Raw genomic sequence first — 54,586 nt, 5'->3', positions numbered from 1 at the left:
AGGCCGATGTCCGCGACCTGGATGCGGGCGCAGGCGTTCGGGCAGCCGTTGATGTTGATCGTCAGCGGCTCGTCGAACTCCGGGATGCGGCGCTCCAGTTCGTCGATGAGCGAGGCGCCGCGGGCCTTGGTCTCGACGATCGCGAGCTTGCAGAACTCGATGCCGGTGCAGGCCATCGTGCCGCGCCGGAACGGGGTCGGGTTCACCCGCAGATCGAGGGCCTCCAGCGCGGCGACCGCCGATTCGATCTGGGCCTCCTCGACGTCGAGGAGGATCATCTTCTGGTCCGCGGTGGTGCGCAGCCGGCCGGAGCCGTGCTGCTCGGCCAGGCCGGCGATCTTGGTGAGGGTGGCGCCGTCGACCCGGCCCACGCGTGGGGCGAAGCCGATGTAGAACCGGCCGTCGTTCTGCCGGTGCACGCCCATGTGGTCGCGCCACTGGCCCGCGGGCTGCTCGGGAGCGGGGCCGTCCGTCAGCTTGCGCTGAAGGTACTCGTCCTCCAGGACCCGGCGGAACTTCTCCGGGCCCCAGTCGGCGACGAGGAACTTCAGGCGGGCGCGGTTGCGCAGCCGGCGGTAGCCGTAGTCGCGGAAGATCGAGATGACGCCCTCGTAGACGTCCGGGACCTCGTCGAGCGAGACCCAAGTGCCCAGGCGTACACCGAGCTTGGGGTTGGTGGAGAGACCGCCGCCGACCCAGACGTCGAAGCCGGGGCCGTGTTCCGGGTGGTGCACGCCGACGAAGGCGATGTCGTTGATCTCGTGCGCCACGTCGAGCTGCGGCGAGCCGGAGACCGCGGACTTGAACTTGCGGGGCAGGTTGGAGAAGTCCTTGTTGCCCACGATCCGACGCTGGATCTCGTCGATGGCGGAGGTGCCGTCGATGATCTCGTCGGCGGCGATGCCGGCCACCGGGGAGCCGAGGATGACACGCGGGGTGTCACCGCAGGCCTCGGTGGTGGACAGGCCGACCGCCTCCAGGCGGTTCCAGATCTCGGGGACGTCCTCGATGCGGATCCAGTGGTACTGGACGTTCTGGCGGTCCGTGATGTCGGCGGTTCCCCGGGCGAACTCCTCGGAGATCTCGCCGATCACGCGGAGCTGGTCGGTGGTCAGCCGGCCACCGTCGATGCGGACGCGGAGCATGAAGTACTCGTCGTCCAGCTCCTCCGGCTCCAGGACACCCGTCTTGGTGCCGTCCAGACCCTGCTTGCGCTGGGTGTAGAGGCCCCACCAGCGCATGCGTCCGCGCAGGTCGTTGGGGTCGATGGAGTCGAAACCCTGCTTCGAGTAGACCGTCTCAATACGTGTCCGTACATTGAGACCGTCGTCGTCCTTCTTGAACTGCTCATTGCCGTTCAGAGGGGTGAAGTGCCCCACGGCCCACTGACCCTCGCCACGGTGGCGCCCGGTCTTGCGGCGTGCGGCGGCTGGGGTGGGGTCTTCCGGGGTGGCGGCCATGGCGTCTTGTCCTTCGGGACTGCGAGAGGGCGGCTCTGACCTGCACACTCGCGCTCAGGTCAGAGGGTGGCGCGTCAGTGCGCAGCAGGGCGGGGCAGAGTCGTACTGAAAAGGAATCGCGGCGGTGCTGGTTCTCTCAGCGCGCCGGACAGATGGCGCTGGACATGCGGCCGAGGTCGACGTGCCGCCGACTCACCAAGGCAATTCCAGTTCCAGACATGACGGAAGCGTGTCACGGGACTTTGGACCCAGTCCAGCATCGTCCAGGATGCGGACATAGTCGTCTCGCTTGGCGAGATGGCGTGTTATGGGTCATGCGAAAGGGGCCCTGATGAGGGCCCCTTCGGGTGTGCGTGAGGGTGCTGACCAGCGCTGTCGGGTGTGGTGCCGGCCGGAGCTGTCAGGCGTGGGCGCCGGGCCAGGGGCCGGGGGTCTCCGACTCCTCGGCCTCCTCGACCTTGGTGTCGAAGAGCCGGAAGCCCCGCCGCTCGTAGTTGGCCATCGCGTGCGGGCCGTCGAGGGAGCAGGTGTGCACCCAGACGCGCTTCGTCTCCTCGCGCCCGGGCCAGCGGTCGGCCAGGTCCCAGGCCCGCGCGACGCCGTACGAGAGCAGATGGCCGCCGATCCGGCGCCCCCGGAAGGCCGGGATCAGGCCGAAGTAGGCGATCTCCACCACGCCGTCGGCCTGGGCCGCCAGCTCCACGTAACCGGCCGGCGTCCCCTTCTCGTACGCCACCCAGGTCTCCGTGCCCGGCTTCTCCACGATCTCCTGCCACTGCTTGTACGTCAGGGGCAGGCGGTCGTTCCAGCGGATGTCGCCGCCGACCGCCGTATAGAGGTAGCGGCTGTACTCCGGCGACGGGACCTCGGCCCGCGTCACGGTGATGTCGCCGCCCTCCGGGACGGGGGAGGGGCGCAGGTCGGACGGCGCGGTCTGCTCGAGGGACCACGTGGTGAGAGTGATGCTCATGGGGTCATCGCATCATGAGCCCGCGCGGCACGGCGACCTGGGTTCGGTGACCGGGCCCGAGTGTCCGGAATGTGGACGTACGGGCTCGTCCCTCGGCGGGCGGGGGGAGGCCCCTCTGCGGGAAGGGGCCCCGGGCCCGCACCCGCCGGCGACCTACACCCCCGCCCGCACCGCCGGTGCCAGCGAGTGGGGCAGCAGGTCCGCCGCGAGTTCCGGGCGCAGCACCTCCACCGCCACCTCCTCCCGGAAGCGGTACGGGCGGTGCGCGAGGACCCCGGCCAGGTTCCGGCGTACCCGCGACATCTCCGCCCGTACGGTCACCGTCCGCGTGCGGTCCCCGAACACGTCGTCCGCCAGCTCCGCCGCCGTCCGCCCGTCCCGGTGCAGCGCGAGCACGTACAGCAGCTCCGCGTGCCGGGGGCTCAGCTCCTGCTGCCAGCTGCCCGCCGCCCCCGAGACGGCCACCGTCCAGCGGCGCGGTCGGCTCAGGTCCAGGACCACGCGGCTCGCCGCCTCCGTGTCCGGGGCCTCCGGCCGGGTCTCCTCCTCCACCCGCAACAGCCAGCCGCCGGGCAGCGGCTCCACCGCGCACACACCGAGCGAGGGCAGCCACACCCGGCCGGCCCGGAAGGACTTCGGCAGCGGGATCCGGTCCACCGGCGCGAGCCCGGTCACCGCCGCCGTCCACCCGTGGCCGTCCACGGCGACCGCACGGCCGCCCACCCGGCACAGGATCGGCGCGGCCACCGCCCGCAGCCGCTCGACCGAACCGCGGTGCCGCTCCCGCATCTCGGCCTCCGCGAGCTGGGCCACCGAACCGACCAGCGCCAGCATCGCCGGATGGAAGGTCGACGCGGGACCGCTCACGTCCAGGATGCCGAGCAGCCGCCGGTCGCGCGGGTCGTACACGGGGGCGGCGGCGCAGGTCCAGTTGTGGAGGGCCTGCACGTAGTGCTCGGCCGAGTGCACCTGGACGGCCCGGCCCATGGCGAGCGCCGTACCGACCGCGTTGGTGCCGGTGGTGTGCTCGGTCCAGGCGGCGCCCTCCTCCAGGCAGATGCCGTTGGCCTTCCGCAGCACCGAGAGGTTCCCCTGTCGCCACAGCACCCGGCCGTGCTCGTCGGTCACCACCATGATCTGGAGCGAGGTGTCGGCGATCCCGGCGAGCCCGCCGGTGAGCGTCCGCATGACCTCGGCCAGGAGGGTGCCCCTGCGTCGCTGCTCCAGCTCGTCCCGCTGGAGCAGCACGCTGCTCGTGCCCTGGTCGGGGTCGAGGCCGAGGCGGGCCATCCGCTGCCAGGACGCGTCGATGACGGGGCGGGGAGCGATCGGCGGCCGTCGGCCCGCGAGGGTCTCCTCGCGCACCCGGCGGAGCAGCCGGGTGGCCTGCGCTGCGTCCATGGCGGCGAGGCGCCTCATGTCGAGCTGCGTGTTATTCATCGGTCTCTCCCAGCCACCCGGGGTGCTGCATCGGTTCTGCACGGGGCAGATGTCCGGAGTGTCGGTGCCCATCGTGCCGTTCGGAAGCGTCCCGCGAGGCCCGGTTCGGGTAATCCTGCAACCCTTTGCAACTCTGGTCCTCCACCGCCCCCCTGAGCGATGGTTGTCCGAGCGGTGGGTGGTGCCGTGTCGGCGCAGCACCACCCCCGCTTTTCCGCGCGTGCCGACCCCCTGCGGTCCACCCCTGGTATGCGCGGCAAGCTTTCCCGTAGGAACGGCCCGGCCCTTCACTCGTACGCGCAGGCGGCTCCCCCCCCGTACGGACGGACGGCCCCTCAGACCTCGATCCGCGCCCGCTCCGCCGGCGCCCGCCCCGTTGATCACGTGGTGCCGGATCCCATGGTGCACACCCGTGCGCCGGGGCCGTGGACTCAGGTGCCGGGGAAGGTCCTGAACGGGCTGGTGTCCAACTGCGCCAGGAGGTCGGCCGGATCGTCGTAGACGGCCACGGCCCCCGCTGCGGTCAGATCGGTCCGCGGGATGCCGCCGCACAGCAGCCCGACGCATGTGACGTCCGCGCGGCGGGCGGCCTTCATGTCCCAGACCGTGTCGCCGACGAACACGGCCCGGTCGGGCGCCACGCGCACCAGGGTGAGCGCGTGCTCGACCGGATCGGGGGCGGGCTTGCCCGCTGCGACGTCCTCGGCGGTGGCGGTTTCGGCGATCACGTCGTCCGCGTCGACGGCCCGCCGCAGGGCCCCGAGCTCCCGGTCGGTGGCCGAGGTCACCAGGACGACCTTCCAGCCGTCGGCCGCGACGACACGCAGCAGGTCGGAGGCCTTGTCGAAGGCTCGCAACCGCTCGAAGAAGGTGGCGTACAAGGTGTCGTGGCCGGTGCCGAGCCGCTCGTCCTCCGACAGATCCCGGCCCGCACCGAGCAGGTGCTCCAGGAGCCGGTCCCCCGGCAGGCCGATCGCGCGGTGCACGGCCTGGGACGGTACCTCGTGCCCGCCCTGACGCAGGGCCTCCCACCAGGCGAGGACGTGAAGATGGTTGGAGTCGACAAGGGTTCCGTCGATGTCGAAGAGCGCGGCGCGGTCCATGACGGTCTCCCTACGGATCACGGAGGGCGGGCAACGGCGTCGTCTCCGCCCCGGCGGAGGAGGTCATGCTGCGCGGCTAGCCGCGACGGACGGGTTCGAAACGGGGATGTCGGGAGATTCTGAGGGCCGGGTGCGGAGCGCGGTCCGCCCGCCCCCTGTCGGGAGCGGGCGGCAGGCTCCGTGGAACGGCGCGGGAGAAGGCGGCCGGACTCGCCCCGTGGTCAGCTCGGGCGGGGGCCGTCGGAGCCGCCGGGCGGCATCGGCCAGGCCTCCCGTGCTCCCGAGGACGTACGCGTCGCACCGGGCGCGCCCATCGTCCCCGGAGCCTCCCGGACCGGCGCGTCGGACGGCGTCGGTGAGCCGGCGCGGGTCGGACCGCCGACCGTGTCCGAAGGCTGTACGCGACCGCGCCAGGCGCCGGTCTCGTGACCGTGTTCCTCGATGAAGCCCTTGAACCGCTTGAGGTCGCCCTTGACCCGCCGGTCCAGGACGCCGAGCGCGTCGGCGGCCTTCTCGGCCATGCCCTCGGGCTCCACGTCCATGGCGAGACTCACCCGGGTGTGACCTTCGTCGAGTCCCTGGAAGGTGACGACGCCCTTCTGCTTCACGTCGCCGCCGACGGTGCGCCACGAGATGCGCTCGTCGGCCAGCTGGTCGACGATCTCCGTGTCGAACTCGCGCCGGACGCCCGCGATCCTGGTCTGCCAGTGGCAGTGTCGATCGTCGACCTGGGTGACGTCCTCGACGCCCTCCATGAAGCTCGGGAACTCCTCGAACTGCGTCCACTGGTTGTAGGCGTTCCGCACGGGAACGTCCACGTCGATCGTCTGCTTCACCATGCTCATGTCGTGCCTCCTGCCTGTGTCGCGAACCATTCGGTGTCTTTCCGCGCGTACCCGGAGAGTCCGGGTTCAATCACGGGCGCCGATCCGGTGAGGATCCCGCTCCGGTTCGCGTCCGCCGCCCGTTCTGGTACCCCTCGGGGCCGTGACACTCCCCACCCTGCGGCGCCGGGGCGGTGTTGTCCTCGGGTGCCTGGACCGGGTCCCCGGTCATGGTGAGGGTGTGCGGCGACGGTGAGCGTCCCGGCCGGGCGGACGTAGATCACGTCCCGGGGGCATGGCGTCGCGTGCGGTGTTCCTGGCCGGCCACCCTCGTACGGTCGTGGTCGTGGCTTCTCGCGGCGGATGCCCGCCGCTCGCTCCCACGACCGTCGCAAGCGACGGTCTTCGCTCCCCTCACGACGGATGCATGACACCGTGGAGAACGGGCAACCGCCAGGGAACGGAGGCCGCCGCGCCAAGGATGGTCCGAGGGCCCCCGGCGGCATTCGGAGGTGGCGTCATGGTTCCCCTGCTTCTCGTCCTGTTGGTGATTCTGATTCTCTTCGGCGCGGGCTTCGCGCTCGACGTGCTGTGGTGGGTGGCCATCGCCCTCCTCGTGCTGTGGGTGCTGGGGTTCTTCATGCGGAGCGGCAGCGGTCGCTGGTACCGGTGGTGACCCGGAACCGTGTGTTCGGCCCGGAGGCATAGGCGGACCGGGAGCGCCACGCGCCGGGGTGGCGACCGGAACCGGCCTCCGAGCAGGCCTCACGCGTAGTAGACGGACGTCCGGGTGCGAGTGCGTGCCCGGACGTCCGCCTGTGGTGCGCAGACACCCGCCGCTTTCCGTCCCGCTCGCGCCCCGCGGAAGAGCAGGTGACCGATAGGGTGCAAACAGGGCAAAAAGCGTCCTGGAAGGCTGGTGCGCCCATGAAGGACGAAGATCCGGTGGCCGGAGAGGGCGCGTCCACGCCCGCCGGGTTCACGGTCGAGGTCCGATCCGTGCCGGGCACGGACACCGTCGTCCTGTCGGTCGCGGGCGAACTCGATCGCGACACGATGCCCCCGCTGAGCGCGGCCCTGGAGGAACACGTCGGAGCCGGGAGGGTCGTCGTCGACTGCTCGGCCCTGGCGTTCTGCGACTCGTCCGGGCTCAACGCCCTGCTGAGGGCACGCCTGTGGGCGCTGGAGGGCGGGGGGACGGTGGAGTTCTCGGGGCTGCGCCCGCCGGTGGACCGGATGTTCGACGTCACCGGCGTCCGCGCGATCTTCCGGGTGTACGAGACGCTGGACGAGGCGCTCGACGAGAGCGCCCCCTGAGGCGGCGGGAACCGTGGCCGAGGCCCTCGACGGTCACACCTTCCCGAGCGCTGCGCGAACGACCGAAGCAGCCGCACACCCGACAGGAGACAGGGAGCCACCGTGTCACTCGACGGCAAGAACGTACTGATCCTCACGACGAACTACGGCACGGAGCAGGACGAGTTGCTGAAGCCGGCCGCCGATCTGCGGAAGGCCGGCGCCCGCGTCACCGTCGCCGCGCAGAAGGACGAGGCGGTCCACACCCTGGTCTCCGACCGCAGGCCGGGAGCCACCGTCCCACCGGACACGACCATGGCGAAGGCGACGGCGGACGGGTTCGCCGCAGTGGTCGTGCCCGGCGGCACGGTCAACGCCGACCGGTTGCGGACGGACACGGACGCACGTCGTCTCCTCTCGGCCTTCGCCGAGGCCGGCAGACCGATCGCCGCCATCTGCCACGGACCCTGGATCCTCGTGGACAGCGAGCTGGCCGAGGGCCGCGACCTCACGTCGTATCCCTCCCTCCGCCCCGACCTCGAGAACGCGGGCGCCACCTGGCTGGATCGGGAAGTCGTCGTGGACACCACCGGGAGCCATCCCCTGATCACCTCTCGCAGGCCGGGGGACCTCGACGCCTTCGCTTCGGCGATCGTCGACATCCTCGACGCCGACGCCGACGCCGACGCCGCCGGAGACCGGGACTGAGACCCCGGCGGGGCGGCGGGCGAGCACCCGGTCCGGCTGACGGACGGCCGATGCCGATGCCGCGATGCCCCGGCCATGGATGTCCGGCGCTACCAGCGGTACCAGCGGCCGCCGCCGCCCCTGGGCCTGGCCACGAAGCCGATCAGCCACAGGACCAGAACGGCGATGGCGATCCACCAGAGCATCTTCAGCGCGAATCCCGCGCCGAAGAGAAGCAGGATCAGGAGCAGGACGAGAAGCAGGGGAACCATGGATATCAACCTCCGAGAGTTCGCGTGCCCCCGCTTTCGTCGGGCACACGCAAAATCATGGATTCATGCCAGAAGGTCCTCGGCGGCGTTCCCGGACAGGCCGAACCTCACCAGGGCGGCAGCCAGCCTCGGCAGGTCTTCTGTGTCCACCAGCCGCGCGAGGCCCTCGGGCGACCTCGGGAGGCCGAGCTCGGCGGTGGCCTCACGCGCGCGGTCGTCGAACGAGGGGCGTAGCTCGGGCCACACGGTTTGGGCCTCGCGGCAGAAGATGTCCGCTCCCACCGGACCGATCCGCGGAACCTCCCGAAGCAACTCGCGGATGCGTTCCGGATCCCCGTCGGCCTCGTCACGCAGACGACGCAGATCTCCGCGGTACGCGTCGAGGACGAGCCCCGCCCCGGCCCCCAGCGCGGTGGCCGTGCTCTCGTCGTAGCGGCGGTAGTGGGCGCGGCCGAGTGCGTCCACCCGGTCCTGCCAGGAGGAATCCGCCATCGCCCGGGGTGTGCGTAGCCCGGCTCCGAACAGCTCGCGCGCCGCCGCCACCGCGATGTCGGCCCGGATGCGGACCGAGAAGAGCACGCAGAGGGTGAGCAGCTGGTACAGGGGCGCGGGCGTGTTCCGCAGCCTGATGCCGGCTTCCTCGGCGTGGGTCCGCCCGTAGGCGTCCATCAGTCGTCGTACGGTCGTGCGCTGTCGCTGTGTCATGGCGGCGGGTTCCTTCCCTGCGAGCCGGTGCTGCGAGCCGGCGACCTCCTTGCCGTCATCGCGCTCTCCTCGCACCGCCGGCGGAGTCGCCCCACCTACGCGGCTACCCGGCGTCGCCGCCGTCATCCGCCGCGGATTCCCGCCCCACGTCGTGGAGGAGCGGAGCACCGGGTGCCGGCCTGGATCAGCTCAGTTCTTCGGCGAGGAGGTCCATGAGCAGGCCGTCGTGCCAGGTGCCGTCGGCACCGCGTTCGTACTGCCGCATGAGGCCCACGGGCCGGAAGCCGACCTTGGCGTAGCAGCGGATGGCGGCCGCGTTGTCGGCGGCCGGGTCGATGACCAGTCGGTGGAAACCGGCATCGTGGACGAGGTGCCGGGCGAGGGTTCTGACGGCGTCGGTGCCCAGGCCTCGGCCGTGCACCGCGGGGTCCAGGAAGAGGTCGATGCCGGCGTGCCGGTAGTCGGGCTCTTCCTCGGCGTACCACTGGATCATGCCGATGATCCGGTCCTGCCGGTAGATCGTCATGCAGTGGGTGTCGGGATCCGCCAGGTCTTCCGCGACCTCGGCTCCGAGGTCGGGCCCGCCGCGCCAGCGGGCCCGCACCTCGCGAGTGGCGCGGATCGCGGCCAGCGCGGGGGCGTCGTGGGGCTCGGAAGGCCGGAGTTCGAGGGCTTCGCCGCACAGCACTGTCATGCCCCGGAGCCTACGCAGATACGGGTGCCGGGGCCACGGTGTTCTGTGGGCGTCGCGGTGACCGCGCGGACGAGCCGTGTCAACGGCGCGGACGAGCCGTGTCGACCGCGCGGACGAGCCGTGTCAACGGCGGGGACGAGCCGTGTCAACGGCGGGGGCCGGTGTGTGAAGAGGCCCGAAGCGGCCCCGGCCCCCGGACACGGCCGGAGGGGCCCGTAGGGCGCCGACGGGGGGAGAGCCGAGTCCCTGCGTTCGCCGACCGGGCCGGTCCGTGCGGAGATGGGACGATGGAACAGCCGCCCGGTAGCCGACCGTTCGTCGAACGGATTCCGGCCACCGGCCCTCTCGGGAAGGAGGCGGCCATGTCCCCACATCCCGGACCCCGGCCGGTGTCGGCGCCCCCCGACGGGGCGGCCGAGTGCCGACTGCTGCTGGTGCGGCACGCCAAGGCCGTCCCGAAGAACCAGCCGATCCCCGACTTCGATCGTCCTCTGAGCGGACGCGGAGAGGCCGACGCACCCCGGACGGGCCGCTGGCTCGCGGACTCCGGTCTCACGGCCGATCTGGTGTTGTGCTCCCCGGCCCGCAGGACGCGGCAGACCTGGCGGCTCGCGGTCCCCGCGCTGGAGGAGCCTCCGCCCGTCGTGTTCGACGAGCGGCTCTACGATGCGGCCCCGAGCCTGCTGGTCAGCGTCCTGGCGGAGCGGGGACCGGGCCTCGGCCGCCTGGTTCTGGTCGGCCACAACCCCGGCATCCATCAGCTGGCGGTGGCGCTGTGCGGGAGCGGCCCCCAGGACCCCCTGGAGCGGGTGAGGTCGGGATTCCCGACCTCGGGCGTGGTGGTCGTGGACCTGCCCGGCGGGTGGGGCGGGCTGACCCCGGGCGGCGGGACTCTGGCGGCCCTCTGGTCACCGGCCGACTGAGCGTCGCGGCGCGCGTTCAACGGGCGTGGGCGGTGAAGGGGCGCCGCGACTCCCCGCGCCGGCGACGTCGACACGGCGGACTTGCTGCGGTCGGGCCTGACGGACCTGTCCGCACCCCGGGCGGAGCGGCGCTCGGGCCGACCCGTCGAGGGCCCGCCGCCGAGGCCCCGGCGCCGTATCCGCCGCGCCCGGCATGGCGTGCCCGGCGCGGTCGACGCCGAGGTCCCGGGCGTCCGGGCGGGCACGACAAGTGATCTCGCCGGGCATGAGGTGCCCTCCTCGGGGCAGTCGCAGGCTGTAGCCCGTGGCAGCCGACCGCACGGGTGCCGCGCCCGAACCCGGAGGTACGTGATGTTGAGCACGGTTCCGACCTCAAGCGGCCTCCCCGGCGGCCTGGTCGCCCTGCCGAGCGTCTACCGGCCACAGGCGGACACGCGTCTGCTCGCCGAGGCGCTCGCCCATGAGGAACTCGGCCCCCGCACGGACGTCCTGGAGATCGGCACCGGGACCGGAGCGCTCGCTCTCGACGCCGCCCGCAGGGGCGCCGCGGTCACGGCGGTCGACGTGTCCTGGCCCGCGGTGGCGACGGCCCGGGTGAACGCCCTGGCCCACCGGCTGACCCTGAGCGTCCTGCACGGAGACTTCCTGGCGCGTACGAAGGGGCGGCTCTTCGACCTGGTCGTGACGAACCCCCCGTACGTGCCGGCGCCCAGGGCGCGGCTGCCCTCTCGGGGCGCGGAGCGGGCCTGGGACGCGGGCCCCGACGGACGCCTGATGATCGACCGGATCTGTGCGGCGGCGTCGGCGCTGCTGCGCCCGGGTGGCGTTCTGCTGATGGTGCACTCGGGCATGTGCGGGGCGGAGACGACCGTGGACCGGCTGACCGGCACGGGCCTGTCCGCCGAGGTCACGGCGCGAGCCTCCGTCCCCTGGGGGCCGGTCCTGCGTTCGCGACGGGCCTGGCTCGAGCGGCAGGGCCTGGCGCTCGAAGCCGAGCAGCGGGAAGAGCTGGTGGTCATCCGTGCCCGGAAATCCTGACGACACGCCGCGCCCCGCGCCCGCGCGCCGGGTGTCCGTGGATCCGCGGGGCCCGGTACTGGTGGAAGGCCCGGTCGAGATCGTTCTGGACGACGGGACGGTCGTCCGGTCCGACCGCTTCTCCGTCGCCGTATGCACCTGCCGTCGGAGCCGTACGTACCCCTGGTGCGACACCAGCCACCGCCGCCGGGGGCGAACCGCCCGGCCGGCCGAGGGCAAGAAATCCGGAGAGAGATCGAACCAGAACAAAAAAGCACAGGAAGTAACAGAGCAAAACAGGTCGACCCAGGACAGGCCGTCGTGACGCTCCCTCCCCGCCCCGGCCCGTCGGCCGCGCCCCCTCCCACCCCCCGCCTCGTGGACGGGCGTGGCGAGCTGTCCCACGCCGTGACGGAAGCCCTGCGTTCGGGAGGCCCGCCGCGTTACGGCCCCGGGGCCGTGGCGAGCGCCGACGTCTGGGGCGAGGATCTCCAGCTCGCCCTCTACCTCCTGTACGAACTGCACTACAGGGGCTTCGAAGGAGTGGACGACGCACGTGAGTGGGACCCCGATCTGCTGAGGCTGCGCCGGGAGATGGAGGCCCGGTTCCTCGACGCCCTGCGCGCCCGGCTGCCCGAGGTGCCGCGGACGGTCGAGGACGCCTTCGCACCGCTCCTCGTGGAGCCCGTCGACCTCTCCGACAGCCTCAGCCACCGCCTCGCGACCGACGGGGAACTGTGGCAGCTGCGCGAGTACGCGGCCCTGCGCTCCCTCTACCACCTCAAGGAAGCCGACCCGCACGTCTGGGTGGTCCCCCGTCTCACCGGACGGGCCAAAGCCGCCATGGCCGCCATCGAGTACGACGAGTTCGGCGCCGGCCGCGCCGAACGCGTGCACGCGAGACTCTTCGCGGACCTCATGGACGACCTCGGCCTCGACCACGCCTACGGCCGGTATCTCGACCACGCGCCCGCGCCCCTCCTGGCGACCGTGAACCAGATGTCGCTGTTCGGGCTCCACCGCGCCCTGCGCGGCGCCCTCGTCGGCCACTTCGCCTGCGTGGAGATCACGTCGTCACCCGGCTCAAGGCGCCTGGCCGAGGCGATGCGGCGATGCGGGGCGGGAGCCGCCGCCGAACACTTCTACGCCGAACACGTGGAGGCCGACGCCGTCCACGAACAGGTCGTGCGCCACGGCGTCGTCGGCGGACTCCTGACCGACGAGCCCGCCCTGGAGCCCGACATCGCCTTCGGCTGCGCCGCGACCGTCCTGCTGGAGGACCGGCTCGCCGACCACATCCGCGGCGCGTGGGGCCGGGGGCACAGCGCACTGCGCCACCCGCTCGCCCAGGAACCCGGGCGGAGCACCGCTCAGCCGCCCAGTGCGGGCAGCACCTTCTCGCGGTAGGCGGTGAAGAACTCCTCCCGCCGCTGTCCGATCCGGCCGACGACAGCTCACCCTCTGCCGGGCGGACGGCATCACCTTCGACGCACGACGGCCGGACCGACCTCGGGCCGGACCAGCACGGCCGGGCCGGACCGACCCCGGGCCGGACCCGCGCGCTGCGAAGGGCCGCCGTTCGACCGATCTCGACGCCGCCGCCCCGGCGACCCGCCCGGCGTGTGAACGCCGGAGCGGACCAGGAGTGTGTAGCGTCCGAGGCGAGCGGGCCTCCTGCCACGCAGTACCGCTGTCGTGGCCTCGACGGGCCGCGATACCGGGAGGCTGACGTGACGGGTGAGCGGATCGGACCGGCCGAGGTCCTGGCAGCGGCGGAGGCCGCCGCGCCGGTGGACTCCCTCGACGTCGTGACGCGCGAGCTGCGCGTCCGGTTCGGCGCCCGGTACGTGTCGTTCCTGTGCGTCGACATCGTCGGCCGGCGTCTGCTGCGCGTCCACGACACCGCGGCCGTCCATCACGAGGAACGAGCGGCGCAGGTCCTGCTCTCCGGGACCGGGGCGTACGACGAGGTCCTGAGCGGTCAGCGGCTGGTGCTGGCGCCGGACGGCGAGCACGGGCAGCGGCTGCTCGCCCCGGTGACGCACCGCGGCGACGTCATCGGAGTCCTCGAACTGTCCCTTGAGCACACCCCCCTTGACGTGTTGGAGCAGGTCGCGGACGCCGCGCGTGCGCTGGCCTACGTCATCGTCACCGACCGCAGGTTCACCGACCTCTACCACTGGGGCAACCGCACCGGGACCGTCAGCCTCTCCGCCGAGATCCAGCGCCAGCTCCTGCCCTCGGCCGCCTCGTGCGAAGCGCTCCAGTTCACCCTCGCCGGCGCCCTGGTCCCGGCCTCCGACATCGCCGGCGACACCTACGACTACAGCCTCGACGCCGGCACCCTCCATCTGTCCGTCACCGACGCCATGGGTCACGACGTGAGCGCCTCGCTCATGGCCACCTTGCTCGTCAACGCCTCCCGCGGCGCCCGCAGGGCCGGGGAGGACCTGGCGGAGCAGGCCCGTCAGACCCATCAGGCCCTCCTCGAACACGGCCACCGCTCCCTCGCCACCGGGCAGCTGCTGCGCGTTGCCCTGGACGGATCCAGCGCCCAGCTCGTCAACGCCGGGCACCCGTGGCCGCTACGGCTGCGCGACGGGGCGGTCGACGAACTGCAGCTCGACGTCAACCTGCCTTTCGGCGTCGCCGAGCAGGGCGCCTACCAGGTGCAGGACGTGGACCTGCTCCCCGGTGACCGCCTGCTGCTCCACACCGACGGGATGCAGGAACGCGACGCTCGGACGGTCGACCTTCCCGGCCTCCTGCGCGAGACCGCGACCGAGCATCCACGCGAAGCGGTACGCGCCCTCGTCGGCGCGGTTTCCGACGCCTACGGCGGCCGGCCCCCGCATGACGACGCGACCGTCCTGTGCCTGGACTGGCACGGCCCCTGGGGCGGAGGGCGGACGAGCTCCGGTGACACGCGACCGCAGCCCGTGCTCCGTACGCGCGGGGCCTGATGCTCACGCCGGGTCTACGGTGGAAGTGTCCCGTCCCGCGCGGGCGATCCGAGGTGACGGCCGTGTCGATGCCGAGCCCCCCACATCCGCGCGGATCTGCGAACGCGGGAGGAGGGACCTCCATGAGTGCCAAGGAGAAGGCCAAAGCCAAGGCCGAGCAGATCGTGGGCAAGGCCGTTCAGAAGACGGCTCGTATGCGGGGCAAGAAGACCACGGAAGATAAAGGGGCCGCTCTGGGGCTGCGCGGGAAAGCGCGGGCCCGGAAGGAGAAGGCGAAGGACTTCTTCAAGAAGTGACCGGACCGCCGCCGGGCCGCATGGATACCGGTGTTGGGGGAAGGCGCCACGAGGCGTCTCGTTGCGGGACGTGGGGGGACACGTGCGGGAAGGTGACAGAAATGGCCGGAGGCAAGAAGGCCAAGAACGTGGCGAAGACCGCCAAGGGCAAAGTGAAGGAGACCACGGGCAAGGCCGTGGGCAATGAGAGCCTGGCGATGAAGGGCCGTGCCGAGCAGGTCGAAGGCGACGCGAAGCAGGCGAAGGAGAAGGTCAAGGACGCGTTCAAGCGCTGACCCACCGGTCGGCGCGGGCACGGCGTCGACGTGCGGAGACCGAAGGAAGGAGCGGCCCGCGGAGGCCGCTCCTTCCTTGCGCACCCGAGCGGTTCAGCGTCCGCGTCCGCGGCGGCGCCGGCCCGCGGTCTCTTCCTCCTCCGTCTCGTCCTCCTCCGTCTCCTCGTCCTCGTCGGCGTAGTCGCCCTCGTCCGCCTCGTCCTCGTCGGCGTAGTCGTCCTCCGTCTCCTCGTCGCTCTCCTCCGGCTCGAATTCCGCCTCGGCGTCCTCGGCCTCGTCCACGTCCTCGCCTTCGGCGGGTCCGCCTTCCTCCTCGAGCGCGTCCTCGTGCGAGCGGACCACCTCGCCGTCGCGAATCTCGCCGCGCCAGCCCTCGGGCTCGTCGTCGGTGAGGGTGACGTGGCGCCGGAAGTGCTTCATGTCCAGCCGGAGTCGGCGCCCTTGGGCACGCCAGATGTTGCCCGTCTTCTCGAACAGGCCGGAGGGGTAGTACTCGACGGTGAGCAGGATCCGGGTGAGCGAGGGGCCCAGCTCGTGGAAGCTGACGCAACCCCGCGTGGAGCCCTTGGCTCCGTCGGAGGTCCAGATGATGTGGTCGTCGGGGACCTGTTCCTGCACCGTGGCCTTCCAACTCCGGGTCGAGGGGCCCACCTTGACCTTCCAGTCACTGCTCGTCTCGTCGCCCTGCGAGACGTTGCGGACGCCCTTGGTGAATCCGCTGAAGTCCTCGTACTGGGTCCAGTGGTTGTAGACCCTGCGGATCGGTGCGCCCACGTCGACGGTCTCGACGATGCTGGTGATCTTCTGGGTGCCGCTCTTGCGCTTTCCCTTTCCCGAGCCGAACAGATTCGACGCCGTCTCGGTGACCTTGTCCTTCAGCCCACCCAGCGATTGGCCCACCATGGCTTTGACGGGGGAGTCGCCCTTCAGCAATCGCCCGCCTATGTCGGTGAGTTTGCCGCCGTTGTCCGCCACGTCGTAGAGCTGGTCGGTGACGTCCCCCAGCTTGTCCGTGGCCTTCTCGGCCAGTTGACCGGTCTGCGCGCTCAGGAAGCCGCCCAGTTCGCTGATGAGTCGGTCCAGCCCTGATTCGGACGTCTTGGTGCTGCCGCGGTCGCGGTCCTCGGTTGCCATGACCTACCTCCGCGTCGCGGGCTTGCGCGCCGACGTCTTCTTGGCCGCGGGCTTGCGCGCGGTCGTCTTCTTGGCGGCCGGCTTGCGCGTCGCCGCCTTCTTGGCCGCGGGCTTGCGCGTCGCTGCCTTCTTCGCGGCCGGCCTGCGCGCTGTGGTCGACTTCTTCGCCGGTCCTGAGGCAGTCTTCTTCGCGGCTGTGGTCTTCTTGGCGGGAGCCGTCTTCTTCGCCGGAGCGCTCTTCTTCGCCGGAGTGGACTTCCGTGCCGTGCTCCGGCTCGACGTGGACCGCTTCTTCGGTGTGTCCTTCTCCGCCGCTGCCGACGACGAAGCCTTCTCGGCCGGTCTGGTCTTCTCGGCGGATGACGCCGTACCGCGTGAGGACGCCTTACGGGAGCGGGACCCGGTGGTCTCCGACCGTGAGCGGGACGCGGTGCCGCCTGACCGGCGCCTCCGTGGCGCCTCCGGTTCGGCTTCGGGTTCCTCCTCCGGTTCCTCCTCCTCAGGCTCCTCCTCGTACTCGCCCTCGGGCTCCTCCTCCCACTCCTCGTCCTCTTCGCCCTCCTCGTGCTCGCCCTCGGGTTCCTCATCGGACTCCCACGCGTCGTCGTCGTACCGCTCGTCCTCTTCGCCCTCCTCTTCCTCCTGGTCACCGCCGCTGCCGAGGGCGAGAGTCCGCTCGTGGAGGGAGTCGGCGAAGTCGGCCAGCTTGCGGTTGGCCGCCGCGGTGAGGGCCTGGCGGCCGGCGTCGAGCGCCTCACCCTTCAACTGCTCGCCCATCTCGGCGACCTGGGGGACGTCCTTGAGCTTGGCGAGTCCCTGCGTCATGAGCTGCCCCGGTTCGAGGCCGAAGCGCCGGCCGGCCAGGTAGGTCGCCACGGTGAACGCGAGGCGAGCCTTCTTCGTCCGTCCCAGTACGTAGCCGCCTGCCACCGCGGCCGCCAGGGCGATCTTGGTCGTGTCCTCCATGACCCCTGTCCCTTCACCGGGGGGCACGACCGTTCCGCTGCTCGCGCGGTACGCCCCGGTCATGTCACGCGTCCGCTGGAGTCGCGTGGGGGCGCCCCGCTGGGGCGGTGGGGAACCAGCCTGTCCTCCGGACATGGCGTACATCCCTATAAGGTGAAATTCTAGCCTTAAGTAGCTCTGCGTCTCAGGAGTGTCATGGGCCCAGTGGATCCGGATCGACCTCGGCGGAGAGCCTCGCGCCCCGCCGACGAGCCGCGCTCGTCCACTCGGCGCAAGTCGGCGCCGAGCAGATCGAAAGCCGTGGACGCGGGCTCTGCGATGGCCGCGGCCATCGATCAGCTCGCGAAACTGCTCGGCAGGCCTCCTGAGTCCGTCTCGTCGCTCAAGCCCACCGATTCGGGGTGGGACGCACAGGTGGAGGTGATGGAACTGGAGCGGATCCCCGACACGACGAGCGTGCTGGCCAGCTACAAGGTCTCCCTGGACGAGGAGGGCACGCTGATCTCCTTCGAACGAACCCGTCGCTACACCCGAGGAATGATCGATCGGCCGTTCTGAGTCAGGCGCGGCCGTGGAAGGAGGCACCATGACCATGGTGCCGCAGAGCGGCAGTGCCCCCGTCAGGGCCGGAGGTGGCTCCACGGGAAGCCTCTACGACGTCCTGGAACTCATTCTGGATCGCGGTCTGGTGATCGACGTCTTCGTGCGCGTGTCACTGGTCGGGATCGAGATCCTCAAGATCGACGCCCGGATCGTGGTGGCCAGCGTGGACACCTACCTCCGCTTCGCCGAGGCGTGCAACAGGCTCGACCTGGAAGCGGGCCGCAAGGCTCCGGCGCAACTCCCCGAAGTCGTCGGCGGCATGATGGAGGGCGGGGCCCACGGCAAGTCCAAGGGCGCGCTCACCGGTGCGGTCGAGGCCGTGACGGAGTCCCTGACCGGGAAGTCCCGTGACGACGAGGAAACGGACGAGGAGGAGGAAGAGGAGGAACCCGCGCCCCGACGCCGACGGCCGGCCGCCCGACGCCCGGCACGACGGGAGAAGGAGTGACCGATGGCCCTGTACGTCTATGCGATCACCGCGGAGAACCACCCCCTCGACATCGACGGCCTGTCCGGCGTCGGCTCCGAGCCGGCCTCCGTGCGCGGCATCTCCTCCGGGCCGCTGTGCGCCGTGGTCAGCGACATCTCCGAGAAGATCCGGCCCAAGCGGCGTGATCTCTCGATCCACCAGGAGGTGCAGGAGCACCTCATGCGCGGCGGCCCCGTCCTGCCCCTGCAGTTCGGCTACACGGCCGCCGACGAGTCGACCGTCGAGCAGGTGCTCCAGAGGGACGCCGACGGCTATCTCGCCAATCTGGACCGGGTCGAAGGGTGCGCCGAGTTCCACGTGAGAGCGTCCCAGGACGAGGGGGACCTCCTGCGGCTGATCCTGCGCGAGACCCCCGAAGCCCGCGAACTCAACGAGCGCATCCGTGGCGGGGACCGGGATCCGCAGCTCCCGCTGGCCCTCGGGCAACTGGTCGCCGCACAGGTGCGGGAACGACAGGACGCCCTGGCGTCCGCACTCGTCGAAGCCCTCGTGCCGTACGCCCGGGAGCACACCGTACGGCAGGCGTCCGGCGAGGACTTCCTCAACTTCTCACTCCTGGTCCCCGACGACCGTCAAGAGGCGTTCCGGACCGAGGCGGCGGACCTCGCCCGCCAGGCCGGGGACGGTGTCGAGTTCCGGCTGAACGGCCCGCTGCCGCCGTACAGCTTCGTGGAGTGAGCGGAGTGACCCGGGAGGAGAGAACCGATGGGGCTGCTGACATCCCTGCTCACCCTTCCCCTCGCGCCGGTGCGCGGAGTGACCTGGGTCGCCCAGAGAGTGCTGGACAAGGCCGAGGAGGAGTACTACAACCCGGCTCCCGTCTGGCGCGAGCTCTCGGAACTGGAGAACCGGCTGGTGCGGGGGGAGATCTCCCAGGAGACCTTCGAGGCCCGCGAGGACGAGCTGCTCGACCGGCTCGAGGAGATCTCCGCCCACCGCACGCACACGCCATGACGGGAAACGAGGACCGCTGCCGTGTCTGATCCCCTGCCCGACCGCTTCGGGTCCGTACCTTCCAGGGCCTCGCCGGTGCCGTACGGGCCGAGTTCCTCCGCGAACCTCGCGGACATCCTGGAGCGCGTCCTGGACAAGGGCATCGTCATCGCCGGAGACATCCGCATCAACCTGCTCGACATCGAGCTGTTGACCATCAAGCTGCGGATCCTGGTCGCCTCCGTGGACAAGGCGAAGGAGATGGGCATCGACTGGTGGGAGCACGATCCCTCGCTCTCCTCGAAGCACAGTGGGAAGACGCTGGAGGAGGAGAACCGCCGCCTCCGCGCGGAGGTGGAGGCGCTGAAGCGCGACGCGGTGACCGGCGGCGAACGTCGGCAGCCGGAATCGCTCCGGCGGCGTGAGCGGGCCGGCGAGCCGGAGGCGGAAGAACTCGATGCGGATGAGCCGGACCAGGACCTCGACGCGGACGACGGGGACGGGGGAGACGGGCCGACGCCGCGCCGAGGGGCGGCACGACGAAGGCGCAGCACATGACCGACCGCGAGAACCTCACCTACGTCTACGCCGTGGTACCCGACACGGGGCGGGTGCGGACAGCCGTGGAGGGCGTCCGCGGCGTGTCGGGCGCGGCCGTGTCCCTCCTCGGTGAGGACGCGCCCCCCGAGGGTGAAAGCCCCTCGCCCCCCGTCGCGTTCGTCATCAGCCGGGTGGCGTCGGACGAGTTCGACGAGCGGACGCTGAAGGCCCGTTTCGAGGACCTGGAATGGCTGGAGGAGATCGCCCGCACCCACCACGAGGTGGTGCAGGTGATATCCCGTCACGAAACCGTCCTCCCGCTGCGGCTCGCGACCCTCTACCAGGACGACGAAGGCGCCCGCGAGGCACTGGCCGTCCAGCGGCACCTCTTCGCCGAACGCATCGCCCTGCTCCGTGACCGGAGCGAATGGGGCGTCAAGCTGTACATCGCCGCGAGCGGGTCCTCGAAGGACCGTGGCGCCGACGGCCCCGGGAGCACCGGCACACTCAGCCCGGGCAAGGCCTACCTCCAGCACCGCCGGGCCCAGCACAGCGCCAGGGAGGACTACTACCGAAGCGCCCAGGAGGCCGCCCGGCGCATCGACACACTCGTCTCCCGGTTCCGTACCCACCGGGTCCGCCATCCCGCCCAGCACGGCGCACTGGCGGGGCCCGAGGAGAACGTCCTCAACGACGCCTATCTCGTCCCCGACGACCGGATCGAGAGCTTCCGCGCGGCGCTCGCCGCCGTGGCGGCAGACCTCGACGGCGTACGCGTCGAGGTGACCGGCCCGTGGGCCCCGTACTCCTTCGCCATGCCGCCCCCGCCGTCCGAGCCGCCCCAGGAGGGTGTCGCGTCGAACGGACCGCCACGATGAGCGTCGCCCCACCCTACGAGCCGCTCCCCGACCGGCAGGTCGCCCTCATCGACCTGCTCGACAGACTGCTGAGCGGCGGTGTGGTCCTCTCCGGGGACATCGTGCTCTCGATCGCCGACATCGACCTCGTCCGCGTCTCTCTGCGCGCTCTGATCGTGTCCGTCGGCTCCGAGGCGGATCCGCTCGGGCCATCGGCCCGGAGGCAGACGTGACCGGGACCGGCCCGGCGCCCGGAGAACCGGACGGCGTTCCGGGTACGTCCCCGCCCCTGGACGGCATCGGCGCCGCCCTGGGCGACGCGTTCCGCCTCGTGCAGGCACCGCCCGCCCCCGCCGACGCGCCCGGCCGCCCCGCGCGCAGAATCCGTACCGACCACGAGTCGGTCGAGGAGGACCTCCTCAAACTCGTCCTCACCGTCGTGGAACTCCTTCGCCAGCTCATCGAGAGACAGGCGTTGCGGCGCGTCGACGCCGGCGGCCTCACCGACGAACAGGAGGAAGAGCTGGGCGCCACCCTGATGGCGCTGCACGACGCGCTGAGCGACCTCTGCGCCGAGCACGGCTACACACTCCAGGACCTCAACCTCGATCTCGGCCCCCTGGGTCCTCTCCTCCCACCGGCCGACGGAGGGCCCGAGTGACAGGACCGCGTGCAACCACCGCCGGGCAGGCTCGGCGTTCCGCGCGCCCGCGCGCGAGGATGGAAGCGTGAACACCTCCGGGAAGTCCGGTCCGGGCCTGCGGGAGCGGGTCGGTACCAGCCTGTTCAGCCACGTCGCCGGACCCTCGGGACCGCGGAACCGGGACCGGATCCACGGCACCCCGGGCCCGCGCTGGTTCGGACCCGAGCGGCCCATCCGCACCGTCCACGGGGACGCGTCCATGTTCATCGGCGGTCTGAGCGCGCTCCTCCTGCAGTCCCTGCACCCGCGCGCCATGGCCGCCGTCGCCGGGCACTCCGGCTTCCGCGGCGACCCCTGGGGACGCCTCCAGCGGACCAGCACCTTCCTCGCCTTCACGACCTACGGCACCGCCGAGGACGCCCAGCGCGCCGTGGACCACGTCCGGGAGGTGCACGAGCGGATCAGGGGGACCACTCCGGACGGCGAGCCCTACCACGCCGCCGACCCGCACCTGCTGTGCTGGGTGCACGTGGCGGAGGTGGACAGCTTCCTGCGCGCGCACCAGCGTTTCGGGGCCACCCCGCTGGACGGCGCCGGCTGTGACGCCTACATCGCCGACGCGGCTCGGGTCGCCCGCGCCCTCGGGGTCCCCGATCCGCCGTGCGACCGCACCGCCCTCGCGGCCCGGCTGGCGCGCTACCACCCCGAACTCCGCGCCACGGCGCAGGCACGGGACGCGGCGCACTTCGTACTCCGCGAACCCCCGCTGCCGTGGGTCGCCCGCGGCCCCTACGCCGTACTCGCCTCGAACGCGGTCCGGCTGCTGCCACCGCAGGCCCGCACGATGCTGGACCTCCACCCGGCGCCGTACCTTCCGGAAGGCCTCGTACGGCTGTCCGGACGGGCGCTGACGGGGACGATCCGATGGGCGATGGCGGCTCTCCCGCCCCGCGAGGAGCCCACCGAGGCACGCTGACGGCTCCTCGGCTCCTCGCGGACCTCAGTGAGGAGGTGCCGCGGGAGGTGCCGATACGGTAAGCGGGTGCAGGCAGCAAGCGAAACACCCGAACGGCCCGATCGGCGGCCCTGGAGCAGGCTCCACCGCGCGCGCGTCCTCTACCGCAACGTATCGAAGCGGAAGATGGCCTGGCTGCTCCTCAAGGACACCGTCAACTCGTGCATCGAGTACCGGATCCTCGGCCTCGCCGCCGAGGCCGCGTTCTTCACCCTGCTGTCCCTGCCACCGCTGCTGCTCGGCCTGATCGCGGTCCTCGGCTACGCCGACGCCCTGACCAACACCGACACCGTGGCCAGCATCAGGGAGAACATCCTCCACGCGGCCGGCACGGTCCTCTCCGACCGGGGCGTCCACGACATCGCCGAACCGCTCCTGAACGACATCACCCAGGGCAAACGGCCCGAGCTGATCTCTCTCGGCTTCGCCATCGCCCTCTGGTCCGGATCGCGCGCTGTGAACGTCTTCATCGACACCATCACCGTCATGTACGGGCTCGACGGGCACCGGGGCATCGTCAAGACCCGGCTCCTCGCCCTGCTGCTCTACATCGTGGCGCTGCTCATCGGAGCCGTCGTCCTGCCGCTGGCGGTGGTCGGGCCCGACCGGGTCGTCGAACTCGTGCCCTGGGGCACGGAGGTGGTCGCCGTCCTCTACTGGCCGGCCGTCATCCTGCTGTCCGTCGCCTTCCTCACCACGCTCTACCACGTGTCCGTACCCGTCAGATCGCCGTGGATCGAGGACATCCCCGGCGCCCTCGTCGCGCTCGGCATGTGGGTCCTCGGCAGCTTCGTGCTGCGGATCTACCTCACCAGCCAGGTCGAGGGCCCGACGATCTACGGCTCGCTCGCCGCCCCCATCGCCGTCCTCCTCTGGATCGGCATCTCGGCCTTCGCCGTCCTGGTCGGCGCCGCCGTGAACGCCGCCATCGACCGGGTCTGGCCCTCCGTCGCCACCGCCGCCGCCCGTGAGGCCAACGAACGGGCCCGCGCCGTCCAGGCCGCCGAGCTCGTCGCCCGCGTGCGGGCCGAGGCGGAGGACGTCGACGAGGACGACCCCGACATGCCCTCCGAGTTCCCCGAGCGCTGGTCGAGGTTCCTGCCCCCGGACGACGTGAAGTCCCGCCTCCACTCCGGCTGGGAGAAGGACTGACCCAGCGGGCGGGGCCTATCGTCGAGGGGTGTACGAGGAACGCCCCGCCCTGCTCGACGGAGCCGTCCTGTGGACCCGGACCGCCGCCGGCTCCACGGCCGGCGCCACCGGCGCCGCCACGGCCGAACGGCCGGTCCTGCCCGACGGCTGCATGGACCTGATCTGGGCCGACGGACACCTCCTCGTCGCCGGACCCGACACACGCGCGTACGTGCCGGGCGAATTCGCAACCCGGTACGCGGGCATCCGCTTCGCCCCCGGTGACGCGCCCGCCTTCCTCGGCGTACCCGCCCACGAACTCCGCGACCGGCGGGTTCCCCTCGCCGCGCTGTGGGGCGAGGCGCAGGCGCGGCGGCTCGGCGAACGGATCGGGGCGGCCTCGGGTCCGGCCGCCGCCCTGGACGCGTTCGTACGGCGCCGGGCCGCCGACGCGCCCGACCCCGACCCGCTGCTCCGGGCCGTGGTGGCCCGGCTCGCCGCCGGGCGGGCGGTCGAGGAGACGGCCGGGGCCGTCGGGCTCGGCGCCCGGCAACTGCACCGGCGTTCCCTGGACGCCTTCGGCTACGGCCCCAAGACCCTCGCCCGCGTCCTCCGCCTCCAGCGCGCGCTCGCGCTCGTCCGGGACGGCGTGCCGTACGCGGAGGCGGCACTGCGCGCGGGCTGCGCCGACCAGGCCCACCTGGCCCGCGAGACACGGGCACTCGCGGGGACGACGCTGAGCGCCTACACGGCCTCGGTGGCCGTATCGGGAGCGGCGCCGGCGTCGGCGAACAGCGAGACGCCGCTGCCGTCCGGGTCGAGGACCACCGCGTAACGCTGGCCCCAGACGGCGTCCCAAGGCTTCAGATGCCCCCGGTACCCGGCGGCCGTCAGTTCCTCGTACACCGCGTCCACGTCTCCCGGCGTACCGCACCGGAAGGCGAGCTCGATCCGGTGGCCGCCCTCGGGCCGCGTCCAGTCGGGGTCGAAGGAACGGACGACGTCCTCCGTGTCCCAGGCGATCCGCAGCCCGCCGGGCAGCGTCGCCTCCACGTGCGGGGCGGACCCGCCGGAGTCGGGGACGTCCAGGCCGAGACGGCGGTAGAACGCGAGCGAGGCGGCCATGTCGGAGACGACGAGACCGATGAGGTCCAGCTGCGGGGTGATGCGGGATGTCCTGTCCATGGAGGCACCGTAGGCGTGCCGCCACCCTCCGGTCTTGAACGAATCGGACGCGCCCCCGCCCTGCCGCACCACCGGTCCCCCCGGCTACGGTCGGCCCATGAGCACGCGCGTGTACGGACGGACCTCATGGCCCTGGGCGGCGGCGGCCGTCCTGTTGTTCTGGCAGACCTGGTACGTCTGCCATGTGTTCGCCACCGAGTACTCGGGCGTGCGGTGGGAGTGCGACTCCGACGGCTGCGCCACGAACCAGCTAGCGGGCGGTGCGCTCTTCCTCGCCGTGCCCTCGCTGGTGGGCGCCGCCGTGCTCGCGGCCCCGTTCCTCGGGGCCGCGGGCGCCGGTATCGCCCTCCTCCTGGCCGCCTACGGGTTGCTCGTGGGCCGGGAGGACGACGACGCGGTCCTCTGGGCGTACGGCCTGGCGGCGCTCGGCGCCGTCCTGGTCGTGGCCGGAGCCGTCCGGGCGATACGCCCCAGGGACGCGGGCGACACCACCCCGCCCCAGGACCCCGCTCACGACACCGCCCCGGCCGAGGCGGGCCGTCTCCCCCTGCGCTCCCTGCTGCGCCAGGCCGCCACTCCCGCCACCCTCGGCACGGCCGTGCTCGCCGCCGTCGCCGCCACCGCGCTCGCGCACGGGGTGTTCGAAGGCCCCCGCTGGGTGATGATGCTCGGCCTGAACGGCACCGTCGCCCTCCTGGTGGCGCTCGGCCTGGCGCGGCTGCGCCACCGGCCGGGCGTCGCACGCGGCCCCGTATCCGGGCCGGGTGCCGCCTTCGCGCCCGCGCGGCTGCACTCGCTCACCACCCGGGGCGCCGCCTTCGTCTTCGACCTGACCGTCCTGCCGGACGGGGGAGAGCCGTACCGGATCGCGGTCGAGCACCCCCTCGACCTCCAGCACGTCCACGTCCACCGCGCGGGCGTCGTCCGCCACGACCCGCGCCGCCCCTGGCGGGTCGACCTCCCGCAGCACCCGCCGACCGCCGCCCTGAGCCGCGCCCGCGCCGCCGCCGCCCGCGCGGAGGACATCCCCCCGGCGGCACGCCTGCACGTACCCGCCCCCGGGGCCACGGCCCTCGCCGTCACCGCACTGCTCACGGCGGTCCTGATGACGGTGCTCGCGGTGGCCTGAACTAATCCGTGGCGCGCGCCGGGCCACCGCGGCGGCGGTCACCGCCGTACGAGATCGCGAGAGTCAGGAGCGGGACCGGCGGCTTTGTCCAGGACATGGAGGGTCGGCAGCAGGTGGCTCTCGTGGCCGTAGGCGCCCGCGCCGGACCCATGGGTCGGACCAGACCGACCGGCCGGATCCGGCTCGCGACAGTGCCTGCGGGTCTGGCGGAACCGGCCCGCCGTCGCCGACCTCAGTCGTCGTACCGCAGCCGGTCGACGACACCCACGACGCCGTCCACACTGCCGCAGAGCCGCATGACCACCGGCGTCAGACCGCGGCGCGGCAGAACGCCGCTGAGGGTCACCACGCCGTCGACGACCTCGACGTTCACCGCGGAAGGGGACAGACGCAGGGTGCGGGTGAGGAGGTCCTCGACGATCTCCTCCTGGATCGCACGATCGCGGCGCAGGAACAGCTGGACCAGGTCACTGCGGCTCAGCACGCCCAGGACCGCTCCCTCCTCGTCCACGACCGGCAGTCGCTTGATGCCCTGCCGGTCCATCACCCGGGCCGCGCGCACCACGCTCCACTCCGGCCGGGCCACCACGGCGGGACTCGACATGAGTTCGCCGGCGCTGTTCCCCCCGCCGCCGTTCGCCTGACGGCGGACGAGGTCACGCTCGGAGACCACGCCGAGCGGGCGGTTTGCCTCGTCGACGACGCACACGGCGGTGATGTCGAACTCGTGGAGCAGACGGGCGATCTCCCGAAGGGAGGTATCCGGGCGGACGCACACCGAGGTGGGAGTCATCAGATCGGCGACGCTGCGGTGCCTCATGACGTGTCACTCCCGGTCGCGGCGGCGATGCGCCGCCTCACCTCGTTCGTCAGGGCCGCCAGACGCGGTGACACGGAGACCACCGGCGTTCGCGGTTCGTCGATGCGGCGTGCGGCCTCCGGCACTTGTTTGAGGTTCGTCTCGAAACGGGTGCGCGTGGAGGCGAGGGAGGGGCGCGGCCCGATCCTGTGACCGTTCCGCATCACGGTTCGCAGCAGTGGCTCAGTGCCAGCCGGAGCGGGGTCGTCGCGCAGTCCTATCACGTCCAGGAGGTCCGGTCGGCGGAAGACCTGCTTGGGTGCGGGGGCGGTGACCTTGCGGGACGACAGCTTCATGACCGGCCGTCCGTCGTACGCGACGAGCTTGTAGGCCGCGTCGAGGTACGGGGCGTCGGCGGAGACGCCCACCTTCGTGCCGACGGCGAACACGTCGATCGGCGCCCCGGACCGTACGAGCGTGTCGACCGCGTGTTCGTCGAGGCCGCCGCTGGCGATGATCCGCACCCCCGCAAGTCCCGCCTCGTCGAGGAGGGCGCGGGCGCGCCGCGCGAGTGCGCCGAGGTCACCGCTGTCGAGGCGGATCGCGCATCCGTCCGGAGGGCCCAGCTCCTTCAGGACGCGCGCGGCGGTCCGGGTTCCGCGCTCGGTGTCGTACGTGTCGACGAGCAGGGTGACGGGGCCCGGGTGTGCCCGGGCGAAGGCGCGGAAGGCGTCGAGTTCGTTCGGGAACGCCTCGACGTACGAGTGGGCCATCGTGCCCGATGCCGGGATTCCGAACCGGACGGCGGCGGCCACGTTGCTCGTGCCCGCGAACCCCACCAACGCTCCGAGCCGTGCCGAGGCCAGCCCGGCCTGCGGACCGTGGCTGCGGCGCAACGAGAAGTCGATCACCGGGCGTCCCGCCGCCGCGATCACACAGCGAGCTGCCTTCGAGGCGACCGCGGTCTGGTGGCAGATCAGTGAGAGCAGATACGTCTCGACGAGCTGTGCCTGCGGGAGCGGCGCGGTCACCTCAAGGAGCGGCTCGCCGGCGAGGACGATCGTTCCCTCGGGTACGGCCCGCACCTCGCCGTCGAAACGGAGCCCCACGAGCGGGTGGAGGTCCTGCTCGCGGCGGTGCAGCACCTCGGCGAAGTCCCTGACGTCCGCCGGGCCGACCGTGAATTCCGACAGATAGTCGAGCGCGGGCTCCAGCCCGGCGGCTACGAGGAATCCCCGCTCCGGCGGCAGATCTCGTACGAAGAGGCTGAACGTGGCAGGTGATCGCATCCCCTCACGGAGGTACGAAAGGGCCATCGTGACCTCGTAGAGGTCGGTGGTCGTCACCTTCGACACGCCACTCAGCTCCTGTCGTGTCCGTACGCCGCAGGGCGGCGCCACATATCCACGACGCCTTCCACCTCTCACCTTCCGCGTGGTCGCCTTCGCCGGAACAGGGCCGAACGGTCCTTGGCCCGGGCCGAACGGTTCCGGGTCGGCGGACGTCGCTTGCGCGTGCGGCGCGTTCGTCCACGAACCCGCGCGGATCGCTCGCCCTGGCGATCGACCGTCGTCGGCCTGCGGGAACGCGATGAGACGGGCGCGCCGTGGCGGCCATGGGCAACGGACTCGTCCACGCCCTCTACAGGTCGGGGTGGCCTCTGGGCTTCGCGTCCGCGCTGTGGAGCGAAGGCCGCGTGGAAACCGAGGCGCCCGTGAGAACCGCTACGAGGCGATCGCGGTGATCGAAGAGGCGCTGAGCCCCGGACCGGGACTGTCAGAGGGCTCCGTGGCGGTGCACCTTGCGGCGCACGGCCGATGTCCGGCGTTCCTCATGCGGGACCAGTCGGCGCCGACCGGGCCGACCTGCTGGGTGCCGACGGCTCTCCGACCGGCGCCGCGGCGGTGGACTCGGCGTTCACGAAGGCGCGCCGCGCGGCGTCGGCCTCGAAGCCCTGACGCCTGGACCACGTGGAACGCCCCTGTGCCTCCGTCGAAGGATCCCTCCGGCCCTCACGCGAGCAGACCGGGCGGGTTCGCCCCGGCCGAGGAGCGTCTGCTCGCCGAGGCACTCGGGGCCGCCGGGAGAGACACCCGGACGTCCCGATCGTGCACCGCTCCGGCGGGTGGTCCGGATGACTGCTCCTGGGCCGGGACGCGGCTCGAGGCGACAACGTGAGCGGGGGTGACGAGACTGGAATCGAAGTGAGAGAGGAGGTCGCCGGATACGACTGCGGACCTTCCTCGCGGGGTTCCGGCTGGTGGCCGCGCCCGGCCCGGCCGTGGTCGCCGTGCCCGCCGACCGGGCGGGTCCCGTGCGACGTGCCTGCCTCGGCAATCCGTACAGCGACCTGGCCTCGCCCTGCGAGCGCCGCGCAAGGATCCGTCACGCGGCCGGGCGCGAGGCGACCCGCCTGGTGGCCGCCGAGATCCGCAGGAGACGGCGACGACTCCGCGCTCTGCGCCACCACTGGATCCCGCCGGCTGAGCGGAGAACCGGCCGCCGCCGAACAGAGCCCGGAGCAGACGGAGCACGAGGAATCCGTCCGCGGACGGTGGGCCTCCGCAACGGGAGATGCGGGGATCGCGGGTTCGTCACGCATCTGACGCTGGGAGAGCACCATGCGGCCGACGTTCGTTCTGGGGCGGATCGCCGGGGTCCGGATCGGAGTCCACTGGAGCGTTCTGCTCATCTTCGCCGTGATCGCCCTCGGGCTCGCGGAGGGCCGCCTCCCCGACTCTCACCCGGGCGATCCATGGCCCGTGTACTGGGCGGTCGGGCTGCTGACCGCAGTGGTCTTCTTCGCCTCCTTGCTCGCGCACGAGCTTGCGCACGCGACACTCGCCCGGCGCAACGGGGTCGAGGTCGACGACATCGTCCTCTGGCTTCTCGGCGGTGCGGCACGTCTCAAGGCGGAGGCGCCAAGCCCGGCAGCGGAGCTGCGGATCGCGGGCGTCGGCCCCCTGGTCAGCCTCGTTCTGGGAGCGCTCTTCACGCTGGCCGCGTGGCTCCTCGCCGTGCTGTCCGCGCCCGGACTGGCCGTCGAGGCGGTCGCCTGGCTCGCGGCGATCAACATCCTGCTGGCGGTCTTCAACACCATCCCGGCCGCCCCGCTCGACGGCGGACGCCTCCTGCGCGCCTTCCTGTGGTGGCGCACGGGGGACCGGCTGCGCGCGACTGCGGGCGCGACCGCGGCAGGACGCGCCTTCGGCTGGTTGCTGGCGGTGGCAGGCCTGCTGCTGTTCGTCCGGGGGGACGTCGGCGGCGGACTGTGGCTGGCGGTGATCGGCTGGTTCCTGGCCGCCACCGCCACCATGGAGGGACAGCAGGCGCACCTGCGGGTCGCGCTCGCGGGCGTTCCGGTGCGACAGGCCATGACTTCGGACCCGATCACGGCCCCCGTCGGCCTTACGGTCGCCGGCTTCCTGGCCGGATCCCGGTACCGGTATCGCCACTCGGCGTTCCCGGTGACCCGCGATGGCTCGGCGCCCGTCGGCCTCATGACGCTTGAGCTGGCCATGAAGGTTCCGGAGGACCGGCGGCACGCCATGACGGTGGAGCAGGTCATGCTGCCGTTGTCGCAGGTCACGGTCGTCGGCGTGGACGATCCCCTGGCCGATCTGCTGCCTCGCATCGAGCCGGGCGCGGAGCACCGCGTTCTGGTGGTCGACAAGGAGAGGTTGGTCGGCATCGTCTCGGCATCGGACGTCAGCCGCACGGTCACGTGGCTGATGACGAGCACGCCGCACGGACGCGGCGGCGGCCGGGGCGTGCAGCGTCCCTGAGACGGGTCCGGGAGGGCTTCCCAGCATGCGCTCCGTCCCGCCCGTGGAACAGGACGCGCCGATCGCGCTCCGCGACACCACCAAGCATCCGGTTCTCCGTCCGCCGACGGCATCGCGGTGAGTCGATGCTGTGACAGCACCCGCGCGATCTCCTCGAACGGTGCGCCTGCCGCGGACGATCGCCACCTCGCGTGGCATCAGCCTGCCGCGCTCCCGCGAACCGGGTTCGCTCGCCAGGACAGTCCCCCTGTAACCCCGTCCTGCCGCGCCCGCCCTACCGTCAGAAGTGCCGAACGGTCCCCTTCCGGGACCCTTGGCCCCTACGAGGGATGTCCTGCTCGCCGCAAGGTGGAGGGAAGAACCGCCGGCAGCGGAGACATCGGGGCTCCGCGCTCGTGCCGGGAGGCGAAGGTCATGAGTGGGACCGAGACATCCGGGAACCGCACGAGCCGGACGCTGGTTCCTGGGCGTCCGCCACCAGGTGCCCGGCTCATGCGATCGACGAGGCGGCCATGGAAGGGCCGCAGGAAGTCCAGGCGTGGAACACGACCCCGCCCCCGAGCCGAACCAGACATGGAGGAAGCGCCATGGTTCGCGTGCGGATCCTGTACGCCTCCGAGCACCGCTCCACGCAGGAGATAGCCGAGCGGATCGGCACTCGGCTGAGAACTCACCGTCACCTCGTCGAAGTGCTGGCTCTGGATTCGGACCCTGGCAGGAAGGCGCTTGGTCAGGCTGACGCGCTCGTGCTGGGGAGCGCGGTTCATGACGGGGCCTGGCTGCCGGTGGCGGAATCGGTCGTCCGAGGCGGGGCCGTGCGGTTGCGTCAACAGCCGGTGTGGATGTTCAGCGTCGGTATGTCCGCCGCCCTGCCCAAGCCGTTGCGCCGGTGGGCGGACCGCGTGGAGCAGCCGCGTATCGCCGCGCTCGTCGAGGCCGTCCGTCCCCGGGAGCACCGGCGGTTCTCGGGTGTGATCAGGCGCGAACACCTGGACCGGAGAGGGGCCGTGCTCTTTCGTCTGCTCGGCTGTCGTTACGGAGACCACCGGGACTGGGCGGCGATCGAGGCATGGGCGGACGACATAGCCGGGCAGCTCAAGGAGCTGCCCGCACTCGGGCCCGCGGAATGACGCGGTTCATGGTCGACCGGCCCCCCGTCATGTCCTTCGCGGAGGGGGGCCGGCCCTGCACTGCGTCCTGAGAGCTCACGCACCGCCTTCCACCAGGGAGGCGAGTGCGGCGTCGAGGCGGCGAGCCGCCTCGTCCGCGACGGGGGCCATCGCGTCGACGCCGGTGAGAGCGACCATGGTGGAGGGGTCGATCGCCTGCACGATCACTTGGTCACGGTCGGTGCGGACCACGACGTTGCAGGGCAGCAGCAGGCCGACCGAGCGATCGGCGTCCAGCGCCTGACGGGCGAGTGGGGGGTTGCACGCTCCGAGGATCAGGTACGGCTCCATGTCGTGGTCGAGCTTCTCCTTGAGCGTGGCCTGGACGTCGATCTCGGTCAGGACGCCGAAGCCCTGGTCCGCCAGTGCACGGCGGACGGCTTCCACCGTCTCCTCGAAGGTGCCTGTCGGCTTGACGGTGTGGTCGTACTGCATGGTCTCCGCCTCACTGTTCCGATGACGAGGCCGTCGGCTCGTAGCCGGCCAGGGCCGTCACGCTGCTGTGCGGGCGGCCCTGGCCGGGCCGCCCGTGCAGCATGATGCCCTGGCCGCACCCGTCCGGAGGCGAACCACCCCCCGCGGCGGGTCACGCGGTTCGCGTCGGTTCTGTTCGCCCGGTGCGACGGAAGCTGACTGCCCGGTCCGAGGGTGGCTGAGTGCATCGCTCCGGCGGACCTGCCAGCCGACGGAAGGGGCCGGTTCGGCCCCCTGCGGGTCTCGTTGATCGGAGGCGGGCAGCCGCGGTCCGGCGATGTGGAGCAGGACGTACGCCGCGCAGTCGACCTCATGGCGTACGCGGGTGCGGCCGGGTGTCCATGGACGGCGGCCCAGGTGGTTCCTCGAGCACGCTCCAGGCGACCGGGCCCAAGAGGTCGGCCAACCGCTGGAAGACGTCGACGAGCATGTCGTCCACGGTGAGGACGCCCACGACTCGGTGATCCTCCAGCACGGGCAGGCGACGGACCCCGGCCGTGCGGAACGTCCGGTAGGCCGCGTGGATGTCGTCGGTGACGTTCACCGTGATCACGGGCGAGGTCATCACCGAATCGACCACCTCGTCCGCGTCGAGGCCCCTGGCGAGAGCGCCCAGCGCGAGGTCGCGGTCAGTGACGATGCCGCGGAGGGTGCCGCCCTCGGTGACCACCACGGATCCGACGCCGTACTCGGCCATCTCCCGGGCGACCTGACGCAACGGTGTCCTGGTCGGTACGGACACCGCAGGATGGCTCATGGCCTCGGAGACCTTCATGGCTCCTACAGTCCCTGGGACAGCAGGAGCTCGTGTGCCAGTCGGGCACCGCGGGCCGCCTGTTTCTCCATCTCGGTGTCCTGTGACGGGATTTCCTCCAGTCCTTCGGCCAGCGCCTTGACGGCCTGGGCCAGGACCTGCACCTGGGTCTCCAGGATGCGGAGCCTCTCGTGCTCGTTCGGGACGATGTTCTCGGACATCACGTCTCCTTTCGCGGGGCAATGGGGGAGCGAGCGGCACAACGGTGTCGTCCGCTGTCAGTCCGGCTCCAGGTAGGGGCGGCGGAAGACCAGGGGGCCGGCGTCGTGCGGGCGTAGGGCGGCGAGTGCCTGGGAGACCGCGGCCTCCAGAGGACCGCTGGTGTCGATAACGACGGCTTCCGCCCACGGCGGCTCCCGTGCCGCCATTGCGTTGGCCACGTCGAGGTCGGCATCGGAAGGTCCGGAGGCGCGGCCTTCCAGCCGGGCCGCCGTCATCTCGTCCGGGATACGGCAGTGCAGGGCCACGAGGTCTGCGCTGGTGCGTTCGGCCACTCGGTGGGCGGCTTCACGCTGCGCGGCGTTGGACCAGGTGGCGTCAAGGACGACGGACTCACCGCGGGAAAGCAGCGTGGCCGCGCGTTCCAGCAGGGCCGCGTACGTCGTGGCGGTCCACTCGGGCGTGTACAGACCCTCACCGTAGGAGGCCGAAGCGGGCCGGTCCGCAGGGAAGCCCGCGAGTTCTTTGCGCAGCCGGTCGCTGCTGAGCAGGGTGACGCCCAGACGGTCGGCCAGTGCACCGGAGAGGGTGGACTTCCCGCTGCCGGGGAGTCCACCCACGAGGGTCAGCCCGACGGCGGAGGCACGCAGGTGCCGCAGGGTCGCGGCGATCAGCCGCCGCGCGGCGAGGCCGGCTCCCGGCGCGCCTTGGCGTGCCTGGATCAGGGAGACCTTGGCGCGGACGAAGGCGCGGTAGGCGACGTAGTGGTGCCGCAGGGACGGCGGCGCGGGGTCGCCGGAGTACTCGCTGTACCGGGCGAGGAAGAACGCCGCCGATTCCGGGGCATCGAGCTGTTCCAGGTCCATGGCGAGGAAGGCGGCGTCGTCGAGGCCGTCGACGTAGCGCAGGCGGTCGTCGAACTCCAGACAGTCCAGGACGCGGGGGCCGTCGTCGAGGCAGAAGACGTCCTCGGCGAGCAGGTCGCCGTGGCCGTCGACGATCCGGCCCTGCTCGACGCGCGTCTCGAACAACCGTTCACGGCCCGCGAGATAGCGGCGGACCAGCCGCTCGACCTCCTCCGTACCTTCGGGCAGGCGGCCTTCTCCGCCCATCTCACGCACCTGCGCGAAGCTCGCCTCCCAGCGCGACGACAGGGCGTCCCGGGTGCCCTGAGCGTCCACGTCCGGCGTTCGAAGGGCGCTCGCATGGTGGGTCGCGAGCAGACGGGCCACGGCCCGCAGGGCATCGTCGACAGCCGCCCCGTCTCGCACAAGTCGCGACAGGCGGCGCTCCGCCGGCATGCGGCGCATCGCGACGAGAGGCTCGGGCGGTTCCGTGCCTGGGGCGCGGATCTCGCCCACGCCCAGGTAGACATCCGGGGCGAAGCGGCGGTTGAGAGCGACTTCCTGCTCGCAGGCGGCCCGCCGAGCCTCCACGGTGGTGTAGTCCAGGAACGTCAGGTCGACCGGCTTCTTGAGCTTGTAGGCGCGGTCGCCCACGAAGAACACGACCGCGGTATGGGTCTCGCGCACCTCCGCCCGCGGCAGCGTGCCGGTGTCGGAGGCGGCGCCCGGAGGGAGCGGGGCGGTGTGCTCCTCGCGCACCGTCGCGATCAGCTCGTTCAACGGGGTCGCCTCAGTCATGGGGGACGACGGCGACGGGGCGGCGCGCGTGGTGCACGACGTTTCGAGAAGCGGGCGACGAGCCCCTTTCCAGTGTCTCGGGACGGACCAGGACCAGCGGCCGCGTAGCCCGTGCCACGACGGACCTGCTGACGGAGCCGTGGGAGCAGCTCTCGGTCAGGCCGCGCGGCCCCGGTACGGTCGGCTCGGACTCCGATGCCGCCTTCCGCGGGGCGTTCTGGGCGCGGTCGGCGACCAGGTTGCCGGGAATCAGGAGGCCCGGGTGGCGGGCCTGGAGTTCCGCCCGCGCCCGGTGCACCGGGCGCCTCGCCCGGTAGTTCTGATCGATCTCCGAAACGGCGCGAACCGGCTCGGGCGCCGACCTGGGCCAGGCATGTGTCAGTCGCGGCGTGCGCTTGGGGCGCTCGGCCTCGTCAGCGGCCCAGCGAGCGGCGGCCATACCCTCGGGCGGGCGGTCGGGGCCGACCGTGACGACTGGCTCCATGGCGACTACCTCCGTGTCGTACGGCGCCGGGTGGAGGGACAGATCGAGGGTGGCTCCATGACCGTCGAGGACACCGCTCTCTCCTTCGAGGAGTACCCCAGATCGTCCCGCCGCGCATGCGGACGGGGATGTCCGGCTCGGGAGCGCCGGGACGCCGCAGCCTTGCGCCGGAGGGCGCCGCCAGGTTCTTGGAAGCCGTGCCGGCCGGGTCTCATTCCGGATCCGTCCGGCACTCGGAGAGGGCGCCGACGGGCGCCAGGGCGGGGGTGACGGGTCGATCCACCAAGGAGCACGGCCGTGGAGAGCCGCATTGAACGCCGCCGCGGCTGCTTCCCCGAGTTCCGAACCCCTGGGTCGGGGACTGGTTCGGGGATCTTCCCCGCCCTGCGCGGCGAGGAACCGTGCACCCCGTGACCGGCCGGGATGCGAGTGGGGGCGTGGCCGGTCACTCTGGGATCATGGCCGGTCGGATACCCGAGGAGCTCGGTGGGCGCATGGACGCGCTCCGTGAGCTGACCGCACGGCACGGAGGGCGCGGGGCGCTGCTGCCGACAGCCCTGGAGCGCGCCAGGTCGGGTACCGCCGAAGGGCCCGGGGCGTGGGCGCCCCGGGTCGCGGACGCAGCCGGACTGCCGGCCGCCGCAGGGCTCGGCCCCGCCACGTTCTTCGCCGATCTCGCCGCTCCACGCGGTCAGCGGCACGTGCGGGTGTGCACCGCGACGGCGTGCTTCGCCGCGCGGGGTGGACAGCACCTGGCGGAGGTCGAACAGGCACTCGGAGTGGTGGCGGGCACGGCCGACGAGACGGGTTCGACCTCGCTGCAGACCGTGTACTGCCTCGGCTACTGCTACGCGGGCCCCGCCGCCCTCGACGGCACCCTTCCCCGTACCGGCCCGAACCTGGCCGACCAGCTCCGCGGGCAAGCGGAACCGTGCGCACCGGACATTCCCGCCATCGACACCACCGGGGCGCCCGTCCTGCTTGCCGGGATCACGGGAGGGCAGTCGGCTTGGGACGTGTGGCGCGAGGCCGTGGCCGGGCTGCGACCCGAGGACGTACGGGGGGAGATCGCCGTCTCGGGACTGCGCGGGCGCGGCGGCGCCGGATTCCCGGTGGCCGACAAGTGGGCCGCGGCGGTGGGAAGGCCGGACACGGTCGTCGTCGCCAACGGGGACGAGGGCGACCCGGGCTCGTACGCCGACCGGCTGCTCATGGAGGAGGACCCCGAGCGCGTCCTCACGGGACTCGCCCTGGCCTGCTTCGCCTGCGGCGCGCGGCGAGGGATCGTCCTGGTGCGCTCCGAGTACCCGAAAGCCATGGCCCGGCTCCGGCTGGAGGTGGAGCGCGCGACGGAGACAGGGGACCTGGCACCCTCGGTGGAGGAAGCCGGTGCGCGGCCGTTCGTCGAGATCGTCGAAGGAGCCGGTTCCTATGTCGCGGGCGAGGAGACGGCCCTCATCGCCCGCCTCGAAGGCGCTCGCGGCTGCGCTCGCCCGCGGCCTCCCTACCCCACGGACCACGGCCTGTGGGACATGCCGACAGTGGTCAACAACGTGGAGACCCTGGCGGCCGTGCCCTGGATCGTCGCCCACGGCGGAGCTTCCTACGCCCGACGCGGAGTTCCGCACGAAACCGGCACCAAACTGGTCTGCCTGTCCGAACGGTTCGCCCGACCGGGGGCCTACGAGACCGAACTCGGCACTCCCGTGGAAGAGCTCGTCACCAGGTTCGGAGGTGGCCTCAAGGACGGCCGTGAGCTCGTCGCCCTCCAGATCGGCGGGCCCCTCGGTGGCTTCCTCGCCGGGACCGCGCTCGGCGTCCCCCTGACCACGGCAGCGCTCGCCGAGCACGGCGCCGCCCTGGGGCACGCCGGCATGGTCGCCTTCGACGACGCCGTCGACCCGAACGAACTCCTCAGGCACATCTGGGAGTTCGCCGCGGACGAGAGCTGTGGAGCCTGTTCGCCCTGCCGGATCGGCACCCGGCGAGGACTCCGACTGGCGCAGGGCCGGACCGGGCCGGGGGAGTCCTACGGGCCACTGGCACGGCTGATGGGCGAGGCGAGTCTCTGCGCCTTCGGCCGTCGTGTGCCCGCCGCCGTCCGCAGCCTGGCCCGCGCCTGCGGTCCGGCCCTGGAAGGATGGGACCGATGACCCGGCTCCAGGTCGACGGCGTTCCGGTCGAACTGCCCGCAGGCGCCTCACTTCTCGACGCGGTACGTGCCGCCGGAACCGAACTGCCCACCCTCTGCCACGACGACCGTCTCCGGCCGGCCGGCTCCTGCCGGACCTGCCTCGTCCGCGCCGACGGGCGGACCGTCGCCGCGTGCGTCACGCCTGCCACGTCGGGGCTCACCGTCGACACCGCCGGCGAGGACGTGCGGAACCTGCGCCGGGACGCGGTCGCCCTGATCGCCTCGGCACTCCCGCCGCACGCGCTCGCCGACAGTGCCCGGAGTGAACTGGCTGAGACGTGCCGAACCCTGGGAATCCCCGCGGACACGGCGGCCGGTGACCCGACGCGCGGCCGGGACGAGAGCCACCCGTACGTTCACCTCGACCGCGACCTGTGCATCGCGTGCGGGCGTTGCGTCCGCATGTGCGCGGACGTCCAGGGCACCTTCGCGCTCACCCTCACCGGACGCGGCGCCGACACGGTCGTCGCGCCGGGAACCGGCGGCCCATGGGCCGACTCCGACTGCGTGTCCTGCGGCGGCTGCGTCGACACCTGTCCGACGGGGGCGATCGCCCGGCCCGGCCCCGGACGGGGCATCACCTCGCGGCAGCCACCCACAGACCATGTGCGCACCACCTGTGGCTACTGCGGAGTCGGCTGCACCCTCGACGTCGTCGTCCGCGAGAACCGTGTCACCGCTGTGCTCCCCGCCCGCGACGGGCCCGTCAACCGGGGCCACTCCTGCGTCAAAGGCCGGTTCGCCTACGGATACCTCGGTTCCGCCGAACGTCTCACCGAGCCCCTGATCCGGGAGGACGGCGAACTACGACCGGCGACCTGGGAGGAGGCGGTGACCCGGATCGCCCACGGATTGCGCGCCGCAGTACGGGAGGGCGGTCCCGACGCGGTCGCCGTGATCTCCTCCGCCCGTGCCACCAACGAGGAGAACTACCTCGTACAGAAGTTCCTGCGGACCGTCATCGGCACCAACAACGTCGACAACTGTTCCCGCCTCTGCCATGCCCCTTCCGCCGCGGGCCTCACCGCGTCCTTCGGACGTGCCGGCGGCACCGACGCCTTCGACGACGTCGAGACCGCCGACTGCCTCCTGGTCGTCGGCGCCAATCCCGTCGAAGCCCATCCCGTCGTCGGTGCCCGTCTGCTCCAGCGGGCCCTCGCCGGTGCCTCCCTGATCGTGGCCGACCCCCGTGCCGTGGGCCTCGCCCGTCATGCCGACATACACCTTCGTCCTCGCCCCGGTACGAACGTCGCCCTGTTCCACGGCCTCGCCCACGTCCTCGTCGACGAAGGCATGACCGACCCGGGCTTCCTCCACGAGCGGGCCACCGGACTGGACGAACTCACCGACCTGCTGACCGACTACCCGCCCGAACGGGTCGCCGGGATCACCGGAGTCCCGGCCGACGACATCAGGAGAGCCGCCCGACTCTACGGCCGTGCCGAACGTCCGGCCGTCCTGTACGGGCTCGGCGTCACCGAGCATCTGCACGGCACCGACGGCGTACGCACCCTGGCGAACCTCCCCATCCTGCGCGGAGCCGTCGGAGGCACCGGCCGCGGGTTCGGCATCAGCCCCCTGCGCGGCCAGAACAACGTGCAAGGCGCCTCCGACATGGGCGCCCTGCCCGACCTGCTCCCCGGCTACGGCCGGGTCACCGACCCCGAGGCCCGCGCCCGCGCCGAGGCGGTGTGGGGCCGACCGGTCCCACCAGCGCCAGGGCTGCGCATCCCCGAGATGTTCGCAGAGGCCCGGGAAGGCCGCCTGCGGGCGCTGTGGATCATCGGCGAGGACGTGTGCGCGACCGACCCCGACAGCCGACGCGTGGCCGAGGCCCTCGACGCCTGCCCGCTCGTCGTCGTCAACGAGCTCTTTCTCGGCGAGACCGCCCGACACGCCGATGTCGTCCTGCCCGTGGCCTCCTGGCTGGAGAAGGACGGGACCTTCGTCAACTTCGACCGCCGCTTCCAGCGCGTACGGCAAGCGGTGCGACCGCCGGGCACGGCACGTTCCGACTTCGAGGTCGTGCACGCCGTCGCCGACGCCCTCGGTGCCGACCTGGGCTGCCCCACCCCAGCCGCGGCCCTCGCCGAGTGCGGACGTGTGGCACCTCTCTTCGCGGGTCTCTCGCACGAGCGGCTCGACCGGGAGGGGGCCGTGCCCTGGCCCTGCCCCGAGCCGGACCGGCCGGGCGAAAGAACTCTGTACGCCGACGAGTTCGCCACGTCTGACGGACGCGCCCACTTGTCGGCGGCCCCCTGCCTGCCGCCCGGCGAAGAACCGGACCAGGACTACCCCCTGGTGCTCGTCACCGGGCGCCGATGGGCCCACTACAACTCCGGGAGCATGACCCGACGCGGCGGCAACCTTCTTCTCGACGCCTCCGATCGCCTGGACCTGCATCCGGTGGACGCCGCGCGGTTCGGTGTGGGGGACGGTACTCCGGTCACTGTCGAGAGCCGTCACGGACAGGCGCGGCTCGTGGCCCGCGTCGGGACGGAACTCGCGCCGGGGCAGGTCTTCTGCGCGTTCCACTTCCCGGCCAGTGGCGTCAACGCCCTCACCTCGGAGCACGCCGACACCGTGACCTCGTGTCCGGAGTACAAGGTCACGGCGGTACGGCTCCGGCCGGCCGCGGCCGACGACTGACCGGCACCGCTTCAGTCGTGGGGAACGAGGGCCACGGGCACCGGGCTGTGGTGCAGGACGGCGTGGGCCACACTCCCGATGTGCGCGCCGAGTGCCGAGCGGCGGGTACGCCGGCCCACCACCGCGAGGGAGGCCTCCCGGGCGACCGCCACCAGTTCGGGTCCGGCCGATCCGACCGCCACCCGGGCAACCGCCTCGACATCGGGATACTTCGCCCGCCACGGTTCCAGCATGACCTCCACCGAACGCGTGATCTCCGGCACCATGGAGAGCCTGGAGTCCGGGACCATCGCGGGCCCCATTCCCGCGTGCAGCGGGAGCTGCTGCACGTACACGACGAGGACCTGGGTGTGTCGTCGCGCTGCCTCCTCGAAGGCGAAGCCCAGCACGGAGTCCGCGGGCTGCCGCACGTCGGCCCCGACCACGACGGGGCCCTGTGGAGGGCTCGCCGCGCCGACGGCCCGCACGAGCACGACGGGACGCTCGACGGCACCGGCGACCGTCAGGCCGACCGAGCCGACCAGGTAGCCGGCGACGCTGCCCAGCGCCCGTGAGCCGAGGACCAGCAGATCGCTCTCCTCGGCCGCGGCGACGAGACCCGGAACGGGACCCGATGCCAGCACCTGGGAGGTCACCGACAAGCCGGGATGGCGCTCACGCAGTCGACCGGCGGTGCGCGCCATCATCTTCCTCGCCCACGGATCCTCGGACTCCCACTCCACGAGCGACAGGGCGGCCTCCGGTACGGGTTCCCTCGCGTGCACCAGATGCACGTCCGTGCCGCGCAGCAGTGCCTCCTCGGCGGCCCACTCCGCGGCGGCGTCGGCCTGCTCCGTGCCGTCCAGGCCGACCACGATGCTCCGCGTCATGATCGTCCACCTTCCTCGTTCGGTGTCGTCGACGTCGTACGCGAGACGGGCGCAGGAGACCGGGACCACGCCGTCCACCGTCGCGCACATGCGCTCGATCGCCGACACCATGCCCCGGAAGGGCGGCCTTCCGCCGAGCTCCACCCGCCCGTCGGGCACATCGAGCGCGAGGGCGGTCGGTTCGAGACGCAGCGTGTCGCCGAGCACGTCCTCGACGATCTCCCGGCGGATGCCGTCGTCCTCGCGGAGGTGGACGGCCAGAGCGTGCGGGCGACCTCCTTGAACGGGGTGTCGCCGTGGACGCTCACCGCCTCACGGGTCATCAGCTGGTCGATCCCGCGGCGCCGCATCATCCTCTCCTTCCCCGTGAGGACGTTCGTGCCTCGCCCACCAGGCGAGCGGCGCAGCCGTCCCAGCTGTCGAGAGCCGGATAGTCGTCCTCGGTGAGTTCCGTCCCGCTGAGTTCGGCGAGCGCCTCCACGAACTCGAGGAAGTCCAGCGAATCCATCTCGAACGTGTCCCGCAGGGATACGCCGGGATCGAGCCCGGCGAAGTCGGCGCCGGGGACGACACGCTGCACGGCTTGCCGGACGAACGCCTTCGCCTGGTCGTGGTTCACAGTTCCTCCGGTCGTTGCAGGAGCCGGTCCATGGTGGTCAGGAGGCGCGCGCCGGTGGCGCCGTCGGCGGCTCGGTGGTCGGCGGACAGCGTCGCCGTCACCACGGGACGTACTCCCAGCAGCCCGTTCACGGCCACCGGCCGCTCGACGATCCGGCCGAGGCCGACGAGCGCGACCTGCGGCGGGTAGATGACACCGAACACCGCCTCGACGCCCTGATCGCCGAGGTTCGTGACGGTGAGACTGGGGTCGGCGGTCTCGGACGCCCGGAGCCGTCCGCCCCGGGCCCGCGCCACCAGGTCCTTGAGTGCGGCCATCACCTCGGCCACCGTGAGAGTGTCGGCGTGGGCGAGGGACGGAGCGGCAAGACCACCGCCCCGCAGAGAGACGGCGACGCCCAGCCGTACGTCCTTCGCGGGAACGAAGCCGTCGTCGATCCATTGCCCGTTGAGCTCGGGCACCTTCCGCGCCGCCAGCGCCACGGCCTTGAGCATGAGTGCGGCGGGCACCAGTCGGGAGGACAGAGGCAGTTCGCGGTTGCGGGCGCGCATCCACTCCAGGCCCGCTGCCATGTCCACGGTCGTGGAGAGGTAGAAGTGCGGGATCTCCCGCTTGGCCCGGCTCATGAGCCGGGCGGTCGCAGTCCCTGCCGCCTTCGGGGCGGTCGGCCGCGGTGCGCCCTCGGCGGCTGCGACCGAACGGACGTCGTCCGCACGGACGGTGCCGTCCCGGCCCGTGCCGGTCACCTCGGCGAGGTCGACGCCGAGCTGCGTGGCCAGCCGCCGCGCGAGCGGTGAGGACCTCACGCGCCGCGGAGGCTGAAACTCCCCGGTCGAGCCGTCGTCGCGTGCCGGCCTCGGCGGCCGTGTCGTCGGCTCGGTGTTCTCCTCGGGCCGGTCATCGCTCCGCCTACGTCGCACCGGCTCCGTGCCCGGCCGTCGCCCGGTCGCGGTGCGAGCGGACTCTGCCGGGCCGGCGGTCCTGTCGTGCTCCGGTGCTCGGGCGGGTTCCGGTTCCGCGTGCCCCACGTCCGCGCGTGTGATCCTGCCTCCCGGGCCCGAACCACGGACTGCGGCGAGGTCGACGTGTCGGTCCTCGGCGAGTCGGCGGACGAGGGGCGTCGACGGGGGCCGGTCCGCGGCGGGTTCGCTCTCGGCGGTCGTGCCGATACGTGCCAGCGGGGTGCCCACCGGCACGGTGGTGCCCTCGTCGACCAAGAGCGTGTCGACCGTACCGCTGTGGAAGCACTCCACCTCGATCGCGGACTTGGCGGTCTCGACCACGGCGACGACGTCGCCGCGCGTCACCTGGTCGCCGGGGTGCACCAGCCACTGGGAGAGCGTGCCCTCGTCCATGTCGGCGCCGAGTGAGGGCATCGTGAACTCGGCCATCTCAGCTCACCACCCGGCGCGCCGCCGCCACGATTCCGGCCGGCTGGGGGAGTGCCGCCTCCTCCAGCCGACGGGCATAGGGGATGGGGACCTCCGCGCTGCACACCCGCTCGACGGGCGCGTCGAGGTCGAAGAACGCCTGCTCGCAGATGCGCGATTCGATCTCTGCGGACAGGCTGCCGCTGCGCCAGCCCTCGTCGACCACGACGGCCCGGTGGGTCCGCCGGACCGAGCCGATGATGACGGAGTCGTCCAGGGGGCGTAGCGTGCGCAGGTCGACGACCTCCGCGCTGATCCCTTCGCCCGCCAGTTCCTCCGCGGCCTCAAGGGCCTTGGACACGCAACCGCCGTACGCGACAACGGTGACATCGGTGCCTTCACGGCGAACGGCCGCGCGGTCCAGGTCGACCTCGTGGACCGCGGGATCGAGCGTTCCGGACGCGTTGTAGAGGCTGCCGTGCTCGAAGAGCAGCACCGGGTCGGGGTCGGCCAGCGCGGCGGACAGCACGTGGCGGGCGTCGTCGACCGTGGCCGGCGCCAGGACGCGAAGGCCGGGGATGTGCGCGTACCAGCCTTCGAGGCTGTGGGAGTGCTGGGCGGCCAGCTGCCGTCCCGCGCCCGTCGTCATGCGGATCACCAGTGGCACACCGAGCTGTCCGCCGGACATGTGCCGCAGGGTGGCGGCGTTGTTGAGGATCTGGTCGAGTGCCAGCAGGCTGAAGTTGACGGTCATGATCTCGACGACGGGCCGCATCCCGGCCAGGGCGGCGCCGATCCCGGCTCCGACGAACGCGGACTCCGACAGCGGTGTGTCACGGATCCGGTCGGGGCCGAACTCCTCCAGGAGGCCGAGGCTCACGCCGAAGCAGCCGCCGTAGCGGCCCACGTCCTCGCCCATCAGGAACACCCGGTCGTCCGAGGCCAAGGCCTCGCGCAGTCCCTCGCGCAGGGCTTCCCTGTAGGTGAGGGTGTCGTCGTCGGGATGCGCCTGCGTTCGTGTACGCGTGCTCATGCCCGAGCCTCCTTGGGTCGGCCGGTGACATGAAGCAACAGATCCTCGGGCGGCTCCTCGGGGGCCTGTTCGGCCTTCCGGACGGCGTGGGCGATCTCCTCGGCGACCTGGTGTTCCACGTCGTCCAGCGTGGCGGTGTCGAGGAGTCCAGCCGTACGCATGGCATCGGAGAGGCCGGTGACGGGGTCGTGCCGCTTCCACTCCTCGACCTCGTCCTTCGGCCGGTACCGGTCCGGGTCGTACATCGAATGCGCGCGGAACCGATACGTCCGCAACTCCAGGAAGTGCGGCCCGTTGCCGGCCCGGACCGCCTCGACCGCTCCGCGTGCCGCCTTCTCCACGGCGTGCACGTCCATGCCGTCGACGGCCCAGGCGGCCATGCCGTACGACGCCGCCCGCATCGCCAGGTCCGTCTGGGCGTGTTCGCGGGCGAGGGCCGTCCCCATCGCGTAGAGGTTGTTCTCGCAGACGAAGAGCACCGGCAGCCCCCAGAGCGCCGCCAGGTTGGCAGTCTCGTGGAACTCGCCCTCGGCGAAGGCTCCGTCGCCGAAGAAGCAGCAGGTGACCCGGGGCTCGCCCCGCATCCGGTCGGCGAGCGCCAGGCCAGCCGCGAGAGGCAGGCCGCCGCCCACGATCGCGTTGCCGCCGTAGAAGCGGCGATCGGCGTCGAAGAGGTGCATGGAGCCGCCGCGCCCGTGGCTGCATCCGGTGGTCTTCCCGTACATCTCCGCCATCACGGCCTCGGGCGGTATCCCACGGGCCAGGGCGTGGCCGTGTTCGCGGTACGTGGAGACGACCGCGTCCCGCTCGTCGAGAGCCTGGTGGACGCCGACCGCCACCGCCTCCTCGCCGATGTAGAGGTGGACGAAGCCCCGGATCGCCGCTGCGCTGTACAGCTCGACACACCGCTCCTCGAACCGCCGGATGAGCAGCATCCGCCGCAGCAGGTCCAGGTCGTGGGCCGCCGAGGGCGTGCGGGAGGGAGTGGTGGGTCCACGTGGGCGACGGGGGCGCTTCGTCTTCGGTGTCCCGGCGGACCTTCCGCCGTGTGCGGTGGCCATCACGGCTCCTTACTCGGAGAGCCCGGCCGGCCCGGGTGTCTCCAGCGTCGACACGTCGCCGTCTGGCAGGCCCAGTTCACGGGCCCGCAACAGGCGGCGCATCACCTTTCCACTGCGCGTGCGCGGCAGGTCCTCGACGAACTCGATCTCCCGGGGGGCGACGGCGGGCCCGAGGCGACGGCGGGCGAACGTCATCACGTCGCGACGCAGTTCCGGGTCGGGTGGATACCCGGGGCGCGGCAGCACGAACGCCTTGACGATCGCGCCCGCCAGCGGGTCGGGTCGTCCGATGACACCGGCCTCCGCGACGGCCGGATGCTCCATGAGCGCGCTCTCCACCTCGAACGGCCCGATGAGGTGCCCTGCGGACTTGATGACGTCGTCGGCCCGGCCCACGAACCAGAACCAGCCGTCCGCGTCCCGGCTGACCAGGTCGCCGGTCAGGTACCACCCGTCGGCGAAGCACGCCTCGTAACGGTGCGGCTCGTGGAGGTAGCCACGGAACATCGACGGCCAGCCCGCCCGCAGGGCGAGCTCACCCTGGGGCCCCGGTTCCCGGAGGATCCGGACGTGCCCGCCGGTGGTCGTGGCCCGGCCGTCCTCGCCGCACGCCAGTACGGCGGCCTCGATGCCCGGAAGCGGTCGGCCCATCGAACCGGGCCGCACCGGGTCGGCCGCGAAATTGGCGATCATGATGGCACCGGTCTCGGTCTGCCACCAGGTGTCGTGGACCGCGAGCCCGAGCGCTTCCCGCCCCCAGTGCACGGCCTCGGGGTTGAGCGCCTCACCCACGCTTGCGACGAACCGGAGCGCCGAGAGGTCGTGGCGCGCGGCGGGTGTCGGGTCGCCGTCGCGCGGTGCGGCTCGCATGAGCATGCGGAGCGCGGTGGGCGCGGTGTACCAGACGGTGACGTGCTGGTCGGCGAGGATCCCGTACCAGCGAGCGGGGACGAAGTCTCCTTCGTCGACGACGGTCGTCACCCCGTGGGTGAGGGGGGCGATGACGCCGTACGACATGCCGGTGACCCAGCCCGGGTCGGCGGTGCACCAGAAGACGTCGCCCTCGTGCAGGTCCAGGGCGTACGCAGCGGTGACGTGATGGGCGAGGACGGCCTCGTGCACGTGTATCGCGCCTTTGGGGGTGCCTGTCGTTCCGCTGGTGAAGTGCAGCAGCGCCGGATCCGCCGGATCCGTCGGTCCCACCGTGTACCCGTCGGGGGCGGCGTCCGTGAGCGCGGGGAGGGAGAGGGTGCCAGGGGGCGGGTCGGCCCCGGGGTCGAGGAGCAGGACGTGTCGCAGATGCGGAAGCCGGGAGCGCACCGGCGCCACCTTGCGCTCGTACAGCTCCCGGGTCGTGACCAGCGCCCGGGCGTTTCCCAGCGCCATGCGCAGCGCGACGGGTTCGGGACCGAACGCGGTGAACAGGGGGCACACGACTCGCCCGGCACGCAGCGTCCCCAGGACGGTGCTGTACAGCTCGAAGCGGCGGCCGAGCAGGGTGAACACCCGCTCGCCGCGTTCCGTGCCGAGCGTCTCCAGCACGTTCGCGAAGCGGGAGCTCGCGGCCGCGAGCCGGGCGAAGGAGATGCACGAGACGGATCCGTCGCGGCCGACGCAGCGCAGGGCGACGCGTTCGCCGTGGCCCTCACGCAGGTGACGGTCGACCGCCTCGTACCCGATGTTGATGCCGCCGTCCGGCAGCCCGGCGAGCCGGGACCGCTCGCGTCGCCAGGAGAAAGCGGCCCGGGCGCTGTCGTAGTCGGGCATGACCGGTGCCACCCACAGGGCGCTCATCGCGGTGGTTCCACGTCGAGCGCGAGATTGTCGTAGGCGTACTCGATCGATTCGTGCAGCGCGACCACTCCGTCGACCGAGCGGCAGAGGCGTACGATCACGCGGATGTCGGCGCGCTCGTCGACCCGGCCCTTCAGCCTGACGACTCCGTCGTCGACGGTCACCCGGATCGTGTCGGGAGCGAGGCGCAGCGTGTCGGCCAGGACGTCGTGCTCGATCTCGTCACGGATCGCGGTGTCACTCCGCAGGAAGGGCCGTAGCAGGTCGCTTCGGCTGATGATCCCGACGAGCCGGCCGGTCTCGTCGATGACGGGAAGCCGCTTCACTCCCTTGCGGTGCATGGTCCGGGCCGTCTCGGCGAGGTTCCAGTTCGGCTGTGCCGTGACGGCCGGCGAAGTCATCAGCTGGGCGGCCGTCTCCGCGTCGGGCAGCCCCCGCTCCTCGGACAGGAGCCGGACGCCCGCCGAACGGCCCTCCAGGTCGGGGAGCTCGGCGGTGGCCCGAAGCAGGTCGGCCTCCGAGACCACGCCGAGCAGGCGTCGGTCGGGATCGACGACCGGGACAGCGGAGACATCGTGCTCGGCGAAGAGCCGGGCGACCTGCTTGAACGGAGTCTGTGGGGCGGCGGTGACCACCTTGTGGGTCATCACCTCGAATACCGTTCGGTGCTGCATGACGGTCCTCCTTCAGGGGACGCGGCCCGCCCAGTTCTCACTCTGCTGCGCGCAACCCACGCGGGGCAGTGCCGAATGGTCCCCTTCCGGGACTTTCGGCCCCTATGGCGCCCGGCCTGCAGGGAGGCACGGTGGAGGAGGTGAGGGGGTCCGTCTCGGGAGGACCGCGGCCGGGCGCTCGTGCCGGGAGGCGAGAATCATGACCGCGACCGGAGCACGACAAGGCCAGGAGAAGCCCCGTGCCGGGTTGTGGGCTCGTGTCGGTGACCGGCTGATCGTGGGTGGTGCCACGGTCGGGGACGAGGGGCGTGACGGTGAGATCGTCGGGCTCCACCATCCCGACGGCACCCCGCCCTTCGATGTCCGATGGTCGGACACGGGCCGGGTCACTCTGGTGTTCCCGGGCCCGGACGCGAGGGTCCAGCACTTCCCGCCGCACGGCACGGCCGCACGGCACGGGAGAGGCCGGACCCGCGAGGGCCGCTAAGCGGTCGTGAACTCAGCCGACGCAGCCACCACGCCGGGCACGTCCCGGGTCAGGCGCAGGGTCCGGGCGGGCCGTGCCCGGGACCGACCGGCCCTACCCGGGTCCCTCGGCCCGGTGCGAGCGTGGCAGCAGGCCACCCCACGACCCGGAAAGGCGGTGGGCGCGATGGAATCGCCCCTGGTGATAGGAGTCGACGGGTCCGACGCCAGTCTCACGGCCCTGGACTGGGCGGTCGACGAAGCCGTACGGCACGGGCTTCCCCTGCGGATCGTCCATGCCTCGATGTGGGAACGGTACGAGAGCGTCGTGCCGGCCTGGGCCACGGACCGGCCGTCGGGCCAGGTCCTCGCCGAGAACATCGTCGGCACCGCGGCCGAACGCGCCCGCCGTCGTGTCCCCGACCTCTCCGTCGCCACGGACGTCCTCGCCGAGGACGCGTCCAGCGCGCTGCTCAGGGTGGGGAGGGAGGGCGCGATCGTCGTCGGGTCACGTGGGCGCGGCGAGTTCGCCGACCTTCTGCTCGGATCCGTCAGCCTTATCGTGGCTGCCCGAGCCCGCTGCCCGGTCATCGTCGTCCGTGGGGACCGGGAGGCCCTGGAAGCACGCCACGGGCGTGTCCTCCTCGGCGTCGGAGAGAACGACCTGGACTCGCCGGCGGTGCGGTTCGCCTTCCGCGAGGCGACCGCTCGGGACGCCGAACTCGATGTCGTCAGCACCTGGCGGCGGCCGCCTCACGAGCCGGCCGACTACCTGTTGATGAGGCGCGCCGGGGCGGCCTACTTCACGGAAGGGACTTCCGATCTGCTCGACAAGGCCCTTGAGGCCGCGGCTGCCGAACATCCTCAGGTGCGCCTGCGCAGGAGCTCGGTCGAGGGCCCCGCCCACAGGATACTGACCGAGCGCTCAGCCGCCGCCGACCTGCTGGTCGTCGGCGCCCGACGCCGGGACGCACTCGTTGGCCTGCAACTCGGCAGGGTTGCCCACCGCGCCCTGCACCACGCCTCGTGCCCGGTCGCCGTCGTACCCCAGCGGCGTCCCGCGGCCACGGACGGAGACCAGTGAAGCCGCGTTACCGGCAATTGATCTCTGCCGCAGGCAGCCCACGATCAGCACGTGTCCCCTGAACAGCGTTACCTGGCCGGGATCGGCTGAGTGAGGTTCACCGGGTTGCCGTCGGGGTCCTGGATGTGGGCGACGCGCTGCCCCCACGGCATGTCGTTGGGGCCGCCGCGGACCGAGCCGCCCAGCGCCTCCACCCGGCCGAGCGTCTCTTCGACGTCGTCGACACCGATGCTGAGCAGGATCCGCGGCGCCGCCCCGGTCCCCGGGCTTTCCTTGGCCACCAGCCCGAGGTCGGTGTCGCCGATGCGCAAGCCGAGGTAGAAGGCCGGGCCTTCCGCCGGTACCCGGAAGATCTCCTCAGCGCCGAACAACTTCGTATAGAAGCCGAGCAGAACGTCCTGGTCGGCAGTCAGGATCACCGGCTGGATGGTGGACATGGCACTCCTGTCGAGAACGGTCGTGTCGCTGGGTAGACCGTTCGAGGAAGATGAACTCATCGGCAAACCACCCCGCCGGACGATCCGCAACACAGACTGCCGCCTACGACCAGCCCGAGCACCCCGAAACGAGGTCAGGCCGCCCCGCTGACCAGCCACGTCAAGAAGGCGGAGCTTCAGTGATGTCCTCGCCGGGTGAGCCGCACTCCTCGCACGAACGGTGTCGGACGAGACCTCGGTACGGAGGACCAGGGAAGAGGTCCACTCGGAGCCGTGGCCGGGGACGGGCGGGACACCGTGGTGACGCCCTCGCCGCGCCGGGTGACCGGCCGCCGCATCCAAGTGCTCGGCGTGCCCGGCGCGCCCTCCGGGCACGCCGACTGGACGGTTCGGAGTCGGCCGTGGCGTCAGTGCTCGCTGGTGGCGATGTAGATGCCGTGCCAGGTGTGGTCCCACACAGCGCCGGTGGAGGCGTTGACCGACAGCATGCCGCTGGTTTCGCCCGAGCGCAGGGTGTGCAGGGTGTAGTAACCGGGGAAGGCCTCGGCCTCGCCGACGGTCAGGTCGCCGCCCCGGTCACGCAGCCACTTCCGGGCGCGCTCCTGAGCCTCGTGGGGAGAGATCCGGATCTCGGGCCGGCCTCGCTGGTGCATGCCGTAGTCGGTGTTCCACATCATCGCCGGCCCGTACTCGATCCCGGTGTCACCATCGGACGGATCAACGAGGATCTCAGTTGCCAGCTTCCCGTCAGGTGTGTGCAATTCGGCGTAGAAGTTCTTCGAGAACTGCATGACTTCACCGACACGCAGGTCGAGCCGATCGGCGAAGACGTCGGCCCGCTGGCGGGCTTGGCCAAGGTTCTCGACCGGAGTACCGTCGCCACGCTGCCAGTAGCCCCCGCCCATCATGCCGGGACCCCACGCGCAGTCATTCCGGCCCGTCATTCCCGGCCCCATGCCGGGCGCCCATGAGCCCCAGTCGTTCCAGTCGTCGGCGGACATGCCCGGCCTCCAGCAAACGCCGCCGGAAGGGCCGGGGGGTGGGACGGCGGCTGCGCTCGGGGACCTGTCGCCGGAGGTGCTGTTTCCGGCCGCACATCCGGCGGCCAGAGCGAGGGCCGCCAGCGCCGCCGCGGTCCGTCTGTTCTTCCTGGACATGATCACCACCCTTCCGGGCCGTTGCCGGTCCACCGACCGGGATGCGTTCCCTTCAGTCTCTCCCCGGACGCAAGTACCGCCGAGGGCGCGGTCGAAGGCCGCCGAGTCGTCGCTGTCCGATCGCTCAGGTCAAGGGGACGACGGCGACCGGCGCGGGGCTGTGGTGGATGACCGCGTGTGCGACATGCCCCAAGTGGGGGCCGAGGGGGATCTTGCGGCTCAGGCGTCCCACGATGACGAGTTGCGCGGTCTGTGACGCCTCGACCAGCTGGTACGCAGGCGTGCCCACCAACGACTCGGCCGCCACCTCCACGCCCGGGTACCGCTTCCGCCAAGGATCCAGCAGGTCATCCAGTTCGCCGAGGAAGTGGCTGCCCAGCTCTTTGCCGATCCCCGGGTCCACGACGGCCGCGTAGCCGTACGAGGGGGGAAGCGTCCAGCCGTGGAGGAACCGCAGCGGCGCGCCCTTCCGGGCGGATTCGGAGAAGGAGAACGCGAGCAGGGCTTCGCACGGGTGGTGGATGTCGACACCCACCACGATGCCTCCTCCGGTACCTGCCCGTTCGTCCCTCGCACGTACGAGGACGACAGGCTGTCGTGCCGCGCCGGCGACGGCGAGGGAGACCGAGCCGACGATGAAGCCGCGGACGCCGCCGAGCCCGCGCGAACCGAGGACCGTCAGATCCGCCTCGTTCGCGGCGGCCGTGAGTTCCTCGGCTGCCCGGCCCCGCGCATGCTCCGTGACGACCTCGAGGTCCGGATGGTCCTTCCGCGCCTGCTCCAGCTCGTCCCGCATCAGCCTCTCGGCCCGCTCGTCCAGGGTGCGGGCGAACGCAAGGGGTACCTCTGGCGTGTTCGGCCACTCCTCCACATGCACCAGCCTGAGGGGCACTTCCCGCAGCACCGCCTGTGTCGCGGCCCAACGGGCGGCGGCGAGGCTTTCATCAGAGCCGTCCAGACCGACGGTGACCTGGGCTGTCATGGCGAGCCTCCCTCGTCGAGTCCTGTCCGATCCCGCCCCTCCCGGGACCGGATCGGACAGGGGATCCCGCATTTCAGGTTGGTGTCACGTCGCCTTCCGCAGCAGGGCCGGGCAGGGCCCGATCGGGGCCGAACGGCCCATCCCCAGGAGGCCCACCACGGTGCCAGTGTGGGACATGTCGCCCCTCGGGACGCGCTTCCGAGCCTCGGTTGTTCCCCGGAGGAGGAGCCATGACCAGCGAGATCCCCGCCCGACCGGAGCTCGGCGACATCGTGGTGGGAGTCGACGGGTCGCCGTCCGGGCGCACGGCCGTGCTCTGGGCCGCCGACGAGGCGGACCGACGGGGACGGTCGCTGCGTCTCGTTCACGCCGCCGACACCGACCGACGGGCGATCTTCTCCAACGCCGAGACGATCCAGGCGGTGCGCGAAGCAGGGCGCGACCTGCTGATCAAGACCGCGAGCACGGTCCAGGAGCGTTTTCCGGACCTCGCCGTCACGAGGGAACTGAGCCGCCAGGAGCCGGTCGCCGGTCTCCGGGCGGCTGCCGGCCACGGGGGCACGATCGTGGTGGGCAACCGGGGGCTCGGCGGATTCTCCGCCCTCATGCTCGGCTCCGTCGGTCTGGGGGTGGCCGCCCGCGCCGAGGTGCCCGTGATCGTCGTCCGCGGTGACGGTGTGCGTCCCGCGCCGGGCTCGGTGACGGCGGCCGTGCACGGCGCCTCGGACCTGGGCTGGCTGCTCGTCGCCGCTGCCGAGGCCGACGCCCGCAAGGCGGCGTTGCGACTGGTGAGCGTCTGGAACGTGCTCACCCACGTCGGCAGCGTCGCGAGCATGCTGGACGACCTCGACGGGATCGCGCGGCAGCGCGTGCACGAGATCAAGGGGCTCGCCGACCTGGTGCGTGAGTTCTATCCGCAGCTGATCATCAGCCATCACGTCGAGCCGGGCGCGAGCACGCCCGGGATCCTCGTGGAGGCGACCGCCCACACCGATCTGCTCGTGATGGGCAGAGAACACCGTGTCCTGGGCGCGGGCCCGTCCCTGGGACGCGTCGCCCACGTCCTGCTCCACCACGCCGCCTGTCCGGTGGAGATCGTCCCACCCGCCTTCGCCACCCGTGTCGAGGAGACGTGAACGAGATACTGCTCGGCATCGACCCCCGGGAGCAGTCGGTCCCCGCTCTCGTCTGGGCCGCCGACGAGGCCGTACGAAGAGGACTGGCGCTCAGGCTGGTCGTCGCCGTTCCGCCTGCCCACGGCGGGTTCTGGTACGACGCGCTCGCCCGCCAGAGCGCCCTGCGGATCCGCGCGGACTCGGCGATCGCCGACGCGGAGGACCTTGTCCGGGGACTGCACGACGGTCTGCGGATCGCGACGGAACGCGTGAACGGTGTGCCGGCGACCGTGTTGTGCGACATGGCGGCGCACGCCGCGCTCGTCGTCGTCGGCTCGCGCCGTCTCGCCAGGGCGGCCGAGGTGCTCAGCGAGAGCTCCGTGGCCGTCCCCCTCACCGCACGGGCCGCCTGCCCCGTCGTCGTGGTCCGCGCACCCGAGCACACCACGGTGCCCCCACCGACCGTCGTCGTCGGCGTGGACGGAAGCGAGGCCTCACGGGACGCGGTCGCCTTCGCAGTCGAGGAGGCGAGCCTGCGCGAGGCACGGCTGCGGGCCCTCTGGGTCTGGCCCCGTTCGGTCCTCGCCCACGACGACGGTGAAGAGGGTCTGGACGAGCGGCGTCGGCTGCTCGCCGAATCGGTGGCGGGCTGGGCGGAGAGATATCCCGATGTCGCCGTCTCCCGGGAGGTCCTGAGGGGACACCCGGTCGAGCAACTTGCCCTGGCGTCACGGGAATCCCTCTCACTCGTGGTCGGTCGCCGAGGCCGTGGCGGCTACTCCGGCATGCGGCTGGGGTCGACGGTCCACGGCCTGCTGCACCGTGCTCCGTGCCCGGTGATCACCGTCCCCTGCCAGCAGCGCGAGCGCCGGACACACGACTCGGCACGGGCCGACCGGTCCCGTTCCGGCACGGCCGGCCGGCCCGTGCACGCTGCCCCGCCCGGCACTGGGACACGACCACCTCCACGGGGGACGGTGGGGCTGGAGCACACCCGCGGTCCATCGACCGGTTCCGCGGAGCGGTGACCATCATGAAGCGCATCCGGATCAGCCGCCGGCCGGGCCGCCCCCGCGGGCAGGCTCCCCTCGACCTGCGCACGCCGTCCGGCAGGCGCCTGCCGTACTGAGGAGGCCCGAGAGCTGTGGAGGAGACCATGGGACCGATGCGACACGTCGTACCGTTCACGGAACTCGGGCGGCACGATGTCGGCCGAGCGGGTGGCAAGAACGCCTCGCTGGGCGAGATGACCACGCGGCTCGGGAAGGCGGGCATCCGCGTCCCTCCGGGATTCGCCACCACCGCCGAAGCGTACGAGGAACTGCTCGGTTCCCGAGACCTCCGCCGTCGGGTGGAGGCACAGATCGACAGGCTGCATGAGGACGCCCCGCTCGACGAGGTCGGTGCGGCCATCCGCTCCCTCTTCCTCGTGGAGCCGTTGCCCGCGCCTCTGCGGGATGCGGTGCTCGCGGCGTACGAGCGGCTGGCCGAGGAGATCGGCCGGGAGTCGCCCGAGGTGGCGGTGCGCAGCAGTGCGACGGCGGAGGACCTGCCCGAAGCGAGTTTCGCCGGGCAGCAGGATACGTACCTGAACGTCAGCGGCGCCGACGCGCTCCTTGAGGCGTGCACGCGCTGCTACGCCTCCCTGTTCACGGACCGGGCGATCGACTACCGGGAACGGATGGGCTTCGACCACCTTGCCGTCGCCTTGTCCATCGGCGTCCAGGCCATGGTCCGCTCCGATCTCGCCGGCGCCGGGGTCGTCTTCACCCTCGACCCGGAGAGCGGCTTCCCGGACGTCATCGTGGTGAGTGCCGCCTGGGGGCTGGGGGAGACCGTCGTCAGCGGCCAGGTCGACCCGGACGAGTACACGGTGTTCAAGCCGAGCATGAAGGACCCGGCGCTCGACCCCGTCATCGACGTGCGGATAGGAGCCAAGCGGCGGAAGGCCGTGTACGCGGACGCCGGGCTGACCCGCACGGTCGACACACCCGACGGTGAGCGGAACCGGCGTGTCCTCGACGACGCGGAGATCCGCACGCTCGCCGGCTGGGCGGCGGCCGTCGAGGAGCACTACGGCTGCCCCATGGACATCGAATGGGCCAAGGACGGCCTCACTGACGAGCTCTGGATCGTCCAGGCCCGCCCCGAGACGGTCCAGTCGCGTCGGCGCACCACCACCCTGACCCGCCGTCGGCTCACCGT

59 protein-coding genes and 1 pseudogene (2 of these 60 only partly in view) are annotated in these 54,586 nt (G+C 71.9%); 31 read left to right on the top strand and 29 right to left on the bottom strand.

All coding sequences use genetic code 11. The annotated features are described in order from the left end of the window. The 6 genes from ABT154_RS11905 to ABT154_RS11880 all read right to left on the bottom strand — a co-directional run. A protein-coding gene (locus tag ABT154_RS11905; protein ID WP_351856050.1) for a nitrite/sulfite reductase crosses the window boundary here: on the bottom strand, window positions 1–1,460 show its 5' portion. Its footprint begins 238 nt before the window's first position; only the first 1,460 of its 1,698 coding nucleotides appear in the window; the start codon lies at window positions 1,458–1,460; its stop codon lies beyond the left edge, outside the window. A 136-nt stretch (window positions 1,461–1,596) separates the two neighbouring features. Beyond that, a complete protein-coding gene (locus ABT154_RS11900) occupies window positions 1,597–1,680 on the bottom strand; it encodes a putative leader peptide (RefSeq protein ID WP_310591794.1) in 84 nt (27 codons plus the stop codon). Window positions 1,681–1,860: 180 nt separating this feature from the next. Next, window positions 1,861–2,430, bottom strand: a complete 570-nt coding sequence (locus ABT154_RS11895; RefSeq protein WP_351856047.1) for a GNAT family N-acetyltransferase — start codon at window positions 2,428–2,430, stop codon at window positions 1,861–1,863. A gap of 153 nt (window positions 2,431–2,583) precedes the next feature. Beyond that, a complete protein-coding gene (locus tag ABT154_RS11890; RefSeq protein ID WP_351856044.1) occupies window positions 2,584–3,870 on the bottom strand; it encodes a GAF domain-containing protein in 1,287 nt (428 codons plus the stop codon). A 431-nt stretch (window positions 3,871–4,301) separates the two neighbouring features. Continuing rightward, window positions 4,302–4,973 (bottom strand): HAD family hydrolase, encoded by a 672-nt coding sequence (locus ABT154_RS11885; RefSeq protein WP_351856042.1) that lies wholly within the window; start codon window positions 4,971–4,973, stop codon window positions 4,302–4,304. 221 nt (window positions 4,974–5,194) lie between these two features. Beyond that, window positions 5,195–5,818 (bottom strand): SRPBCC family protein, encoded by a 624-nt coding sequence (locus tag ABT154_RS11880; protein WP_502969488.1) that lies wholly within the window; start codon window positions 5,816–5,818, stop codon window positions 5,195–5,197. A 499-nt stretch (window positions 5,819–6,317) separates the two neighbouring features. Between ABT154_RS11880 and ABT154_RS11875 the strand changes: the two genes are divergently transcribed. From ABT154_RS11875 to ABT154_RS11865, 3 genes are all read left to right on the top strand, one after another. Continuing rightward, window positions 6,318–6,473, top strand: a complete 156-nt coding sequence (locus ABT154_RS11875; RefSeq protein ID WP_351856039.1) for a hydrophobic protein — start codon at window positions 6,318–6,320, stop codon at window positions 6,471–6,473. A 251-nt stretch (window positions 6,474–6,724) separates the two neighbouring features. Continuing rightward, window positions 6,725–7,114, top strand: a complete 390-nt coding sequence (locus ABT154_RS11870) for an STAS domain-containing protein (protein WP_351856037.1) — start codon at window positions 6,725–6,727, stop codon at window positions 7,112–7,114. A 102-nt stretch (window positions 7,115–7,216) separates the two neighbouring features. Continuing rightward, a complete protein-coding gene (locus ABT154_RS11865; protein WP_351856034.1) occupies window positions 7,217–7,801 on the top strand; it encodes a type 1 glutamine amidotransferase domain-containing protein in 585 nt (194 codons plus the stop codon). Between the two features lie 89 nt (window positions 7,802–7,890). Here the strand turns inward: ABT154_RS11865 and ABT154_RS11860 are convergent, their stop codons facing one another. From ABT154_RS11860 to ABT154_RS11850, 3 genes are all read right to left on the bottom strand, one after another. After that, window positions 7,891–8,052, bottom strand: coding sequence for a hydrophobic protein (locus tag ABT154_RS11860; RefSeq protein ID WP_351856032.1), 162 nt, complete (start codon window positions 8,050–8,052; stop codon window positions 7,891–7,893). A gap of 63 nt (window positions 8,053–8,115) precedes the next feature. After that, window positions 8,116–8,757 carry an endonuclease gene (locus ABT154_RS11855; protein ID WP_351856030.1) on the bottom strand — a complete coding sequence of 214 codons (642 nt, stop codon included), beginning with the start codon at window positions 8,755–8,757 and terminating at the stop codon, window positions 8,116–8,118. 184 nt (window positions 8,758–8,941) lie between these two features. Continuing rightward, window positions 8,942–9,451 carry a GNAT family N-acetyltransferase gene (locus tag ABT154_RS11850; protein ID WP_351856027.1) on the bottom strand — a complete coding sequence of 170 codons (510 nt, stop codon included), beginning with the start codon at window positions 9,449–9,451 and terminating at the stop codon, window positions 8,942–8,944. Between the two features lie 362 nt (window positions 9,452–9,813). Here ABT154_RS11850 and ABT154_RS11845 point away from each other — a divergent pair, with 362 nt between their 5' ends. The 7 genes from ABT154_RS11845 (at window position 9,814) to ABT154_RS11815 (ending at window position 14,925) form a co-directional block, all read left to right on the top strand. Next, window positions 9,814–10,374 (top strand): SixA phosphatase family protein, encoded by a 561-nt coding sequence (locus tag ABT154_RS11845; RefSeq protein ID WP_351856026.1) that lies wholly within the window; start codon window positions 9,814–9,816, stop codon window positions 10,372–10,374. A gap of 351 nt (window positions 10,375–10,725) precedes the next feature. Further along, a complete protein-coding gene (locus tag ABT154_RS11840) occupies window positions 10,726–11,412 on the top strand; it encodes a HemK2/MTQ2 family protein methyltransferase (RefSeq protein ID WP_351856024.1) in 687 nt (228 codons plus the stop codon). After that, the gene (locus ABT154_RS11835; RefSeq protein WP_351856021.1) at window positions 11,396–11,716 is read left to right on the top strand and encodes a CDGSH iron-sulfur domain-containing protein; all 321 of its coding nucleotides are present in this window, start codon (window positions 11,396–11,398) and stop codon (window positions 11,714–11,716) included. Before ABT154_RS11840 ends, ABT154_RS11835 begins: the two co-directional genes overlap by 17 nt. Beyond that, window positions 11,713–12,798, top strand: a complete 1,086-nt coding sequence (locus ABT154_RS11830; protein WP_502969487.1) for an iron-containing redox enzyme family protein — start codon at window positions 11,713–11,715, stop codon at window positions 12,796–12,798. Before ABT154_RS11835 ends, ABT154_RS11830 begins: the two co-directional genes overlap by 4 nt. 323 nt (window positions 12,799–13,121) lie before the next feature. Beyond that, window positions 13,122–14,354 (top strand): PP2C family protein-serine/threonine phosphatase, encoded by a 1,233-nt coding sequence (locus tag ABT154_RS11825; protein WP_351856020.1) that lies wholly within the window; start codon window positions 13,122–13,124, stop codon window positions 14,352–14,354. 122 nt (window positions 14,355–14,476) lie between these two features. Next, the gene (locus tag ABT154_RS11820) at window positions 14,477–14,650 is read left to right on the top strand and encodes a hypothetical protein (RefSeq protein ID WP_351856017.1); all 174 of its coding nucleotides are present in this window, start codon (window positions 14,477–14,479) and stop codon (window positions 14,648–14,650) included. 101 nt (window positions 14,651–14,751) lie between these two features. Beyond that, on the top strand, window positions 14,752–14,925 hold the full coding sequence (locus ABT154_RS11815) for a CsbD family protein (RefSeq protein WP_351856015.1): 174 nt from the start codon (window positions 14,752–14,754) through the stop codon (window positions 14,923–14,925). 93 nt (window positions 14,926–15,018) lie between these two features. On the opposite strand, the gene ABT154_RS11810 is transcribed toward ABT154_RS11815, so the two are convergent. Together ABT154_RS11810 and ABT154_RS11805 are read right to left on the bottom strand one after the other, a co-directional pair. Further along, entirely contained in the window at window positions 15,019–16,059 is a 1,041-nt protein-coding gene (locus ABT154_RS11810; protein WP_351856012.1) for an SRPBCC family protein, read from the bottom strand. Window positions 16,060–16,062: 3 nt separating this feature from the next. Further along, window positions 16,063–17,025 carry a histone protein gene (locus ABT154_RS11805; protein WP_351856010.1) on the bottom strand — a complete coding sequence of 321 codons (963 nt, stop codon included), beginning with the start codon at window positions 17,023–17,025 and terminating at the stop codon, window positions 16,063–16,065. 195 nt (window positions 17,026–17,220) lie between these two features. Between ABT154_RS11805 and ABT154_RS11800 the strand changes: the two genes are divergently transcribed. The 11 genes from ABT154_RS11800 (at window position 17,221) to ABT154_RS11750 (ending at window position 24,072) form a co-directional block, all read left to right on the top strand. Continuing rightward, window positions 17,221–17,583 (top strand): gas vesicle protein GvpO, encoded by a 363-nt coding sequence (locus ABT154_RS11800; RefSeq protein ID WP_351856007.1) that lies wholly within the window; start codon window positions 17,221–17,223, stop codon window positions 17,581–17,583. Between the two features lie 28 nt (window positions 17,584–17,611). Beyond that, window positions 17,612–18,076, top strand: a complete 465-nt coding sequence (locus ABT154_RS11795; RefSeq protein WP_351856004.1) for a gas vesicle structural protein GvpA — start codon at window positions 17,612–17,614, stop codon at window positions 18,074–18,076. 3 nt (window positions 18,077–18,079) lie between these two features. After that, the gene (locus ABT154_RS11790) at window positions 18,080–18,796 is read left to right on the top strand and encodes a GvpL/GvpF family gas vesicle protein (RefSeq protein ID WP_351856002.1); all 717 of its coding nucleotides are present in this window, start codon (window positions 18,080–18,082) and stop codon (window positions 18,794–18,796) included. 27 nt (window positions 18,797–18,823) lie between these two features. Then, window positions 18,824–19,072, top strand: coding sequence for a gas vesicle protein GvpG (locus ABT154_RS11785; protein WP_351855999.1), 249 nt, complete (start codon window positions 18,824–18,826; stop codon window positions 19,070–19,072). 21 nt (window positions 19,073–19,093) lie between these two features. After that, window positions 19,094–19,609, top strand: a complete 516-nt coding sequence (locus tag ABT154_RS11780; protein ID WP_502969486.1) for a gas vesicle protein — start codon at window positions 19,094–19,096, stop codon at window positions 19,607–19,609. Next, window positions 19,606–20,469 carry a GvpL/GvpF family gas vesicle protein gene (locus tag ABT154_RS11775; RefSeq protein ID WP_351855997.1) on the top strand — a complete coding sequence of 288 codons (864 nt, stop codon included), beginning with the start codon at window positions 19,606–19,608 and terminating at the stop codon, window positions 20,467–20,469. Before ABT154_RS11780 ends, ABT154_RS11775 begins: the two co-directional genes overlap by 4 nt. Further along, complete coding sequence (locus tag ABT154_RS11770) at window positions 20,466–20,681, top strand: gas vesicle protein (protein WP_351855995.1); 216 nt, start codon at window positions 20,466–20,468, stop codon at window positions 20,679–20,681. Before ABT154_RS11775 ends, ABT154_RS11770 begins: the two co-directional genes overlap by 4 nt. Continuing rightward, window positions 20,678–21,109, top strand: coding sequence for a gas vesicle protein K (locus tag ABT154_RS11765; protein ID WP_351855993.1), 432 nt, complete (start codon window positions 20,678–20,680; stop codon window positions 21,107–21,109). Before ABT154_RS11770 ends, ABT154_RS11765 begins: the two co-directional genes overlap by 4 nt. Before the next feature lie 67 nt (window positions 21,110–21,176). Next, on the top strand, window positions 21,177–22,067 hold the full coding sequence (locus ABT154_RS11760; protein ID WP_351855990.1) for an oxygenase MpaB family protein: 891 nt from the start codon (window positions 21,177–21,179) through the stop codon (window positions 22,065–22,067). Between the two features lie 66 nt (window positions 22,068–22,133). Beyond that, a complete protein-coding gene (locus ABT154_RS11755; RefSeq protein WP_351855988.1) occupies window positions 22,134–23,258 on the top strand; it encodes a YihY/virulence factor BrkB family protein in 1,125 nt (374 codons plus the stop codon). Window positions 23,259–23,286: 28 nt separating this feature from the next. Next, the gene (locus tag ABT154_RS11750) at window positions 23,287–24,072 is read left to right on the top strand and encodes a helix-turn-helix domain-containing protein (protein ID WP_351855985.1); all 786 of its coding nucleotides are present in this window, start codon (window positions 23,287–23,289) and stop codon (window positions 24,070–24,072) included. Here ABT154_RS11750 and ABT154_RS11745 read toward each other — a convergent pair. Continuing rightward, window positions 23,982–24,422, bottom strand: a complete 441-nt coding sequence (locus tag ABT154_RS11745) for a VOC family protein (protein ID WP_351855983.1) — start codon at window positions 24,420–24,422, stop codon at window positions 23,982–23,984. The genes ABT154_RS11750 and ABT154_RS11745 overlap by 91 nt on opposite strands. Before the next feature lie 97 nt (window positions 24,423–24,519). Here ABT154_RS11745 and ABT154_RS11740 point away from each other — a divergent pair, with 97 nt between their 5' ends. Further along, on the top strand, window positions 24,520–25,551 hold the full coding sequence (locus tag ABT154_RS11740) for a hypothetical protein (RefSeq protein WP_351855980.1): 1,032 nt from the start codon (window positions 24,520–24,522) through the stop codon (window positions 25,549–25,551). Window positions 25,552–25,783: 232 nt separating this feature from the next. On the opposite strand, the gene ABT154_RS11735 is transcribed toward ABT154_RS11740, so the two are convergent. Together ABT154_RS11735 and ABT154_RS11730 are read right to left on the bottom strand one after the other, a co-directional pair. Then, window positions 25,784–26,371: a CBS domain-containing protein gene (locus ABT154_RS11735; RefSeq protein ID WP_351855977.1), complete on the bottom strand. Its 588-nt coding sequence runs from the start codon at window positions 26,369–26,371 to the stop codon at window positions 25,784–25,786. Next, window positions 26,368–27,705, bottom strand: a complete 1,338-nt coding sequence (locus ABT154_RS11730; RefSeq protein WP_351855974.1) for a nicotinate phosphoribosyltransferase — start codon at window positions 27,703–27,705, stop codon at window positions 26,368–26,370. Before ABT154_RS11730 ends, ABT154_RS11735 begins: the two co-directional genes overlap by 4 nt. A gap of 1,266 nt (window positions 27,706–28,971) precedes the next feature. Between ABT154_RS11730 and ABT154_RS11725 the strand changes: the two genes are divergently transcribed. Together ABT154_RS11725 and ABT154_RS11720 are read left to right on the top strand one after the other, a co-directional pair. Continuing rightward, complete coding sequence (locus tag ABT154_RS11725) at window positions 28,972–30,135, top strand: site-2 protease family protein (protein ID WP_351855971.1); 1,164 nt, start codon at window positions 28,972–28,974, stop codon at window positions 30,133–30,135. A gap of 587 nt (window positions 30,136–30,722) precedes the next feature. Then, window positions 30,723–31,265, top strand: a complete 543-nt coding sequence (locus ABT154_RS11720) for a flavodoxin domain-containing protein (protein WP_351855969.1) — start codon at window positions 30,723–30,725, stop codon at window positions 31,263–31,265. A 75-nt stretch (window positions 31,266–31,340) separates the two neighbouring features. Here the strand turns inward: ABT154_RS11720 and ABT154_RS11715 are convergent, their stop codons facing one another. The 5 genes from ABT154_RS11715 to ABT154_RS11695 all read right to left on the bottom strand — a co-directional run bounded on the left by ABT154_RS11715 (window position 31,341) and on the right by ABT154_RS11695 (window position 34,878). Beyond that, window positions 31,341–31,739: a DUF302 domain-containing protein gene (locus tag ABT154_RS11715; protein ID WP_351855966.1), complete on the bottom strand. Its 399-nt coding sequence runs from the start codon at window positions 31,737–31,739 to the stop codon at window positions 31,341–31,343. Between the two features lie 349 nt (window positions 31,740–32,088). Next, entirely contained in the window at window positions 32,089–32,553 is a 465-nt protein-coding gene (locus tag ABT154_RS11710; protein ID WP_351855964.1) for a CBS domain-containing protein, read from the bottom strand. Between the two features lie 5 nt (window positions 32,554–32,558). Then, window positions 32,559–32,753 carry a hypothetical protein gene (locus ABT154_RS11705; protein WP_351855961.1) on the bottom strand — a complete coding sequence of 65 codons (195 nt, stop codon included), beginning with the start codon at window positions 32,751–32,753 and terminating at the stop codon, window positions 32,559–32,561. A gap of 57 nt (window positions 32,754–32,810) precedes the next feature. Further along, entirely contained in the window at window positions 32,811–34,283 is a 1,473-nt protein-coding gene (locus tag ABT154_RS11700) for a bifunctional aminoglycoside phosphotransferase/ATP-binding protein (protein WP_351856424.1), read from the bottom strand. A 103-nt stretch (window positions 34,284–34,386) separates the two neighbouring features. Next, window positions 34,387–34,878 carry a hypothetical protein gene (locus tag ABT154_RS11695; protein ID WP_351855958.1) on the bottom strand — a complete coding sequence of 164 codons (492 nt, stop codon included), beginning with the start codon at window positions 34,876–34,878 and terminating at the stop codon, window positions 34,387–34,389. A 458-nt stretch (window positions 34,879–35,336) separates the two neighbouring features. On the opposite strand from ABT154_RS11695, the gene ABT154_RS11690 reads away from it, so the two are divergent. Both ABT154_RS11690 and fdhF read left to right on the top strand, forming a co-directional pair. Next, complete coding sequence (locus tag ABT154_RS11690) at window positions 35,337–37,031, top strand: NAD(P)H-dependent oxidoreductase subunit E (protein ID WP_351855956.1); 1,695 nt, start codon at window positions 35,337–35,339, stop codon at window positions 37,029–37,031. Further along, window positions 37,028–39,721, top strand: a complete 2,694-nt coding sequence (gene fdhF, locus ABT154_RS11685) for a formate dehydrogenase subunit alpha (RefSeq protein ID WP_351855954.1) — start codon at window positions 37,028–37,030, stop codon at window positions 39,719–39,721. The genes ABT154_RS11690 and fdhF overlap by 4 nt, the downstream gene beginning before the upstream one ends. Window positions 39,722–39,732: 11 nt before the next feature. Here the strand turns inward: fdhF and ABT154_RS11680 are convergent, their stop codons facing one another. From ABT154_RS11680 to ABT154_RS11650, 7 genes are all read right to left on the bottom strand, one after another. After that, complete coding sequence (locus ABT154_RS11680; RefSeq protein WP_351855951.1) at window positions 39,733–40,797, bottom strand: universal stress protein; 1,065 nt, start codon at window positions 40,795–40,797, stop codon at window positions 39,733–39,735. Between the two features lie 142 nt (window positions 40,798–40,939). After that, the gene (locus tag ABT154_RS11675) at window positions 40,940–41,209 is read right to left on the bottom strand and encodes a phosphopantetheine-binding protein (protein WP_351855948.1); all 270 of its coding nucleotides are present in this window, start codon (window positions 41,207–41,209) and stop codon (window positions 40,940–40,942) included. Beyond that, window positions 41,206–42,600 (bottom strand): dihydrolipoamide acetyltransferase family protein, encoded by a 1,395-nt coding sequence (locus tag ABT154_RS11670; RefSeq protein WP_351855945.1) that lies wholly within the window; start codon window positions 42,598–42,600, stop codon window positions 41,206–41,208. The genes ABT154_RS11675 and ABT154_RS11670 overlap by 4 nt, the downstream gene beginning before the upstream one ends. A gap of 1 nt (window position 42,601) precedes the next feature. Continuing rightward, window positions 42,602–43,612 carry an alpha-ketoacid dehydrogenase subunit beta gene (locus ABT154_RS11665; protein WP_351855943.1) on the bottom strand — a complete coding sequence of 337 codons (1,011 nt, stop codon included), beginning with the start codon at window positions 43,610–43,612 and terminating at the stop codon, window positions 42,602–42,604. Continuing rightward, window positions 43,609–44,673 carry a pyruvate dehydrogenase (acetyl-transferring) E1 component subunit alpha gene (gene pdhA / locus ABT154_RS11660; protein ID WP_351855940.1) on the bottom strand — a complete coding sequence of 355 codons (1,065 nt, stop codon included), beginning with the start codon at window positions 44,671–44,673 and terminating at the stop codon, window positions 43,609–43,611. The genes ABT154_RS11665 and pdhA overlap by 4 nt, the downstream gene beginning before the upstream one ends. Before the next feature lie 9 nt (window positions 44,674–44,682). After that, on the bottom strand, window positions 44,683–46,467 hold the full coding sequence (gene acsA / locus ABT154_RS11655; RefSeq protein ID WP_351855937.1) for an acetate--CoA ligase: 1,785 nt from the start codon (window positions 46,465–46,467) through the stop codon (window positions 44,683–44,685). After that, window positions 46,464–47,141: a CBS domain-containing protein gene (locus ABT154_RS11650; protein WP_351855934.1), complete on the bottom strand. Its 678-nt coding sequence runs from the start codon at window positions 47,139–47,141 to the stop codon at window positions 46,464–46,466. The genes acsA and ABT154_RS11650 overlap by 4 nt, the downstream gene beginning before the upstream one ends. Window positions 47,142–47,388: 247 nt before the next feature. Between ABT154_RS11650 and ABT154_RS11645 the strand changes: the two are divergent. After that, window positions 47,389–47,568: pseudogene (locus tag ABT154_RS11645) on the top strand (DUF1918 domain-containing protein); the annotation flags it as partial. A 225-nt stretch (window positions 47,569–47,793) separates the two neighbouring features. Next, window positions 47,794–48,690 carry a universal stress protein gene (locus tag ABT154_RS11640; protein ID WP_351855932.1) on the top strand — a complete coding sequence of 299 codons (897 nt, stop codon included), beginning with the start codon at window positions 47,794–47,796 and terminating at the stop codon, window positions 48,688–48,690. 68 nt (window positions 48,691–48,758) lie between these two features. Here ABT154_RS11640 and ABT154_RS11635 read toward each other — a convergent pair whose 3' ends face one another. The 3 genes from ABT154_RS11635 to ABT154_RS11625 all read right to left on the bottom strand — a co-directional run bounded on the left by ABT154_RS11635 (window position 48,759) and on the right by ABT154_RS11625 (window position 51,266). Beyond that, window positions 48,759–49,127 carry a VOC family protein gene (locus ABT154_RS11635; RefSeq protein WP_351855929.1) on the bottom strand — a complete coding sequence of 123 codons (369 nt, stop codon included), beginning with the start codon at window positions 49,125–49,127 and terminating at the stop codon, window positions 48,759–48,761. Between the two features lie 407 nt (window positions 49,128–49,534). Further along, the gene (locus tag ABT154_RS11630; protein WP_351855927.1) at window positions 49,535–50,128 is read right to left on the bottom strand and encodes a hypothetical protein; all 594 of its coding nucleotides are present in this window, start codon (window positions 50,126–50,128) and stop codon (window positions 49,535–49,537) included. 280 nt (window positions 50,129–50,408) lie between these two features. Beyond that, window positions 50,409–51,266 carry a universal stress protein gene (locus ABT154_RS11625; RefSeq protein WP_351855924.1) on the bottom strand — a complete coding sequence of 286 codons (858 nt, stop codon included), beginning with the start codon at window positions 51,264–51,266 and terminating at the stop codon, window positions 50,409–50,411. A gap of 230 nt (window positions 51,267–51,496) precedes the next feature. On the opposite strand from ABT154_RS11625, the gene ABT154_RS11620 reads away from it, so the two are divergent. From ABT154_RS11620 to ppsA, 3 genes are all read left to right on the top strand, one after another. Next, complete coding sequence (locus ABT154_RS11620; protein WP_351855922.1) at window positions 51,497–52,402, top strand: universal stress protein; 906 nt, start codon at window positions 51,497–51,499, stop codon at window positions 52,400–52,402. Continuing rightward, window positions 52,399–53,409, top strand: a complete 1,011-nt coding sequence (locus ABT154_RS11615) for a universal stress protein (protein WP_351855919.1) — start codon at window positions 52,399–52,401, stop codon at window positions 53,407–53,409. The genes ABT154_RS11620 and ABT154_RS11615 overlap by 4 nt, the downstream gene beginning before the upstream one ends. A gap of 137 nt (window positions 53,410–53,546) precedes the next feature. Next, window positions 53,547–54,586, top strand: partial view of a phosphoenolpyruvate synthase gene (gene ppsA, locus ABT154_RS11610; RefSeq protein ID WP_502969485.1) — the start only. 1,354 nt of this gene lie beyond the right edge of the window; the window shows 1,040 of its 2,394 coding nt (coding positions 1–1,040); the start codon lies at window positions 53,547–53,549; its stop codon lies beyond the right edge, outside the window.

Source organism: Streptomyces sp. NPDC001728 (genome assembly GCF_040297565.1).
Classification (GTDB): Bacteria; Actinomycetota; Actinomycetes; order Streptomycetales; family Streptomycetaceae; genus Streptomyces.
The sequence above is the reverse complement of the archived record's forward strand: the minus strand, read 5'-3'. Positions and strand labels throughout refer to the sequence as shown.

Coding starts and splice junctions, on each gene's coding strand:
- fdhF (WP_351855954.1), top strand. CDS start 37,028: ATGACCCGGCTCCAGGTCGACGGCGTTCCGGTCGAACTGCCCGCAGGC.
- ABT154_RS11625 (WP_351855924.1), bottom strand. CDS start 51,266: ATGACAGCCCAGGTCACCGTCGGTCTGGACGGCTCTGATGAAAGCCTC.
- ABT154_RS11860 (WP_351856032.1), bottom strand. CDS start 8,052: ATGGTTCCCCTGCTTCTCGTCCTGCTCCTGATCCTGCTTCTCTTCGGC.
- ABT154_RS11670 (WP_351855945.1), bottom strand. CDS start 42,600: ATGGCCGAGTTCACGATGCCCTCACTCGGCGCCGACATGGACGAGGGC.
- ABT154_RS11845 (WP_351856026.1), top strand. CDS start 9,814: ATGTCCCCACATCCCGGACCCCGGCCGGTGTCGGCGCCCCCCGACGGG.
- ABT154_RS11745 (WP_351855983.1), bottom strand. CDS start 24,422: ATGGACAGGACATCCCGCATCACCCCGCAGCTGGACCTCATCGGTCTC.
- ABT154_RS11620 (WP_351855922.1), top strand. CDS start 51,497: ATGACCAGCGAGATCCCCGCCCGACCGGAGCTCGGCGACATCGTGGTG.
- ABT154_RS11840 (WP_351856024.1), top strand. CDS start 10,726: ATGTTGAGCACGGTTCCGACCTCAAGCGGCCTCCCCGGCGGCCTGGTC.
- ABT154_RS11890 (WP_351856044.1), bottom strand. CDS start 3,870: ATGAATAACACGCAGCTCGACATGAGGCGCCTCGCCGCCATGGACGCA.
- ABT154_RS11650 (WP_351855934.1), bottom strand. CDS start 47,141: ATGCAGCACCGAACGGTATTCGAGGTGATGACCCACAAGGTGGTCACC.
- ABT154_RS11740 (WP_351855980.1), top strand. CDS start 24,520: ATGAGCACGCGCGTGTACGGACGGACCTCATGGCCCTGGGCGGCGGCG.
- ABT154_RS11640 (WP_351855932.1), top strand. CDS start 47,794: ATGGAATCGCCCCTGGTGATAGGAGTCGACGGGTCCGACGCCAGTCTC.
- ABT154_RS11880 (WP_502969488.1), bottom strand. CDS start 5,818: ATGAGCATGGTGAAGCAGACGATCGACGTGGACGTTCCCGTGCGGAAC.
- ABT154_RS11735 (WP_351855977.1), bottom strand. CDS start 26,371: ATGAGGCACCGCAGCGTCGCCGATCTGATGACTCCCACCTCGGTGTGC.
- ABT154_RS11630 (WP_351855927.1), bottom strand. CDS start 50,128: ATGTCCGCCGACGACTGGAACGACTGGGGCTCATGGGCGCCCGGCATG.
- ABT154_RS11665 (WP_351855943.1), bottom strand. CDS start 43,612: ATGAGCACGCGTACACGAACGCAGGCGCATCCCGACGACGACACCCTC.
- ABT154_RS11800 (WP_351856007.1), top strand. CDS start 17,221: ATGGGCCCAGTGGATCCGGATCGACCTCGGCGGAGAGCCTCGCGCCCC.
- ABT154_RS11815 (WP_351856015.1), top strand. CDS start 14,752: ATGGCCGGAGGCAAGAAGGCCAAGAACGTGGCGAAGACCGCCAAGGGC.
- ABT154_RS11805 (WP_351856010.1), bottom strand. CDS start 17,025: ATGGAGGACACGACCAAGATCGCCCTGGCGGCCGCGGTGGCAGGCGGC.
- ABT154_RS11850 (WP_351856027.1), bottom strand. CDS start 9,451: ATGACAGTGCTGTGCGGCGAAGCCCTCGAACTCCGGCCTTCCGAGCCC.
- ABT154_RS11770 (WP_351855995.1), top strand. CDS start 20,466: ATGAGCGTCGCCCCACCCTACGAGCCGCTCCCCGACCGGCAGGTCGCC.
- ABT154_RS11785 (WP_351855999.1), top strand. CDS start 18,824: ATGGGGCTGCTGACATCCCTGCTCACCCTTCCCCTCGCGCCGGTGCGC.
- ABT154_RS11790 (WP_351856002.1), top strand. CDS start 18,080: ATGGCCCTGTACGTCTATGCGATCACCGCGGAGAACCACCCCCTCGAC.
- pdhA (WP_351855940.1), bottom strand. CDS start 44,673: ATGGCCACCGCACACGGCGGAAGGTCCGCCGGGACACCGAAGACGAAG.
- acsA (WP_351855937.1), bottom strand. CDS start 46,467: ATGAGCGCCCTGTGGGTGGCACCGGTCATGCCCGACTACGACAGCGCC.
- ABT154_RS11820 (WP_351856017.1), top strand. CDS start 14,477: ATGAGTGCCAAGGAGAAGGCCAAAGCCAAGGCCGAGCAGATCGTGGGC.
- ABT154_RS11875 (WP_351856039.1), top strand. CDS start 6,318: ATGGTTCCCCTGCTTCTCGTCCTGTTGGTGATTCTGATTCTCTTCGGC.
- ABT154_RS11710 (WP_351855964.1), bottom strand. CDS start 32,553: ATGAAGGTCTCCGAGGCCATGAGCCATCCTGCGGTGTCCGTACCGACC.
- ABT154_RS11695 (WP_351855958.1), bottom strand. CDS start 34,878: ATGGAGCCAGTCGTCACGGTCGGCCCCGACCGCCCGCCCGAGGGTATG.
- ABT154_RS11720 (WP_351855969.1), top strand. CDS start 30,723: ATGGTTCGCGTGCGGATCCTGTACGCCTCCGAGCACCGCTCCACGCAG.
- ABT154_RS11855 (WP_351856030.1), bottom strand. CDS start 8,757: ATGACACAGCGACAGCGCACGACCGTACGACGACTGATGGACGCCTAC.
- ABT154_RS11810 (WP_351856012.1), bottom strand. CDS start 16,059: ATGGCAACCGAGGACCGCGACCGCGGCAGCACCAAGACGTCCGAATCA.
- ABT154_RS11795 (WP_351856004.1), top strand. CDS start 17,612: ATGACCATGGTGCCGCAGAGCGGCAGTGCCCCCGTCAGGGCCGGAGGT.
- ABT154_RS11895 (WP_351856047.1), bottom strand. CDS start 2,430: ATGAGCATCACTCTCACCACGTGGTCCCTCGAGCAGACCGCGCCGTCC.
- ABT154_RS11775 (WP_351855997.1), top strand. CDS start 19,606: ATGACCGACCGCGAGAACCTCACCTACGTCTACGCCGTGGTACCCGAC.
- ABT154_RS11870 (WP_351856037.1), top strand. CDS start 6,725: ATGAAGGACGAAGATCCGGTGGCCGGAGAGGGCGCGTCCACGCCCGCC.
- ABT154_RS11690 (WP_351855956.1), top strand. CDS start 35,337: ATGGCCGGTCGGATACCCGAGGAGCTCGGTGGGCGCATGGACGCGCTC.
- ABT154_RS11900 (WP_310591794.1), bottom strand. CDS start 1,680: ATGTCTGGAACTGGAATTGCCTTGGTGAGTCGGCGGCACGTCGACCTC.
- ABT154_RS11715 (WP_351855966.1), bottom strand. CDS start 31,739: ATGCAGTACGACCACACCGTCAAGCCGACAGGCACCTTCGAGGAGACG.
- ABT154_RS11725 (WP_351855971.1), top strand. CDS start 28,972: ATGCGGCCGACGTTCGTTCTGGGGCGGATCGCCGGGGTCCGGATCGGA.
- ABT154_RS11885 (WP_351856042.1), bottom strand. CDS start 4,973: ATGGACCGCGCCGCGCTCTTCGACATCGACGGAACCCTTGTCGACTCC.
- ABT154_RS11635 (WP_351855929.1), bottom strand. CDS start 49,127: ATGTCCACCATCCAGCCGGTGATCCTGACTGCCGACCAGGACGTTCTG.
- ABT154_RS11705 (WP_351855961.1), bottom strand. CDS start 32,753: ATGTCCGAGAACATCGTCCCGAACGAGCACGAGAGGCTCCGCATCCTG.